This window comes from Pseudosulfitobacter pseudonitzschiae, assembly GCF_002222635.1.
GTDB lineage: Bacteria > Pseudomonadota > Alphaproteobacteria > Rhodobacterales > Rhodobacteraceae > Pseudosulfitobacter > Pseudosulfitobacter pseudonitzschiae_A.
Genome location: NZ_CP022417.1, coordinates 228978 through 286648, shown reverse-complemented (window position 1 = coordinate 286648; position 57671 = coordinate 228978). Strand labels below are relative to the sequence as shown.

Below are 57671 nucleotides of genomic sequence, written 5' to 3'. Positions count from 1 at the left end.
GCCCAAGCTGGCGCCATTTCTGGGAGAACTGGAAGAAACCACACCCGATTGCACAGACGCCGATCGGATATTTTCTGTTCTGCGCGGGGTGCAGTTTCTGGGTATCCATGCGCGGTTGTTTGATGAAACGCCCGAACGTGTGGGTCCAAATGTCGCCGACAATGTCCGCGAAGGCCGCAGCTATTCTGCCGAAGACGTGGCGCAGGCACTCTTTGCCCAAAGCCGCTTCCACCGCGACTGGCAGGCGTTCTTCGAGACCCTTGATTTTATCATTTCGCCCGCCGTCGCCATCAGCCCCCGCCCGTGGCGTGAAATGTATCCGGCCCGGATCGACGGATCCCCGACCAAAAGCTATTATCACTGGCTGGCGATGGCCTATGCCTCGACCATTCCGGGGCATCCGTCTATTACCATTCCGTGCGGGATGGATGCGAACGGAATGCCATTCGGGCTGCAAATCGTCGGGCGCCGCCACGACGATCTGGGCGTGCTGGCTGTCGCCGCCGAACTGGAAGCGATCATCGCAGGCACCGATATGGCCGTGCCCGCCCCCGACCTTGCTGCTTTGCGCGCGGCACCACCACTATCGCAGGCGGCAGAATTTCTCACCTTCAACTGAAAGGCTCTTTCATGAATATCCCCCTCTCGAAAACACGTCGCATCGACAACACACTGTATCTGTCCGGCGAACTGGGCTTTGACACCAATGGCAAAATCCCCGAAGGTATCACCGCCCAGACCGAGAATTGCATCGCAAACATCAAAGCGACGCTGGCCAAAGAAGGTCTGGACCTGTCGAATGTGGTGTTGGCCACCTGCTATCTGACCGACCCCGCAGATTTCGCGGATTTTAACGCCGTCTACGCCGCAGCCTTTCCCCAGCCCTACCCGGTGCGCACCACCCTTGCCGCTGCGCTGATGATCGACGCCAAAGTTGAAATCACAGTCATCGCGCAAGGCTGACAGATATGGCTGATTTCCTTGTTCTGGGTGCCGGCATGGTCGGTGTCGGTGCAGCACTGGCCCTGCAAACGCAGGGCCATACGGTGCGGATAATCGACAAGCGCGGTCCGGGCGAGGAAACCAGTCACGGCAACGCAGGTGTGATCCAGTCCGAGGCGCGTGCCCCCTATGCGATGCCCCGCGATCTGTTCACACTCATCCGCTATGGGTTAGGGCGCAGCAACGACATGCGGCTTGACCCGTGGGCATTGCCGGGATCGGCGCGGGCGCTGCTGGAATATTACTACAAGTCCGCCCCAGCCCGTCATGCGGCCGTCACCCGACATTACGCCGAGATTGTTGCCCGCGCGACGGAGGATCATGGCAGCCTGATCGCTGATGCGGGGGCTGAGACCCTGATCCGTCGCACCGGTCTGGGCGAGATTTACGTGCGCGAAGAAGACTTTGACGCACGACGGCAAAGTGGCGCCAAACAGGCAGCCGAGCATGGTCTGAAATTGCGCTGCCTATCGGGCGCAGAGCTGCGCGTCGAGGAGCCAGCCCTGACCAACACCCCCTCAGGTGCGCTGATCTGGGAAGACAGTTGGAGCAGTTCGGACCCGGCAGCACTGGTCCGTATCTATGCGGCGCTGTTTCAGGCACGCGGCGGTACGATTTTGCAAAGCGAAGTGCGTAAAATCATACAAACCGCCACCGGCTGGCGCGTGGATCGTGACGGCGGACACCTGAGTGCGGAACATCTGGTGGTGGCACTGGGGCCGTGGTCGCCCGCAATGCTCAGGCAACTGGGTTACCGTGTGCCTATGGTGATGAAACGCGGCTATCACGACCATTATGAAATGCAGGGGCAACTGGCGCGGCCCTATCTTTTAGCCGATCACGGGGTGGTTGTCTCGTCGATGTTGCGCGGACTGCGCATCACCACGGGCGCGCATCTGACCCGCACCAACGCGCCGCGCAATCTGGCGCAATTGACCCACGGAAGTGCGGCGGCGGGCAAATTGCTGGCATTGGGCAGTGCAGTGCCCAACAGCCAATGGCACGGGGTGCGGCCATGTCTGCCCCGCATGTTGCCGATGGTGGGCAAGGCCCCGCGACACGATAAATTGTGGTTCAACTTTGGTCACGGGCATCAGGGATTCACCTTGGGGCCCACAACCGGCGAGATTCTAGCCGAGATTGTAGACGGTCGGCGCGATGCCCTGACCAAGGCACTGGCCCCTTAGGTTCGGGGGCCCTTAGAACGGCAGGGGCGCATTGTCCTTCACCTCTTTCATCACGAAAAAGCTGCGGATTTGACGCACACCGGGCAGTGCGATCAGCATCTTGCTGTGAAGGGTATTGAAATCGGCCATGTCGCGCACGCGGATTTTCAACAAGTAATCGAAATCGCCCGCAACAAGGTTGCAATCCAGCACCTCGGGCATCACAGCCACGGCCTCTTCGAAGGCAGCGAAGCCATCAGGGGTCGAGCGATCGAGCACAACGCCCACCATCACCAGCGACCCCAATCCGACAGAAGCCGGATTGATCCGCCCGCGTATATCCAGCACATGACCGTCCGCAAACAACCGCCGCATCCGGCGATGACAGGTGGCGGGGCTGATGTTCACGCTGTGCGCAATCTCGGCATTGGTCAGCCGCCCGTCTTGTTGCAGCAGGCGCAGAATTTTACGGTCGATTCTGTCTGGAAATCCGGTGGAAGATTCTTCCATTTCTTTACCTTATGTCTGTCAAAATCCGAAGGCATTACTATTTTTCATCGTAAAATATGAAATACCAGGATTAATTTAGAAAGCACATTTCACATCCCTTCCTCTAACATGCACCAAAGCCAAACCGGAAGGAAAACCATGTCCCTGCTTGATAAATTCGAACGCTACCCGCTGACGTTCGGGCGCACCGCCATCGAACACCTGCCCCGCCTGACAAAGGAACTGGGTGGCAAGGTTGAAATCTATGCCAAACGCGAAGACTGCAATTCGGGCCTTGCGATGGGCGGTAACAAGCTGCGCAAGCTGGAATATATCGTGCCCGACGCCATCGCATCCGGCGCCGACACGCTGGTGTCGATTGGCGGTGTGCAGTCCAACCACACCCGTATGGTCGCTGCCACGGCTGCAAAAATCGGCATGGACTGCGTTGTTATTCAGGAAAAATGGGTGCCGCATCATGATGCCGTCTATGACCGCGTCGGCAATATCATGATGACCCGCCTGATGGGCGCGGATTCGCGTCTGGTCGATGACGGGTTTGACATTGGCATTCGCAAGAGCTGGGAAGACGCAATCAAGTCTGTCGAAGACCGCGGTGGCAAACCTTATCCAATTCCTGCCGGTGCATCCGTGCATAAATACGGCGCACTGGGGTATATCGGGTTTGCCGAAGAGGTGGCCGAGCAGGAGAAGGAACTGGGCTTTAAATTCGATTACATCGTTGTTTGCGTTGTCACCGGATCAACACAGGCGGGCATGATCGTCGGCTTTGCCGAACAGAACCGCGCGACAAGCGTGATCGGGATCGACGCATCGGGCACGCCCGAACAGACACGCGCGCAGGTGCGCAGCATCGTTGACGACACCGCCGAACTGGTGGGTCTGGGTCGCAAGGTGCGCGACGACGAAATCGTGATTAACGAAGACTATGCCTATCCGGCCTATGGTGTCCCGTCGGACGAAACCAACGAAGCAATCCGCCTGTCCGCGCGCACCGAAGCGATGATTACTGATCCGGTGTATGAAGGCAAATCCATGCAAGGCATGATCGACCTGACCAGAAAAGGGTTCTTTCCCGAAGGGTCCAAGGTACTTTACGCCCACTTGGGCGGCGCGCCTGCACTGAACGGCTATGCGTCCTATTACAAAGACGGCTGAACAGGCTGCCGCCCCTGACACATGCAGGGGCGGCACCGGCCGGTTTGTTACTTGCCCTGACGTTTCATCGCCTCGGCCAGCGCCGAACCGAATGCGCCACCGCTGTTTGATGCAGGTTTGGCGGGCGCGGCAGTTGTGTGCCGGCCCGCAGGTTTCGCAGGGGGGCGTTTGTTTTGTGCAGATGCAGACGTGCCGCCTGCGTCTTTGCGCATGGTCAGACCGATCCGTTTGCGCGGCACGTCCACTTCGGTCACGCGCACACGCACCACATCGCCCGCTTTGACGACTTCGTGCGGGTCTTTGACAAACCGGTCGGCCAACTGGCTGACATGCACCAACCCGTCCTGATGCACGCCGATATCCACGAATGCCCCAAAGGCCGCCACATTGGTCACGGTCCCTTCCAGCGACATGCCGGGCTTCAAGTCGGTGATGCTGTCGATCCCTTCGGCAAAGGTTGCCGTCTTGAACGCAGGACGCGGATCACGGCCGGGTTTTTCCAGTTCGGACAGGATATCGCGCACCGTGGGCAGGCCGAAACTGTCGTCGACAAACTGCTCGGCCCGCAGACCGGACAGCGCGCCGCTGTCGCCCATGATCGCGCGCACATCGCGTCCGCAGGCCTGCACGATCTTGCGCGCCACGCCGTAGGCTTCGGGGTGGACCGAGGAGGCATCCAGCGGCTCGTCGCCCTGCGGTATGCGCAGGAACCCCGCGCATTGCTGAAACGCCTTCGGCCCCAGCCCTGCGACCTTCAACAGCGCCTTGCGCGTGGAAAAGGCACCGTTGGCATCGCGGTGCGTGACGATATTTTGCGCCAGCGACGGCCCCAGCCCCGCGATATGCGACAACAGCGGCGCCGACGCCATGTTCAGATCGACACCCACCGCGTTCACCGCATCCTCGACCACTGCCGCCAGCGATTGCGCCAGTTGCCGCTGGTCGACGTCGTGCTGATATTGCCCGACGCCGATTGCCTGGGGTTCGATCTTGACCAGTTCCGCCAGCGGGTCCTGCAACCGCCGCGCGATGGACACCGCCCCGCGGATCGACACGTCGACATCGGGAAATTCCTGTGATGCCAGTTCCGACGCGGAATAGACCGAGGCTCCCGCCTCTGACACGATCACCGGCGTCGGGCGCGGAACGCCTGCGGGCAGGCGTTTGATCACGTCCGCCACCAGCTTTTCCGACTCGCGGCTGGCGGTGCCGTTGCCGATGGCGATCAGCGCGACGTCGTGTTTGCGCATCAGATGCAGCAGCGTTTCTTCGGCCCCGCGCAGGTCGTTCTTGGGCTGAAACGGATAGATCGTCGCGGTGTCCACCAGCTTGCCGGTCTGGTCCACAACGGCGATCTTGCAGCCGGTCCTGATACCGGGATCAAGGCCCAGCGTGGCACGTGCCCCCGCCGGGGCCGCCAGCAGCAAGTCCTTGAGGTTGCGGGCAAACACCTCGATCGCGGTGGCATGTGCGCGGCGGCGCAGGTCGGTCAGCAAGTCCATGAACATGGTTCCGCTCAGCTTGATCTTCCACGTCCACGCCGCCGCCTCGCGCAGCCACGCATCACCCGCGCCCTGTCCGGCAATGCCGATTTCCGAAGCGATCATCCCGATGACACGCGGCAAGCCGGTTTCTGCATCGGGGGCCACGTCGACGTTCACAATATCCTCTTTGGCGGCGCGCAGGATCGCCAGCGCGCGGTGCGACGGGATCACGGCCCATTTTTCGCTGTGGTCGAAGTAATCCGAAAACTTCGCCCCGACCTCTTCCTTGCCCTTGTTGATCTTTGCGGTGATCAGCGCCTCTTTTTGCATGAACTGCCGCAGCTGGCCCAACAGGGCGGCGCTCTCGCCCAATTCCTCGGCCAGAATATCGCGTGCGCCATTCAGCGTATCCTTTTCGGTCTCGACCGCCTCGGACAGATAGCCCTTGGCCAGCACGGCAGGCTCTGCCCCGCGATTGGCCAGAATCGCACGCAGCAATGGTTCCAGCCCGTTTTCGCGGGCGATCATCGCCTTGGTCCGCCGCTTGGGTTTGAACGGCAGGTACAGATCCTCAAGCACCGCCTTGGTGTCGGCCTTGGCAATGTCGCGGGCCAGCGCATCGGTCAGTTTGCCCTGTCCGGTGATCTCGGTCAGAATACTCGCACGCCGCTTTTCCAGATCGCGCAGATACTCCAGCCGCTCGGCCAGACGGCGCAGTTGCGTGTCGTCCAGCCCGCCCGTCACCTCTTTGCGATAGCGCGCCACGAAAGGTACCGTATCGCCCCCATCCAGCAGGGCGACGGTCGCGGTGACCTGTTCGGCACGCGCGCCGATATCGGTGGCGATGGTGCGGGCGATGCGGTCTGCGACGTCGGTCATGGGCTGGATTCCTTTGTTGGTCGGATGACTGTCATAGCGTTGTCGCCGACCAACGCCAAGGCGAACAGATCACCCATTTTCGTGAAGTGCATCCCCCGTCCCATCGTGTATGATCCCCCATCATGACAGATTTTCACGCCCACTTCCCTCCCAAGATCACCCGCACCCACGAGGTCTGCGGGCCATCCGCCACCGCCTTTGCCTTTGCCCTTGGGGCACGGTTGGCGGGCACGGTGCTGTGGGTGCGCGAGGCGTGGCAAAGCGAACAGATCAACCCCGTGGGCTTTGCCCCCTATCTTGACCCGCAGCACCTGCTTGTGGCCCTTACCCCCAGCCATCTCGACGTTCTGGCGGCGGCGGAAGAGGCCCTGCGTTCGGGCAATGTGGGGCTGGTGGTGATGGAAATCTCGCAGCCCGTGGGCCTGACGGAAGGGCGGCGTCTGCAACTGGCCGCGCAGACGGGCAATACCACGGGCCTGTGCCTGCTGCCCGAAGGCATGGGCAGTAACGCGAGTCAGACCCGCTGGCGCTGCACGCCGGTTTTCGACAGCGCTGCCCAAGCGTCGGACTCGACTCTGCAGCAGTGGGAAATTATAAAGAACAAATCAGGTACACTTAAGGCTTGGACAGTGAAGTGGGATGCCCAAACGCGTCGTATCAATGTGGTTTCCGAGACTGCCCAGCAATAGGGTTCTACGCGCGCACCCTGTCGACAGCACCGCCAGCCGTCCCTTTGTGCTGACCCATCACGAAAAGAACAGCGATCGCATCTATTGCCTGAACCAGGCCGCCGAGGCGCAGGGCCTGCATCGCGGCATGGGGTTTTCGGATGCCCGCGCCTATTGCCCCGATCTGCAAAGCCAGCCCGCAAACACCCGCGCCGACGCGCGTTTTCTGCACATGCTGGCACGGTGGAGCAAACGCTATTGCCCGTGGGTCGGGCTGGACGGAGCGGACGGGTTGATGCTGAACATCGCGGGTTCGGCACATCTGTTCGGCGGCGAAGCGGCCATGCTGGACGACATGCGCCACCGTCTGACCCGCGCGGGTCTGAACGGGCGGCTGGCGGTCGCAGGCACACGTGGCGCGGCCTGGGCGCTCAGCCATTACGGGGCCGCGAATCGCAACGTGCAGGAAAACGCCGACATCGCCCCCCTGCCCGTCGCGGCCCTGCGGCTTGATCCGAAATCCGACACCGCGTTGCAGCGGCTGGGGGTGCGCACCATTGCCGATCTGATAGCCCTGCCCCGCGCCACCGTCGCCCGCCGTTTCGGTCAGGATGTGGTGCTGCGGCTGGATCAGGCATTGGGCGCGCAGGACGAGGTGATTTCCCCACTGACCGACGCCCCCCATTACGGTGTGCGCATGACCCTGCCAGAGCCCGTCGGTCTGAGTGCGGATGTGATGGCGGGCACCGCACGGCTGCTGGAACGGTTATGCGCCAAGCTGAAACATCACGACATGGGCGCGCGGCGGCTGCAACTCAGCCTTCGCCGCGTCGATCAGGGTGCGCAACAGGTTGAACTGCGTCTGGCCGCGCCGATGCATGATGCCGCACGGATTTTACCACTGTTCGAACGGGGCGTGGGCCAGATCGATGCGGGCTTTGGCATCGACCAGTTGCGTCTGGAGGCCACACAGGTCGAACATCTGCCCAAGGCGCAGATCACCCACGCCAGCGCCGCCCGTCCCGACGGGCTAGAGGATCTGATCACCCGTCTGGGCAACCGTATCGGGCTGGATAACATCCAGAGGTTCCTGCCCGCCGACAGCCACATCCCTGAACGCAGCTTTACGATTGCGCCCGCCGCCTACAGCACGGCGCAGGGCCCTTGGGTCACGTTGCGCCCGCGCCCGCTGCGGCTGTTTACGCCTGAACCTATTGCAGGGACCAGCCCGCGCCCGCCGCATCAGTTCCGCTGGCGGCGCATTCCGCTGACCACCGGACGCGCCACCGGCCCCGAACGCATTGCGCCCGAATGGTGGCTGCCCGATGGCAACTGGCGCACGGGCCTGCGTGATTACTGGAAGGTCGACACGACCCAAGGGCGGCGTTTGTGGCTGTTTTACACCCCGCAAAACCCCGGCTGGTTTGTTCAGGGAGAATTCGCATGACCGCGCGCAATCCCTCTTTAGACTCCGACTATGCCGAGTTGTGCGTGACCTCGAACTTTACCTTTCTGCGCGGCGCGTCCCACCCCGAAGAACTGGTCACCCGTGCTGCGGCGCTGGGGCTGACGGCAGTGGCGATCACCGACCGCAATTCGCTGGCGGGGGTCGTGCGCGCCTTTTCCGCACTCAAGGAACTGCGCCGCGAACTTGGCCCGACAGCACGGCTGCCCAAGCTGATCGTCGGCGCGCGGCTGGTCCTGCGCGACAGCGATACAGACTGGATCGCCCTGCCGCATGACCGCGCGGCTTATAGCCGTCTGACGCGTCTGCTGACCCTTGGCAAACGCCGCGCACCCAAGGGGGCGTGTTATCTGGACTTGCACGATTTGAAAACGGGCTGCACAGGCATGACCCTGATCGCCGTCCCACAAGCAGCCCTGCACCGCAGCAAGACCGATATTATCGCATTGAAAAAATGCTTTCGGGCGCATGTGTTTCTTGGGGCCGCGCCGCGTTATAACGGCAGCGACCAGCACCATTTTTCTGCCTGCGCCGACCTTGCGCGGCGCACCGCTGCCCCGATGGTGGCCATCGGCGATGTGCTGATGCACCACGGATCGCGCCGCCAGTTGGCCGATGTGCTGACCTGCCTGCGCGAACACATCACCATCGACGAAATCGGCACCCGCGCCCTCCCCAATGCCGAACGTCGCCTGAAAGCAGGGGCCGACATGCAGCGGTTGTTCGTCCACCACCCCGCCGCCCTGCGCCACACGGTCGGGATTGCCGCCAGATGCAGCTTTTGCCTCAGCGAGCTAAGCTATGAATACCCCGACGAAATCGCGGGTGACGAACCCCCGCAAGAACGGCTGGAGCGACTGGCCCGCGAGGGACTGCGCCGCCGCTATCCCGAGGGTGCGTCAGATACGACCATCGCGCAAATGGACAAGGAACTGGCGCTGGTCAGAACCCTCGATTTTCCCGCCTATTTTCTGACGGTGCATGACATCGTTCAATTCGCCCGCGCACAGGGGATTTTATGTCAGGGGCGCGGCTCTGCGGCCAATTCGATCCTGTGCTATCTGCTGGGCATTACTGATGTCAGCCCCGAAACCATCACAATGGTGGTCGAACGCTTTGTGTCCGAACACCGAGGAGAACCGCCCGACATCGATGTCGATTTCGAACACGAGCGCCGCGAAGAGGTCATCCAGCACATCTATGCCAAATATGGCCGCCACCGCGCAGGGCTCTGTGCCACCGTAATCCACTTTCGCTCGCGCGCGGCGATCAACGAGGTGGGCAAAGTCATGGGTCTGTCCAAGGACGTCACCGCCAACCTCTCGGGGCAGATCTGGGGCACATCGAACGGCGGTGCAGATCCTGAACGGATCAAGGAACTGGGCCTTGACATGAGCGATCCGCGCCTTGCCATGACCATTCAGCGCATCGGTGAGATCATCGGTTTCCCGCGCCATCTCAGCCAGCATGTCGGCGGGTTCATCATCACCAAGGGGCGGCTGGACGAACTGTGCCCCATCGAAAACGCCGCGATGGACGACCGCACGCTGATTGAATGGGACAAGGCCGACATCGACGCACTGGGTATCCTCAAGGTCGACATCCTGTCGCTGGGGATGCTGACCTGCATTCGCAAATCTTTCGATCTGATCGCACAGCACGGCGGGCCGCGCTACAGTATCGCCACCGTCCCGCAGAACGATGCGCCCACGTTTCAAATGCTGTGCGTCGCCGATGCGGTCGGGGTGTTTCAGGTGGAAAGCCGCGCGCAGATGAACTTTTTGCCGCGCATGCAGCCGCGCGAATTCTACGATCTGGTGATCGAGGTGGCCATCGTGCGCCCCGGACCGATCCAGGGCGGCATGGTGCATCCCTATATCAACCGACGCCAAAGGCGCGAAGTGGTGCAATACCCCTCGGCCGAGCTTGAAAATGTACTGAGCAGGACCCTTGGCGTGCCACTGTTTCAGGAACAGGCTATGCAAATCGCCGTGGTCGCGGCGGGGTTTTCCCCGTCCGAGGCCGACAAGCTGCGCCGCTCTATGGCGACGTTTCGACGGATGGGCACCATCCGTCAACTGCGCGAAAAGTTTATCAACGGCATGCTGGAACGCGGTTATGAACCCGCCTTTGCAGAAAGCTGTTTTTCCCAGATTGAAGGCTTTGGCGAATACGGCTTTCCCGAAAGCCACGCCGCCGCCTTTGCCATGCTGGCCTATGTCTCGGCATGGCTGAAACGGCACCACCCTGCCGCCTTTACCTGCGGGCTGCTGAACGCGCAACCGATGGGCTTTTACGCCCCCGCCCAGATCGTGCGCGACGCCCGCGAACACCAGATCGAAGTGCGGCCGATCTGCGTGAACACCAGCGAATGGGACAACACGCTGGAACGATGCGCCGATGGCACGCTGGCGCTGCGGCTGGGGTTTCGCCAGATCAAAGGCTTTCGCGAGGAAGACGCCGGATGGATCGTGGCGGCGCGCGGCAACGGATACCCCGACCCCGAGGCGCTGTGGCTGCGTGCGGGCATCGGCCCTGCGGTGCTGGAACGGCTGGCCGAAGCAGACGCCTATGCCACCCTTGGTCTGGGGCGGCGTGATGCGCTATGGGCCGTCAAGGCGATCAAGGGCAACGCGCCCCTGCCGCTGTTCAACGACCCGATCGAGGGCGAAGGCATTCACGAACCCGCCGTGACCCTGCCCGCCATGAATCTAGGCGAAGAAGTGGTCGAGGATTACGTCGCCATGCGCCTGTCGCTCAAGGCGCATCCGATGGAGCTGCTGCGGCCCGGGATGCACGGGCTGACCCCGCACGACGCCCTGCCCGGCACCCCGCTGCGGCGCGTGTCGGTTTGCGGTCTGGTCATCACCCGCCAAAGACCGGGCACCGCGTCGGGCGTGATTTTTCTAACGCTCGAGGATGAAACAGGGGTGTCGAACGTGGTGGTCTGGCACAAGATCTATCAACAGTTCCGCCGCGCCGTGATGGGCGGGCGGCTGCTGCGCGTCACGGGTTATTTGCAACGCGAAGGCATCGTTGCGCATGTCATCGCGCAGACGGTCGAGGACGTCTCGCACCATCTCAGCGCTCTGGGTCACCCGATGGACGACGCCGTCGGCATCACCCAACCACAGGCCGACGACGCCCCCAGATCACGCCCCCAACCCCGCGCCATGCACCCGCGCGATCAGGCCAAGCGGTTGTTTCCAAGTCGGGATTTCCACTAGGTCGTGACTTGCCAGCCGAACAGTTGCGCTGCTTCTTCCGCAGTATACCGCCCCAGCCGCACGTCCTCAGCCACCAGCGCGGGATCACGATCCTTGGCCGGACCATAGCCGCCACCACCGGGGGTGCGCACCCGCACACGGTCGCCGGCCTTCAGCGCGATATCCTGTGCCTTTGACAGATGTTCAGGCACGAAACTCTTGCCCGATTGGGTGACCTCAACGCAGTTCACGCCACCATCTTCGCCACCCAGAACGCCCTGCGGCCCGAATCGCCCGTGATCCATCACGAAACTGGCCCGCGCCGTGCCGCGCAGGATTTCCACCTCGTAATCCAGCCCGAAACCGCCCCGCTGCGTGCCCGCACCGCCCGACCCGTCGTGCAGCGCATAGCGGTGGTACATGATCGGAAACTGCTGCTCCATGATCTCGACAGGTGGTGATTTGGAAATTCCGATGGTTGAACAGCCGTTCGAAATCCCGTCGCCCGCCGCATAGCCCCCGTAACCGCCGCCCGAAATCTGGTACATCACATAGCTGCGCCCCTCTTCGGGAATATCCCCGCCAAGCGCAAAGTTGCCCGACGAGCCGGCAGGGGCAGCAGTCACAAGGTCTGGCAAAGGCACGACGAGTGCAGCAAAGACCGCCTCGGCGATCCGTTGGCTGACTTCTGCGGCACAGCCCGACACCGGGCGCGGATACTGCGCATCCAGGAAGGTACCCGCAGGCCGGACAATCTGCAACGGCTCGAACGCGCCTGCGCTGATCGGCACATCGGGAAAGATATGCCGCATCGCCAGATAGACCGACGAATGTGTCGTCGCCAGAACCGAATTCATCGGCCCTGCACAGGGTGCCGACGAGCCGGTAAAATCAAAGCTCAGCGTATCGCCATCCGCCGTGATCGCCAGCCGGATTTCCAACGGCTCGTTCACCACGCCGTCGCTGTCCACATAAGCGGTCGAACGGTACACACCCGGCGGGATCGCGGCGATATTCGCGCGCATCTGCTGTGCCGCGCGCGTGCGCAACTCGGCAATCGCTTCGCGCACCGTGTCATCGCCATAGCGATCCAGCATCCGCACCAGCCGCGATTGCCCGACATAGAGCGCCGCCGCCTGCGCCTTGACGTCCCCGATCCGCTGTTCGGAAACACGGATGTTGGAGCAGATGATCGCGTAAATCTCGGCGTCAAGCGTGCCTTCCTTGAACAGACGTACGGGCGGCAGCCGCAGCCCCTCTTGTTCGACCGACGTGGCCGAGGCCGAAAACCCCCCCGGCACCGCGCCGCCCGTATCGGGCCAGTGGCCGGTGTTCGACAGCCAGCAGAAAATCTCTCCGTCACGCCAGACCGGCATGGCAAAGCGGACATCCATCAAGTGCGTGCCGCCCAGATAGGGATCGTTCACGATATAGATATCGCCCGGCTTTGGCGCGGCCGCCTTGCCATTGGCGATCATTTCGATCAGCGTCGCGGTCGAAAACTGCATCGTGCCGACGAACACCGGCAGCCCTTGCGAGCCCTGGGCAATCAGACTGCCATCATGGGCAGAATAAATCCCGTCCGAGCGGTCATTCGCCTCGGCAATCACCGGAGAGAAGGCGGCCCGCGAAAACGACAGATCCATCTCGTCGCAGACCTGTTGCAGGCCCGACTGGATCACGGTCAGCGTAATAGGATCAATCGTCATGACGGAACTCCTAATGTTACGATCAGATTGCCGTCGGCATCCTGCGTGGCGGTATCATCCGGTTCCATCACCAGCGTGCAATCCATCTGCTCCACAATCACCGGCCCCACCAGCTGCGCATCCGCAGGCAGGTGGTCGCGCCAATAAACCGGCGTATCAATCCAGCCGTCGAACCACACAGGCCGCGTGCCTGTCTGCGCCTCGGCCAGCGTCGCGCGGCGCTGGTCCTTGTCGATCAACAGCGACAGATCCACCTCGGCGCGCCGCCCGATCACAGAAGTGTTCACATTGACCAGTGCAGGCCGGATTTCCGGCAGGCTGACCTGAAAGCGTCGGAAATACGCTTCTTCAAACAGCGATTGCAGCACGGCGCGGTCGGGTGTCGCATCGGGCAGCGGCACGCGCAGCAGATGGGTCTGGCCGATAAACTGCATGTCGACAGAATGCATCACGCGCAGTTCGGCAATCTCGACCCGCTCGCGGCCAATCGCGGCCTTGCCATCGTCGATCTGGCGGGAAAAGGCGGCGTGCACTTCGTCGATATCGCATAGGTCCAGCGGGGTGTTCACCGTCTGCACAAAGTCATGGCGCAGGTCGGCGACGATACAGCCCAAGGCGTTGGTGATACCGGGTCGCGCTGGCACCAGCACGCGCGGCACACCCAGTTCGCGGGCAATCGCACAGGCGTGCAGCGGCCCCGCCCCGCCAAAGGCGAACAGCGCAAAATCTCGCGGGTCTTCGCCCAGCGAAATCGACACCATCCGTACCGCGTCCGCCATCTTGGCGGTGGCAATGCGCAACACCGCCGATGCCGCCTGAACCGCATCCAGCCCCAGCGGATCGCCCAGTTTGTCGGCAAAGATACCGCGGATCATGTCGATCGAGACGTCGCCCGCAATCGTGTTCAGCTTGCCGGGGTCCATCCGCCCCAGCAGCATGTTCGCATCCGAAATCGTGGGCTCTTCGCCGCCCTTGCCATAGCAAATCGGTCCGGGGGTCGATCCGGCGCTGTCCGGTCCCACCTGCAACAGCCCCGCCGCATTGACCCGCGCAATCGAGCCGCCTCCGGCGCCCACGGTGCGCACGTCGACCATCGGCACATGGATCGGCATCGCATATTCGATCTCGATCTCGTGGCTGACTGCGGGATCGGCGCCACGGATCATCGCGACGTCGGTGCTGGTGCCGCCCATGTCATAGGTCAGCAAGTCGGGTATGCCCGCGCGCCGCCCTGTATAAGCTGCCGCCATCACGCCCGAGGCAGGGCCGGACATCACCGTCTTGGCCGCCTCCTCCGCCACGATCCGCGCCGACACCATGCCGCCGTTGCCGTTCATCACCAGCAGATCGCGGGTATAACCGCGTTCGGCCAACCGGTCGGCCAGCCGTTCGACATAGCGCCGCAGCAACGGCTGCACCGACGCGTTCACAGCCGCCGTCACGCCGCGTTCGAACTCGCGGCTTTCCGACAGCAGCGCATGGCCCAGCGTGATGTTCCCGTTGGGCCATTCCTCGCGCGCAATCTCGCCCGCGCGGATTTCATGCGCGGGGTTGGCATAGGCGTGCAGGAAGTGGATCACCAAGGCTTCGCAGTCCTCGGCCACCAGCTGCCGCAAGGCCACGCGCAACGCGTCTTCGTCCAGCGGCAGATACTCGGAACCATCCGCCAGCGTACGTTCCGGCACCTCCAGCCGTAGATCGCGCGGGATCAGGGGGCGAAACTGGCCGGACATGCCATAAGCCTGTGGACGCGTGCGCCGCCCCAGCTCTAGCACGTCGCGAAAGCCCATGGTGGTCACCAGCCCCGTCTTGCACAGCCGCCGTTCCAGCACCGCATTGGTGGTGGTCGTCGTTCCATGCACGATCAGATCCAGCGTCGCGGCATCCACTTCGGCGGCGTCCAGGGCCGCCAGCACCCCGTGCGCCTGATTGTCCAGCGTCGTCGGCACCTTGGCCAGTTTCACGCGGCCCGTCTTGCTGTCGTAGTGTACAAGGTCGGTAAAAGTCCCGCCCACGTCAATTCCGGCAAAGCTGCCGCTCAGTTCTTTCGCTTCGGTCATGTGGATGATCTGTCCTTGATTGCCAGAATGGCGGCGCGCAGCTTGTCGGGCGTCGCGGGCAAATGATGTATCCGCGCACCACTGGCATGGGCGATGGCGTTGAGAATGGCGGGTGCCGTGGGGATCAGGCAATGCTCGCCCAACCCTTTGGCTCCGTATGGTCCGTGCGCATCACCCGATTCCACGATGATCGAAGTAATATCAGGCACATCGCCAATCGTTGGGATTAGGTAATCGTGCAGGTTTTCGGTGCGTCCGGGCAGAAATTCTTCCATCAGCGCAAGGCCGATGCCCTGCGCAATCCCGCCCTCGATCTGGCCTTCGACCAGCAGCGGGTTGATCGCACGGCCCACATCATGCGCGGCCAGAAACCGCAGCAGCTTTACCGTACCCAGCTCCATATCCACTTCCAGCTCGACCATCTGCGCCGCCGTGCCGAACACCGCATAGGGCGAACCCTGTCCCTTTTCGTCCAGCGGCAGCGTCGGCGGGTCATAGCTTTCGACGACCTCCAACGCATAGCCTTCGGCCTTTGGCAGTTTGATACGACGCACCACGTCGCCTTCGGACAACTCGATCACACCATCTTCGAACGAAATCGCAGCGCCGTCGCCCACATTGCCCAGCCGTAAGATCTGCGCGCGCAACGCTTCCCCCGCCACCCGCGCAGCATTGCCGGTGATAAACGTCTGGCGACTGGCCGAGGTTTTGCCCGCATCGGGTGTCTGGTCGGTATCGGCCCCGATCAGCGTGACCTGCGACAGCGGCACACCCAACGCATGCGCAAATATCTGCGCGATCACGGTGTTTGACCCCTGCCCGATATCCACCGCGCCCTGATGCAACATCAACGTGCCATCCGACGTCACCCCCGCCCGGATGGTCGAGGGGTTCGACATCGACGTGTTGCCGCAGCCATACCAGCCACCGGCGACACCGGCCCCGCGTTTGGTCTGCTTATGCGCTGCGTTGAACGCCGCAGCGTCTGCCAAGGCCCGCTCCCATTCCGGTTTCAGCGCGTCAAAACAGGCGTCGATACCCATACCGGTATCAAATACCTGTCCGGTCACCGTTGGATCGCCGTCTTGCAAACAGTTCAGACGGCGAAACGCCAGCCGATCCATGCCCAGCTTTTCCGCCAGTAGATCAAAAAGCTGCTCTTGGGCCACGGCGGATTGCGGCACACCAAACCCCCGAAATGCACCAGCAGGCGCGGTATTGGTGTGAATCCCCGCGCTGTTGGCCTCGTAGTTGGGCGTCCGGTAGGGGCCAGATGCGTGAATCGGCACACGGTTGGCCACCGTCGGCCCCCAGCTTGCATACGCACCCGTATTGAATATCCCGTCAAACCTTGCCGCCAGGATCCGCCCCTCGGCGTCGACACCGATCTTCATTGAAATCTCGGAAGGATGGCGCTTGGTCGAACTGGCGATGCTTTCGGCGCGGGTATAGGCCATGCGCACCGGCAGCCCCAGTTTCCACGCTGCCAGCGCGACATAGGGCTGCGCGGTCAGGTCCAGCTTGGAACCAAAGCCGCCGCCAACCGCCGTAGGCAGAATACGCACCGCATCAGGTGTCAGGCCCAAAATTCCAGCCAGTGCATCGCGGTTCATATAGGGCGCCTGCGTACAGCATTGCACTTCGATCCGGTCACCCACCCTGCGGGCCACGGCCGCTTCGGGTTCAATATACCCGTGTTCGATGAACCCAGTCGAAAAATCACCCGAAACAACGTGCGCGGCACGTGTCAGGGCCGCGTCAGCGTCGCCCCGCGCAACAAGGCCCCGACACATAACGTTCCCCGCACGGTCCGGATGCAGCAACATTGCGGTATCAGCCAAAGTCGGGCTCAGGTTCGCGTCGCGTTCTTGCCAGCTTACCGGAAACGCTCCCATTGCATCCAGCACCTCGGGGCGCCCCACAACAGCAGCCACCGCCTCACCTTTGAACCGTGCTTCGTCAACGGCAAAGACGGGTTGGTCAACAAACCCCGGAATGACACCAAACAGGTTTTGGCCCGGCACATCGCGCGCCGTCAGGATTAAATCCAACCCGCTTTCGTGGCGAAAGGCGTCCAGATCGCCAAAGCTGAAACCGGCCCGATGAAACGGCGACCGGATCACCCGCACCACCAGCGCATCCGCAGGGGCCACATCGTCGCCAAACCGTTCTGCGCCCGAAACCTTGGGCCACCCGTCCAACCGCGCCACCCGCGCGCCCACGCCGCCCTCGGTCATGATGTCAGGTGCTGTGCTGGCATCCAGTACCGCCGCGATGATCTTGCGATAGCCGGTGCACCGGCACAGAACGCCACCCAATGCATCCGCCACCCGTTCTTCGGTCAATGTCTCCCCCGATCGCAGCAGTGCCACCGCCGATACCATCATGCCCGGTGTGCAAATCCCGCATTGTGCCGCCTGATGCCGCTGGAACGCCTGCGCCAGTCGCGCGGCATCGGCGTCCTGCGCCACCAATCCTGATTGAGTCTCGACACGGCGGCCCTGCACCTGTCCGGCTGCTGTGATGCACGCACAGACCGGTGATCCATCCAGCAGCACAGTACACGCGCCACAATCACCCGCGTTGCAGCCCACCTTGACGTCCAGCGCACCCGCACTTTCGCGCAACACTTCGGACAGCCGCGCCGTGGGCGAGGCCGGTACGGTAATTTCGTCACCGTTCAGGGTCAGGCCGATGTGGCCTTTGGGTTCATCAAGCGACATCAGAATTCTCCACAGTATCCAACAGCGTGCGCCGCACCAATGTGCGCACCGCATCCATCCGATAGGCGGCACTGGCCCGCACATCATCAATCGGCGTCAACTCGCCCAGCACCGTATCGTCAACGATCCCCGACACGTCACTGACAGAGGCCCCCGCAAGCGCCGCCTCCAGATCGGCCAGCCGTCGCGCGACCGGCGAACAAGACCCCACAGCGACACGGGCCCGCAGGATGCGCCCCCCATCGGTCTGCACCACAGCCCCGACCATCGCGATCGAGATCACCAGATACCGCCGCGCGCCCAGTTTGCGGAATGCACCACAGCCCGGCGCATCCGCTACAAGTATCGCCGTCATCAACTCATCCGCTGCCAGATCAACCTTGCGGATACCCTGAATGAACCCTGTCAGCGGCACCCGACGCACGCCCTGGAGGCCGGTCAGTTCCACCTCTGCGTCCAACGCCATCAGCGCCGGAATCCCGTCCGCCGCCGGAGAAGCGTTGCACAGGTTGCCAGCAACCGTTCCGGTGTTCTGGATCTGCACCGAGCCGACCTCGCGGGCAGCCTGCTTGAGCCCGTCAAACAGCGGTGGCAGTTTTGCGCGGATCACATCTGTCCATGTCGTCGCTGCTCCGATCCGCCAGTCGCTCCCGGCCCGCGTGATCCCCCGCATGCCGGCCACGCCAGACACATCTATCATCAGCGCAGGCGGCGACGCGTCCCGCAAACCCGGATAGACGTCCGTTCCCCCCGCCAGAATCACCCTGCCCCTATTGGCCAGCAAGGCAAGAACAGCATCCAATGTATCAGGTCGATGAAGCGTCATAGGGGCCTCTCTTGTGCCCCAAAAGATGTCGGGGCTTCATTTGTGTGCAAACGATACAGGCACACCGTAGAAACTTGCACGAAAAGTTGTCAATCGTTGTAATTACTTTTGACCCTCTGATCCCGAAAAAACTTTTTTCATTTGTGTACGAACGATTTTTGACGCAACATCTGCCCTGAAATGATGCAAAAAGGAGCACTGTGATGACCGAACTTGCCCTCGACCCCATTGTTCAGGGGCGGCCTGCGGGATTCGATATACCCGCAGCCTGTTTTGGCCTGACAGTCACCGAAGTGCAGCACTATACCGACCGCCTGTTCCGCTTTCGGGTGACGCGGCCTGCGACCTTCCGCTTTCGCTCGGGAGAGTTTGTGATGATTGGCCTGCCCAACGCAGAACGCCCCGTTATGCGCGCCTACTCCATCGCCTCACCTGCTTGGGACGACACGCTGGAATTTTACTCGATCAAGGTACCGGATGGCCCGCTGACCGAGCATTTGGCAAACATTCAAGTGGGCGACACTATATTGATGCGCAAGAAACCTACGGGAACGCTGGTGCTGGATGCACTGACCCCCGGCAAGCGGTTGTGGATGCTGTCGACCGGTACCGGCATCGCACCTTTTGCGTCGCTGATTCGCGATCCCGAAACCTATGAGCGCTTTGACGAAGTGATCTTGTGTCATGGCTGCCGCGAGGTGGCCGAACTGACTTTCGGGCAAGAAATCACCGATGCCGCCCTTGGCGATCCACTGGTGGGCGAGATGGCCCAAGGCCGCCTGCGTCTGTTCAACACCGCCACCCGCGAAGCGTATAAAGTCAAAGGACGCATCACCGACATGATCCGCTCGGGCGATATATATACTGCGCTGAACGTGCCCCCGATCACCGCCGCCGATGACCGCGTGATGATCTGCGGTTCGATGGAGATGCTGGCCGATTGCCGAAGCATCTGCCTCGAGCTTGGCCTTGAAGAAGGTGCAAACAACCGCCCTGCTGAATTCGTGGTCGAAAAGGCTTTTGTGGACTGACCCATGACACTCATCCGCGCAAAACTGTTGACACAGGAACGGGCGCTGTGCGTTCGTATACAAACGAATTGCACATCCGAAGTGACTCGCCCGCTAGCCAAGACCCCGGAGCCCGAACCGTGACCGACACATCTACCAAACGCCCTCAGGCCGCCAAGCCGGAAAAGATCCGCTGCGACGCGTGTCCGGTCATGTGCTATATCGCCGATGGCCGTTCGGGAGCCTGCGACCGCTATGCCAACGAGGGTGGCGAATTAGTGCGTCTTGACCCGCTGACGATTCTGGAAAACCGCGGCGACACGCCACTGGTGCCGTTTCTTGACCGGGAATGGGATGGCGATCTGGTGTCAGGCGACGACACGTTCATCACCGCTGTCGGGTCGGGCACAACCTACCCCGACTATAAACCTGCACCCTTTATCGTCGCGTCGAAATCCGCAGGTGTCGACATGATCACCGTAGTGACCGAAGGCATCTTTTCCTACTGTGGGGCCAAGGTAAAGATCGACACCGACCGCCACCTTGGTAGCGAATGCGCCGCCGTGCGCGCCGATGGCGAGGTGATCGGCCATGTCTCAACCTCGGAATACGGCTCGCAAATGCTATCGCTGGGCGGGGTCAACCATCTAACGGGAGGCTCCAAGAAAGAAGGGCGCACAACCTGTGCCTCGCTTCTCGCTCTGTGCAATGGCGAAACCGTCGTGCTGGCCATCGACAACGGTGCCGAACTTGAAATCACCGCAGGGCAGGCGCCCGTCGTCAACGGCCAACGCGAGGAGCGCATGCGCGTCGGCTGCGGCTCTGCCACTGTGGGAATGTTCGCCGCCCAATGGCAGGGGCTAGTGGATGAGGTCGTGGTGGTCGACGACCACATCACCGGCGTAATGTCCGAGCATCAGGCAGGCAAAGTCATTGGCTGGGAACCTTCAGGCATCAAGATCAAAGGGCGGCGCTCGACCCCCGGACGCTATTTTCAGGTGGCCGAGCCCGGAACCGGCTGGGGCGGCACCGATCTGACCGATCCGCTGACCATTCTGGACACGTGGAAACCCGATCAGGCACGCCCAGGTCTGTCGCTGCTCATGGTTTCGACCACTGGTGAAAACGCCGCCTACTACGAACTGAACGAAGATCTGGTGCCCGTCCAACAGGACATGCCTGCGCGGCTGCTGCCCTCGGTCCGCCGAATCGAAGAAAACTGCGAACCCTCAATGGCGTCCGTTCTATTCATGGCTGGTGCCGGTGGATCATTGCGCTCGGGCGTGACGGAAAACCCTGTGTCGTTGACCCGCTCGGTCCAGTCACGGCTGACACGCGTGACTTCGGGCGGTGCGCCGGTGTTCATCTGGCCCGGTGGCGGCATTACCTTTATGGCTGATGTCACACAGATGCCAAAAAACGCATTCGGATATGTGCCCACTCCGGCACTGGTCGCACCGATCGAATTCACCATGGCAGCCGCTGATTATGCAGCGCTTGGCGGACATATGGATTACGTCATGCCGCTCGAAGATGCCCTGCGTGGCCAAAAGGGACGCCAGAACGATCACCGTCTTTCCGGTCAACGCTCCGAGGCACGCAAAAGCGGTGCCCCCTGGCCCGTCTCATCTGACACAAAACCGCAGGTGACAAAGTGAGTTGGCAGGAAACCCCAACCGCGCATCTGTCACCAGACGGCCACCTGCGTCTGGTCCATGGCCCCATCGACCTGATCGTGACTGCCGAAGGTTCGGCACAGGCCGTAAGGGCCGCGTATCATCGTGCCCGGGATGCATTTCAGCCGGTGCTGACCGATCTGGTGTCGGACCTGCCGCACCTGCGTCAAAGCGGAGGTCCAATGCTGACCGGTGCGATTGCGCAAAAAATGCAGCAGGCGGTGCGCCCTTTCGCGCCCACCTTTGTCACCCCGATGGCCGCCGTCGCGGGGGCCGTTGCAGACCATATCCTGAAGGCAATGCTGACACCGGATCACGGATTGTCCCGTGCCCATGTAAACAATGGTGGCGATATTGCCCTGTGGACAGCAGACCAGCCCCTGAATCTTGCCATCTGCGAAGACCCCGTCACCGCCGCGCCCGGCGCACAGGCGCGGATCGGGCCGCACGATGGCATCGGTGGTGTGGCCACCTCGGGCTGGCGGGGCCGCTCGTATTCGCTGGGAATTGCTGACGCGGTAACCGTTCTGGCGCGCACAGCTGCGATGGCGGACGTGGCGGCAACGCTGATTGCCAATGCCATTGACCTGCCGGGCCACCCGGCGATCACGCGCGCGCCTGCCAACAGCCTGTCGCCAGACAGCGATCTGGGCGCGCGGCTGGTCACAACCGACGTGGCCTCCCTGCCCGCCCACGACCTTCACACAGCGCTTGACCGAGGCGCCGCTGTTGCCTGCGACTTTGCCGCACGCGACCTGATTGCGGGTGCATGTCTTGCCTCTCAGGGCCAAAGACGCATGGTCGGCATCACCCTTACGGCCCGCGACGCGCGGGACCAAATACAGCCCAAGGAATTAACCCATGCCTGAACCGCAAATCCGCAAATCGGCGATCCTGACCGAAACGATCTTTCACGAAGGAGGCCCCGCCCCGAAAACGCCCCTGCGCCGTGCGTCCTGCATGACCGTGATCGCGAACCCTTTTGCGGGGCGTTATGTCGAAGATATTCAGGGCTTTATGGAAGACCTCAAACCGCTGGGTGCGCAAATGGCACAAGACCTGATTGACGCCCTCGGGGGTGATCCAGCTAGCATTCAGGGTTACGGCAAAGGGGCCATCGTCGGCACCAACGGCGAGCTTGAACACGGCGCACTTTGGCATGTTCCGGGCGGCTATGCGATGCGCGAAAAGATCGCCGACAGCATGGCCATCGTGCCTTCGACAAAAAAGCTGGGCGCGCCCGGCACACGTCTGGACGTGCCAATCACCCACACCAACGCCGCCTATGTGCGCAGTCACTTTGACGCGATGGAAGTTGGCCTGTCAGATGCACCGAAAGCGGATGAAATCCTGCTGGTGTTGGTCATGACCACGGGTTCGCGTATCCACGCCCGTGTCGGTGGACTGGCCGCCGAAGACATCAAAGGCGAGGACGGATTGCGGTGAAACTGCGCCGGATCATAACGCTGGTCGAAGAGACACGGACCGAGATGGGTCAGCCCGTTTCGCCCCCGGCGCAGCGCGCTTTGGCCGCGGCTGTGATCGCGAACCCCGTTGCGGGCCGCTACGTCGAAGATCTGGGCGTGTTGATCAACACCGGCGCCGAATTGGGCACGATGCTGGGCCAACAGGCGCTTGCCGCATTGGGGTGCGCTGCTGGCGATGTTCAGGGCTATGGCAAGGCCGCTCTTGTGGGCGAAGACGGCGAGTTGGAACACGCCGCCGCCCTGTTGCACCCGATGCTGGGCGCGCCCCTGCGCGATGTGGTGGGCGGCGGCAGGGCGCTGGTCCCCTCATCCAAGGCGATGGGTGGTCCGGGCAGTGTGATTGACGTACCACTGGGCCACAAGGACGCTGCCTATGTGCGCAGCCACTTTGACGCAATGCGCTTGCAATTGCCCGACGCGCCGCGCCGTGGCGAAATTGTGGTCGCTGTGGCGCTGCAACGGGCCGGACGCCCCAACCCCCGCGTCGGCGGCTTGCGCCATGAAGACATCACCGGTGCGGATGGACTGCGCTAAACACATAGCCAAGGAGTAGAACATGTCGAAATTCATTCGCAACGCTTGGTACGTAGCCGCTTGGTCCACCGAGATCGACGACGACCTGCGCCGTTTCACCATTCTTGGCGATCATATCGTCATGTACCGCAAATCCGATGGCGGCGTCGTCGCCCTCGAAGACCGCTGTCCGCACCGTCTGTTGCCGCTGTCCAAAGGCAAGCGCGTGGGCGACAATGTGCAATGCGGCTATCACGGGCTGACCTTTGATTGCTCGGGCGCCTGCGTGCGCGTGCCCGGCCAGACAAACCTGCCAAAATCCGCCTATGTCGACGCATTCCCGATCGAAGAACGCCACGGCATTGTCTGGATCTGGATGGGTGACCCCGCCCGCGCGGACACGTCCAAAGTGTTCGACATGCCAGAGTTCACCGATCCAGGCTGGAAGGTGCACCATGGCGATGCGTTGCATCTGAAATCCAACTATCTCAACGTGGCCGAAAACCTTGTGGACCCCGCGCACGTCAGCTTTGTGCATCCCACAACATTGGGCAATGCCGCCTCGGAAAACGTGCCGGTACACGTCCAGACCGAGGGCGAGGCGATCCTTGCATGGCGCTGGATACGTGATGCGGAACCCATCGGATTTTTCAAGGGTTTCGGCGGGTTCACAGGCAACGTCGACCGCTGGCATTATTACTACCTTTACACACCCTGCACTGCCATCATCGACTTTGGTTCAGCCCCTACAGGGGATGCCATTGCCGAAGAAGACCGCAACAAAGGCGTGCGTATCTTTGCCCTGCACTTTATCACACCGGTGACCGAGACCCATACAATCGATCGCTGGATGCACATCCGCAACACCGCCATTGACGATCCAGAGGCCGAAGTGACCATGGACAAAATGTTCCGCGTCGCCTTTCAAGAGGACAAGGAAATCCTCGAAGCCGTGCAGGAGGAAGAGAACCGACCCGCCAAACGCCGCCCCATTCGGATCGCAATCGACAAGGGGCCCCTTGTGTACCGCAAGCGGATCAACGACTTGATTGAACTGGAACGGACCGAAGATCTGGCAAGTGACCCGTCGCCTGCCTTTGTATACCACGACTAGCCGGCGTCAGACCGGACAAAACGGCAGCAACGACTGCCACCCAACAAGATTGGCCGCAACCGCTGCCACCAATAGGAGAGACACCGATGACCTTCACGCGACGCACCCTGCTTGCTGCTGCTGCCGCCCTTACGATGGCCCCCATCGCCGCAATGGCACAGGACACCATCAAGATCGGCGAAATCAACCATTACAAACGTATGGCCGCTTTTGCCGAACCCTACAAACTGGGTATTGAGCTGGCGCTTACAGAAATCAACGACGCGGGCGGCGTGCTGGGCAAGCCGCTTGAATTCATCTATCGCGATGATCAGGGCGATCCCGCCGAAGCGGTCAAGATCGCCGAAGAGCTGATGACACGTGATGGCGCCGTGATGCTGACCGGTTCGATCCTGTCGCACGTCGGTCTGGCGCTGTCGTCCTTTGCCGCTGAAAAAGATTATCTCTACCTTGCAGCCGAACCACTGGCCGACAGCCTTGTCTGGAGCTCGGGCAACCCGAACACTTTCCGTCTGCGGGCCTCGACGTGGATTCAGGCTGCAATGCTGGCCGAAGAAGCCGCCAAGACTGATGCAATCCGCTATGCTACCATCGCGCCCAACTATGCCTACGGGCAGGACGCCGTTGCAGCGTTCAAAGCCAACCTGAAAAAGCTCAAGCCCGAGGTTGAATTCGTGGCCGAGCAATGGCCCGCCCTGTTCAAGATCGACGCCGGTGCCGAAGTGCAGGCCATCGAACGCGCCAAACCGGATGCGATCTATAACGTCACCTTTGGCACCGATCTTGCCAAACTGGTCCGCGAAGGCGGCGATCGTGGTCTGTTTGACGACCGCAAGGTATACGGCCTGCTTTCGGGTGAACCCGAATATCTGGAACCCTTGGGCGACGAAGCCCCCGAAGGTTGGTTCGTGACCGGCTATCCTTGGTACGGCTTTGACGAGGGCACGCCCGAACAGGCCTTTGTTGATGCCTATATGGCAGCAACCGGCGAAAGCCCCAAGATCGGCTCGCTGGTCGGTTACCTCAATGCGAAATCCATCGCGGCCGCCATCGAAAAAGCGGGCGCCACCGACACTGCCTCGCTGATCGCGGCCTTTGAAGGATTGGAAATTCCCGACACGCCCATTGGCGTGCTCAGCTACCGCGAAATCGACAACCAGTCGACCATGGGCGCCTATGTCGGCACCCTCGCACTGCAAGATGGCAAAGGCGTGATGGTGGATTGGACCTATAATTCCCCTGATGGCTACATGCCCACCGACGAAGAAATCAAGGCGATGCGCCCGGCTGAATAGGCCCTACGCACAGGCAGGTGGGTGCATTGCCCGCCTGCCAAACCTTTCCCTGACATGACAAACCGCTCTGCGGTTGCCGCCCAAGGATTATCTTCCGCATGGCCTTTTTCTTTGCCCAATTTTTGACCGGCCTCGCCAATGCCTCCTCGCTTTTTCTCGTGGCTTCTGGCTTGTCGCTGATCTTTGGCGTCACCCGCATCGTAAACTTTGCACATGGTTCGCTCTACATGCTTGGTGCCTTTATCGGCGTTACGCTTATGAACGTTCTGCCCGGCACGGTCGGGTTCTGGGCCGCCATTTTGCTGACCGGATTGGCCGTAGGTGCCATCGGCGCCTTTGTCGAAATGGTGGTGCTGCGCCCGATCTACCGCGCGCCCGAACTGTTCCAGCTGGTCGCCACCTTTGGTGTAATCCTTGTGATACAAGACCTTGCCCTGATGATCTGGGGCGCCGAAGATCGTATGGGCCCCCGTGCCCCCGGTCTGCGCGGCGTCTGGCGCATCTTTGGCGAACCGGTGCCGAAATACGATCTGGTGATCATCGCCATCACCCCGTTTATCCTCTTTGCACTGTGGTATCTGATCACCAAGACGCGGGTTGGCGTGCTGGTCCGCGCCGCCACCCAAGACCGCGAGATGGTCGGTGCGCTTGGCGTCAATCAAGCGTGGCTGTTCACCGGCGTCTTTGCCCTTGGGTCGGCACTGGCAGGCTGGGGCGGCGCGCTGCAATTGCCCAAGGGCGGTGCCGACCTGTTGATGGATTTCAACATTATCGGCGCGGTCTTTGTCGTGGTGGTGATTGGCGGCATGGGGTCGCTTCCCGGTGCGTTTATTGCTGCTGTGCTGATCTCGGTGCTGAACGTCTTTGGTGTCACCTATTTGCCCCAATCCACGCTGGTGCTGATGTTTGTCGTTATGGCCGTCGTCCTGATCATCCGCCCCTATGGCTTGCTTGGTCGCGAAGAAGTTGCTGGGGAACACGGTCAGGTCGGTGCGCCGGAAACACCCATCCGGCCCTATGGTCCCTTGGGTCAGGCAATGGTCGCAGGCCTGTTGCTGCTGCTTGTGGTGCTGCCGTTCTTTGCTGACCGCTTTATGCTGATCTTGCTGATCGACATGGTGGTGTTTGCACTGTTCGCCGCGTCGCTGCACTTTATCCTCGGCACCGGCGGGCTGGTAAGCTTTGGTCACGCGGCGTTCTTTGGCGGGGGGGCCTATGCGGCGGCTTTGCTGGTCTATCATCTGGAAACCCCGATGGAGATCGCCTTTCTCTTTGCTCCTTTTGCGGCAGGTCTGCTGGCGCTGGGGATCGGATGGTTCTGCATCCGTCTCAGCGGTGTCTACTTTGCCATGCTCACCCTTGCCTTTTCGCAACTGGTCTGGTCGATGGCCTACCAATGGCGTGACCTGACGGGCGGCGATGACGGGTTGGTCAATATCTGGCCCTCAAGCTGGCTTGGCGAAACCACACCGTTTTACTACTTCACGCTTGCCTTCGGGATCGGCGGCATCCTAGTGCTGCGCCATATCATCCACTCGCCCTTTGGCTATGCCCTGCGCGCGGGCCGCGACAGCCCACGTCAGGCCGAGGCGATGGGGATCAACGTCAAACGGGTCCAGCACGCTGCTTTTGCAATGGCAGGCGTGATGGCTGGGCTGGCGGGTGGCATCTTTGTCTTTTCCAAAGGGTCCGTCTTCCCGACCGAGCTTGAGATTGGTGCCTCATTCGACGCGCTGATCGTTGTCTTCCTTGGCGGTGTTAAAACCCTTGCGGGCGGCGTTGTCGGCGCGGGCTTTATGACTGTCGTCGAAGACTGGCTGACACGCCTCGAGTATTGGCGTCTGTTGCTGGGTCTTGTGATCATCGCCGTGGTCATCATCGCCCCCGAGGGTATCGTCGGCACCTTGCGCAGCAGATGGGCGAAATTCCGTGGCCACAACGAAGAGACTGTGAAATGACCGATATCCTGCGTGTCGAAAACCTCAAGAAAAGCTACGACGGGTTTCTCGCGGTCAACGGCGTGTCCTTCGCCGTACAACAAGGCGAACTCAAGGCGCTGATCGGCCCGAACGGAGCGGGCAAATCCACCTGCTTCAACATGCTGATGGGCCAACTGAAACCAACCGCAGGTCAGGTGTTCTTTGACGGGGAAAACGTCACTGGCCAGCGTCCGCGCGAAATCTGGCGCAAGGGGGTCGGGCGCACCTTTCAGATCACCGGTACTTATCAGTCGATGACCGTGATCGAAAACGTCCAAATGTCGCTGATCAGCCACCACCGCAAACTGTTCTCAGTGTTGCCCCGCGCATGGAAACTCTACCGCGACGAGGCGTTCGAGTTTCTTGAAACCGTGTCGATGGCAGATCAGGCCGACCGCCCCTGTTCGATCCTTGCCTACGGTGATCTGAAACGGTTGGAACTGGCCATCGCGCTGACACATCGCCCCCGCCTGTTGCTGATGGATGAGCCCACCGCCGGCATGGCCCCTTCTGCGCGGATCGCGCTGATGCAACTGGTGGCAGATATTGTACAGGATCAGGGGGTTTCTGTACTGTTTACCGAACACGATATGGACGTGGTTTTTGCCCATGCGCATCATATCATGGTGCTGAACCGGGGCGAATTGATCGCCGACGGCAGCGCCGCCCAAGTGCGCAACAACCCGCAGGTGCAAGAGGTCTATCTGGGGGGCGGTACATTGTTCAAGGAGGCACAGGATGCTTAACGTCGAAGGCATTCACAGCTATTATAGCAAGGCCCATATCCTGAACGACCTGTCGTTCAACGTGGGCAGGGGCGAGGTTGTGGCGCTGCTGGGTCGCAATGGTGCAGGCAAATCCACCACCATGAAATCAGTGATGCAACTGGTCCGCCCGCGCACAGGGCGCGTAATGTTTCAGGACGCCGACCTTGTCGGTGCGCCCGCCTTTCGTGTGGCCAAGGCTGGCATCGGCTACGTTCCCGAAGACCGACGGATATTCACTGACCTCACTGTCATGGAAAACCTCGAAGTCGGTCGCCAGCCACGCCGTGATGGCGCCCCTGTCTGGACGGTGGAACAACTGTTCGACATCTTCCCCAACCTGGCCGAACGCCGCGGCAATCGTGGTAAACATATGTCCGGGGGCGAACAGCAAATGCTGACCATCGCCCGCACGCTGATGGGCAATCCGCTGCTGCTGCTGCTGGACGAGCCGTCAGAAGGCATCGCGCCCGTGATCGTCGAGCAAATGGCTGAAACCATCCTCAAACTGAAGGCCCAAGGACTGACTGTGATGATTTCCGAACAAAACCTGCATTTTGCCCGCGCGGTGGCGGACCGTGCCATTATCATCGAAGGTGGCGAAAAGAAATTCGATGGCAGTTTTGCCGAACTCGAGGCGCAGCCCGAGATTCGCGATGCCTATCTGTCGGTCTGATCCGGCCAACAGTCTTGCCACCGCGCGCCCCGCGCTCTACTTGCGCAGACAATGAGACAAGGAGAGGCCGTTGAGCGAAACCATAAAGCCGCGTACCAGCGCAGACCACGGATACGTTCTAGACGCGCAAATCGGCTTTTTGCTGCGCAAGGCCTATCAACGCAATTCGACGATCTTTCTTGATCTGGTACCGGGTAAATTGACCACAACGCAGTTTTCGATCATGCACCGGCTGGCCGAAGACGGGCCGATGTCGCAAAACCTGTTGGGACGCTCGGTTGCGATGGACGGGGCCACAACCAAAGGTGTGGTTGACCGCCTGATCGCGCGCGATCTGCTGGCCACCCGCCGCGATCCCCAAGACCGCCGCCGCCACCTTGTTTCGCTGACGCCACGAGGGGTCAAACTGGTCGACGAAGCGGTCGAGGCCGCGATCCGCGTCACCGACGAAACCCTTGCGCCCTTGCGCGACCGCGAAAAAGAAACACTGCTGCGGCTGCTGGCCAAAATTATCTGAGGCATACGCGCGTGCAGGCGTGATCAACTGCCCAGTTGCGACAGGCCAATGCCGATGCCAAGCCCGACCAAAGCGGCGATAAGCGGTACCAACCAATTGTTCTTTTGCGCTGACGCCTCTTTGGGTTTGCGCCAAAAGGCAACGTTACTGAACCTCGCCACGCACAGATCATCCCCAGGAGATTTCATGCAATTGCCCACCGCCCTCGCCGAGCTGTTCCGCAAGGTCGAAACCATCACTCTGGTGGCCATTCTGATCGTCGCAGGGGCGATTTGGGCATTCGTAGCGCTTGCATCCGAAATGATCGAGGGCGACCTGCACGCCTTTGACGAAGGGGTGCTTATGGCGCTGCGGACGTCGGGTGATCCGTCTAATCCCATCGGCGGGCAACAGTTGGAAACGGCGATGCGCGACCTTACTGCACTTGGCGGCGTCACGGTTCTGACCCTGCTCACGCTGGTGGTTCTGGGTTTTCTGGTCCTGAAACGTCAAGGGGCCGCTGCGGTGCTTCTAAGCGTGGCCATCGTCGGGGGTCAGGGTCTGTCACATCTGATGAAAGCCGGCTTTTCGCGCCCTCGTCCCGATCTGGTCCCCCACGGCGTCGAAGTCGCGACAGCCTCGTTTCCTTCGGGCCATTCGATGATGGCAGCTGTGACTTATCTGACGCTTGCAGTGATGCTGGCGCGAACCGCAAATCAGCCCCGCGTACGTGCGTTCTATATACTGGTTGCCACTTTGCTTACGATGCTTGTCGGCATCAGTCGCGTATACCTTGGTGTGCATTGGCCATCCGACGTTCTGGCCGGCTGGATGCTGGGTGCGGCATGGGCACTTGGTGTATGGCTGCTTGCCCGCGAGTTGACCCGCCGCAGACAGATCGAGCCCGACCAACCGTTAGAGCACTGACGTTAGATACGTCGCACCAGATACCAGAGAAACGGGACTCAGCTTTCGTTTACTGCTTCAACTTCTGCGTCTTCCGGCAGGACGTTCAGCGTGGACCATGTGGCATCTTGTGGAGGTGCAGGCGGCGCGTCGCAAGACCGTTGATGAATATTCACTTTTGCGATGAAGTTTGCCGAAATCGGGGCCGTCACGAACAAAAACGCCATGATAAGCAGTTCGTGCATCGAACCTTCGCCAAGCAAAAAGGAGTGGCCCATCGAGGCCAGCAACAAAGCGCCAATTCCCATTGTTCCAACTTTTGTGGGCGCATGCAGGCGTGTCATGGGGCTGTTGAACCTCAACAGTCCAATTACCCCGACCATCACAAAGCCCGACCCGATCAACAAAAACAGCGCGACGGCGTATGTCCCAACGGTTTCAATGCTCATTCGATGATGTCCCCCCGCAAGATAAAGCGCGCAAGTGCGACTGTGGAAACAAAGCCCAACATTGCGATCAACAGCGCCACCTCGAAATATATCTGCACGCCCTGATAGACGCCCAAAACGATAACAAGCCCCAGCGCATTGATCACCATTGTATCCAGCGCCAGAATACGGTCACCGGACGTCGGCCCGATCACCAGCCGCACCATCGACAGGGTTTGTCCAAAGGCCAACGTCACAAAAGCGACGATCAACGCAATATTAATAAGATCTGCCGCGGCGATCATTGGAATATCTCCTCCAGACGTTGCTCGTAGCGGGTCTTTATGTCGTGCAGAACTGCGTCAGGATCATCCGTGTGCAAAACATGCACAAGCAGGCTGTGACCCTCGCTGGACAGATCGGCGGACACTGTGCCGGGGGTCAACGTGATGGTGCCCGCCAGCATAGTGATCGCCTCTGGATGGCGCAAATCCAGCGGCACCGCAATCCATGCAGGCTTTAGTTTGGAATTCGGAACCGACAGCACAATCCACGCGACCTGAATATTGGCCACCAGAATATCCCACATCACCACCAGACAATAGTTGAACAGCTTGCCCAGCCGGAACCCCTGAGGCGTATCGGGCCACCAGATTGATGTCATACGCGGAATGATGATCCCGAGGATAATACCAAAGACAACCATCCCTGAAGACAGATCGTTCTGCAAAAGTGTCCAGACCACAGCAAGCAGCAGGGTCAGGAAGGGGTGCGGGAAAAGCCAGCGATATGCGCGTGCCATGTTAGTGATCCCCTTCCGTCGGTTTGCTCAATTTGCCGGGCGTGTCCACCACCATCGAGATATAGGGCATAGGGTCGAACAACTGCGCGGCAATCCGCGTGGTATAGCTGTGAACAGGCCCTGCAAAAACAGTGTGCGCCAACAACAGTGCGATCAGCCCACCAACAGCAGCATAGGACAACGCCGCAGGTGCTTGCACGGCTTCTGCATCTTCCTCTGTCTGGACACTGTGCGCTTTCCAGAACACGACACTGCCTGCGCGCGCGAACCCCACAATACTGACAAGGCTTGCGCTCAGCACAACAAGCCAGATCCAGCCCATCAGATTGCTGTCATAAGACGCATCCAAAACCAGAAGTTTCCCCAAAAAGCCCGACAGTGGCGGCAATCCGACCATGGCAATCGCTCCGGCGAAAAACAGGGCGGCTGTCAGCGCATTGCCCGCGATGGCCGGTTGGGGGGTCAGGTTCAGGTCTCTGCGGCCCGTGCGCACCAGATCGGAGATCAGGAAAAGCGCGGCACCGGCCAATGTGGAATGCACGATGTAATACAGTGCCGCCGATATGCCCGCCGGTGTGAACAGCGCAATCGAAATCATCACCATACCCATCGAACCAATGATCGAAAACGCAACCAGCCGGTCCAGCTTTTTCGCGGCAAGCACGCCGATCATCCCAATGGCCAGAGAAAGCAACGCCGCAGGCATCAACCAGAGTTGATAGAGACCGGCGGTTGCATCCAGATCTGGCGGAAAGATCATCGTATAGACGCGGATGATGGCATAGGCTCCCACCTTGGTCATGATTGCGAACAGGGCCGCCACGGGTGCTGGCGCCTCGGCATAGCTGGACGGCAGCCAGAAGTGCAGCGGCACCACCGCAGCCTTGATCGCAAAGACCAGCAGCAAAAGGACCGCAGCGACACGAATGCCAACTGTTCCTTCAGCGCCGAACAGCGTCACGCGATTGGCCAGATCCGCCATGTTCAGCGTACCTGTTTCGGCATAAATCGACCCGAGTGCGAACAGAAACAGCGTCGACCCGATAAGGTTGAACAGCACATACTGCACACCGGCCTTCAGGCGCGCAGTCCCGCCCGCGTGGATCATCAACCCGTAGGACGCGATCAAAAGCACTTCGAAGAACACAAACAGGTTGAAAAGATCGCCCGTCAGGAACGCGCCCATAATTCCCATCAGCTGGAACTGGAAGAGCGCATGGAAATGTCGCCCACGGTTGTCCCAGCCGGACCCGATGGCATAGAGCAGCACAAACAGCGCCAGCACCGCCGTCAGCAGAACCATCGTGGTGGAAAGACGATCCGCGACCAGAACAATGCCGAACGGCGCGGCCCAGTCGCCCATCTGATACAACGTAATGGTGCCGTCAGAGGCTTGGACAGCCAGCCCGCAGGCAACTGCAATCAACGCAAAAACACCAGCCACCGACAGGACGCGCTGAACACCAATATGATAGCGGGCCGCAAGCACAATGAAGGGCGCGACAAAGGCAGGCAGAATAATCGGGGCCGCGATCCAATGGCTCATGTTGTGCCCTCCGAACGATCGCTGTCATCTTCTGGCTGATCATCCACATGGTCATCGTCAGAGCCAAGAAAGGCTCCAAGGCCGATCATCACCGCGACAGCCGTCATCCCGAACGAGATCACAATCGCCGTCAGCACCAGCGCCTGTGGCAGCGGGTCTGTATAGGTCTCGACCCCGTCAGTCAGGATAGGTGGTGCGCCCACGGTCAGACCACCCGAGGCAAACAAAAAGACGTTCACCGCATAGGTCAGCAAGGAGATGCCCAAGATCACGGGGAACGTCCGAAGACGCAGGGTCAGGTAGAGGCCCCCAGCGGTCAGGATGCCAATGGCGGTTGCAACAAGCAGTTCCATGTTAGGCCTCCTTTCCTGATACTGGCGCGGGATCGTCGTCCCGTGACGGGTCGATGTCCATCGGTTGATCGTCGCTGGGGGCACCGGCAAGCCGTGCAAGCCGCGAGAAGCTTTCAAGCGACAGCATCACAGCGCCAACCACAGCAAGGAAAACACCCAGATCGAACAGGGCAGCGGTGGCCAATTCGAATTTTTCGAACGGTGGAATACGGACATATGCGAAATCAGAGGTCAGGAACGGTTTGCCTACGAACCACGATCCAATGCCTGTCAGCCCCGCGATCAGGACACCGGCCCCGATCACCCCGTGATAGGGGTATCTCAGCCGCGCCGACGTCCAGCCAAAGCCGCTGGCCATATACTGCATAACAACACCAATCGACACGATCAGACCCGCGATAAACCCGCCGCCGGGTTCGTTGTGCCCGCGCAGGAAGATATAGAAACCCACCATCAGGACGATGGGCATAATGACCCGTGTCAGGACGACCATCATCATCGGGTGTTTGTCGCCTGCGCGGGGCTGATCCGGTTTGCGGTTCAGCAATCGCGCCCGCACCGGCCCGTCCAACAATGCCTCTGTCAGCGCATAGATCAGCAATGCCGCAATGCCCAACACGATGATCTCGCCGTAGGTATCAAAGCCACGGAAGTCGACCAAAATCACGTTGACCACATTCGTACCGCCACCCCCCTTATAGGAATTGGCAAGGTGGAATTCGGAGATGGGAGCCGCAATCGCATCGCGCAGCATAAAGTGATAGGACAGTGCGAACGTCGCAAGACCGCCAATCACGGCAACACCGATGTCGCGTACACGGCGGAACACCGTGCTTTCAATCGGGGTTCTGTTGGGCAGAAAGTTAAGCGCCAGCAGCATCAGAATGATCGTGACCACTTCGACCGTAAATTGGGTCATAGCCAGATCCGGCGCGCTGAAGAACACAAACCCGATCGACACCATAAGCCCGACAATGCCAATCAGGATCAAAGACAGCAGCCGGTTGCGGTGCAGCAAGACCATACCTGCGGTCGCGGCCACCAACATCAGCCAGCCTATGACAGGCACGATCGCGGTGTCTTGTACCGCGCGGGTCGCAGCACCAACAACGCCCGTCGTCCATGCGTGGTAACCGGTTGCGACAATAACCACAGTAGCAATGGTCGCGTAGCGCGTGAAAGAACCGTTGTGCAGGGGAAAGATCAACCCGCGGGCAATACGGGCCGCAGCCTCGATCACGCCTTCGAAGATGACTTTGGCTTCGGGGCGCGGAGTGGTGTCCCACAGGCGCAGCGCGGGGTTAAAGATGGCCAGCATCAGCAAACCGCCCACGACAGCAATGACCGACATGTAAAGCGCAGGCACCAACCCGTGCCAAATCTTGAAATGGACGTCCGGCACCACAGCGGCGTCACCCAAAACCGATGCGGTGACCAGTTTGACAAACGGTTCTGCAAGAAACGGCGCAACGCCGATAGCGACAACCAGAACAACAAGGATAGCAGGCGGCAACCACAGCCCCGCACCCGGATCATGCGGCTTGGACGGATAGTCGCTGCGCACCGGCCCAAAGAACACATGCCCGATCAGGCGAAAACAATAGGCGGCGGAAAACAACGATCCCGCGACCGCCAGTACCGGCACCAGTAAGGGAGAGTTGAACAGCACCGTATGACCGGCCTCTTCCAGCATCATTTCCTTGGACAGAAATCCGTTCAGCAACGGAATGCCCGCCATGGACAAGGCCGCCAAACTGGCAATACCAAAGGTCACAGGCATCAATGTGCGCAACCCGCCCAACCGTCGGATGTCGCGTGTGTGCGCCTCGTGGTCGATAATCCCTGCCGACATGAACAACGCCGCCTTGAACGTCGCGTGGTTGAGGATGTGAAACACAGCCGCCATCGCGCCAAAGGCCGTGCCCGTACCCAACAACATGGTGATCAAGCCCAAGTGACTGACAGTCGAAAACGCCAGCAGCGCCTTCAGGTCATGTTTGAACAACGCGATCACGGCACCCAGTACCATCGTGATCAGCCCTGCAGTGGTAACAATCATGAACCACTCGGGTGAGCCGGACAGCACCGGCCACATGCGTGCCATCAAAAAGATGCCAGCCTTTACCATCGTGGCAGAATGCAGATAGGCGGACACAGGCGTGGGCGCGGCCATTGCGTGCGGCAACCAGAAATGAAACGGGAATTGCGCCGACTTGGTGAAAGCGCCCAGCAGGATCAGGATCAGCGCGGGCACATAGAGCGGATCAGCCTGAATCAGATCGCGGTTTTGCAGAATAACACTCAGATCATAGCTGCCCACGATCTGCCCAAGGATCAGCATCCCACCAATCAACGCAAGACCGCCCATTCCGGTCACCGCCAAAGCCATCCGCGCACCCTGCCGTCCTTCGGGAAGGTGCTTCCAGAATCCGATAAGCAGGAAAGAAGACAGCGAAGTAAGTTCCCAAAACACCAGCAAAAGCAGGATGTTGTCGCTGAGAACAATGCCAACCATCGCGCCCTGAAAGAGCAAGAGATAGGTATAGAACTGCCCCATATTGTCATCACGGCTGAGGTAGTGGCGCGCATAGGCAATGATCAACAGACCGATGCCAAGGATCAGCAGCGCAAAGAAAAAGCCCAGCCCGTCCAGCATCAGCGAAAAGTTGAGGCCCAACAATGGCATCCAGTCGACCCGCGCCGTTACGACGTCACCCGCAAGAATGGCAGGCAGGTTGGTCAGAAGGCCGACAAAGGCCGCCAAGGACACTGTAAAGGTCACCCCTGCCGTTGAGGACCGCCCGGTCGCGTTCATCACACCCGGCAGCAACGCGCCCAAGAACGGCAAAGCGACGATAAAGAAGAGTGACACAGATTTCCCCAACCCAACGATATTTTTTGGTCCACCAATTATGGATTAAAAACCAAAAGTCACAAGATCAAGGGACCGATAAACTCAAGAATTTCAAATTCTACCAACGTGATGAGACCTATGGTTGCAACCAAATCGCCCAACCTGTCGAGTTGAAAAATGACTGCGAGAATCTGGGCTGTGCGCCACGGTCTTTATAAAGTCATTATTCGGTGCTTTCGGACCCCGCATAAGGCAGCAATGCGGCGCGACCCCACCACGGCAAAAAGTTATGCTTGCCCACCCCGCAGACTGTTTTCACTTTTGACGGAGGACAACCTGATTGTTGCGATGCGCGATGGAGAATTCGCTGGCGTTCCGGCAGACAGGGATTCGCAACAAAACGTCTCTTCCAGAGCACACCCGGCACATCAAAACTGGCTGGATGGCTGTGCAAGACCTTCACAGCCCTCAAAACTACATACTTTGGTATGCAATTAAACCTGATAAAACCAACTGACAGCAAGGAATTTCACTTCACACTTGCGCCACGGACACAGTCGCGCATACTATAGTATCTAAGTTAAAGCTTAAGTATGGATTTGCTCGAAAGCGTCCTATATGTACCGTAGCGAGTTTGAAGACGGCCTGTTGCTCGGATATTTCCAAGCAGAGACGTTTTTCATAGTTCAAAGATTCGGTTGTGCATAGCGCACGCTAAAATGGAGTTGCCTAAGTGGGCAAGCGTCAAGACCTCAGCGGCACGCAGGTGCGTCAGGTTACTGGTGATCAGGCCGTAAGCCTGAGCTTGCCGGGCCGCGCCATTCAGGAAATGGATGGCAAAGGCGTGCGCCTGAACGGTGTTTCTGCGACTGCAACTGCAATCGGTATGGGCCTTGCCCTGCAAAGCGCGTCGCCCGATGGCATGCAAGCGTTTGCCGAAACTCTGCCCGAAAGCGACACCACACCTCAAACTTCGGACGCCACAGATCAGAATACGTCTGCACTGGACCAGCTTGCCGCAGAAGCTTCGCAAGATGCTGCCAATGGCGCGACGCAAGTACCAGACGACACAGCTTCAGAAACTGACCCAGCCGCAACTTCCGATGAAGATGCCCAGCCGGAAATGGCGAGTCTTGGCGCTGCCCCTCTGCATGGGTCACAAGACAACCAGCCTTTTTTCAAGCCGATTGTGAAGCCTGAAGGGACGGGAACGCCGACCCCCTCAGGCGCGCAGCCTACTGACGCTGGAGTCTTGCCCACTACAAACCCGCTCGCTCCGGTCACCGACTTGATCGGCGGCGAAGACGGGCTTTTGGACACTGTATTGGGTGAGGACGGTGTCATCGACACCGTGCTGGATGCCGTGCTGGGTGAAGACGGGATCATCGACACCGTTTTGGATACCGTGCTCGGTGAGGATGGGATCGTAGACACTGTAGTAGATACCGTGCTGGGCGAAGATGGCGTCGTAGACACCGTCGTGGATACGGTTCTGGGCGAGGATGGAGTTGTTGATTCCGTCCTAGACACCGTGCTGGGTGAAGATGGGATCGTTGGCGGATTGCTGCTTGGCGAAGACGGTCTAGTTAGCGGATTGCTGGGTGGCCTGTCAAACAGCGAGCCAGCAGAAGTTGTTAGCGAAGCAATTCCGATCGTCACAGACACTGTTGAAACCGTTACCGATACAGTTACAGATACCGTCGAAACTGTAACCGACACAGTGACGGACACAGTAGAAACCGTAACAGACACAGCGACCGAAACCGTTACAGGCGGCGTTGCAGCCGTGACCGGCACCGTTCTTGCGGGGGCTGATGCGGTCCAAGCTCTCACAGAGACTTTGGCTGGCGATGATGGCCTGCTGAGCGGCGACGACGGATTTCTCGATACATTGATCGGGGAAGATGGCGTACTGGATCTGCTTGGTTCGGAAGACTCCGGCCTGGACGCTGTAGAGACTTCTGTCTTTGGTGGCCTGCTGGGTGAAGATGACATCTTTGGACTGGACGTTTCCGATACGGACGTTGGCGCCGATGATCTTTTCGCTGGCCTTAGCGGCGGCGCCAGCCTGACCGGAACGCTTGTCGATCAAGGACTGCTCGAGCTTTCGTCCGCAGACGAAGACACTACCTCGGATCCGGAAATTGACGGCCTGCTGAACAGCATTCTTGCCGGTGGCGTCGAAGATCTGCTGGGCGAAGCGAATACGTTCAATGATCTGCTGAACCCAGAGACGCTGGGCAGCGAAGACGCGCTTTCTGAAAATTCTGAAGGCGGTCTGATCGTTGACGATGCGGTCGAAGATGCAATGAACATCTTGTTCGACCAAGCCGGCAACGGCGAAGGTTCTCTGCTGGATGGGCTGCTTGACGGCACAACTGATAACGATGCCGTCTAAACGCGGCACCGTTAACAACCTAAAAGTGTTCAGAAATTAGGCCTCATATTTCCTGATACCGCACCAATCCAAACTAACTTATTGAAAATACGTGATTATCAAAAAATAACGTGCTTTTTGCGCGCACTAAATTTCAACCTAAACCTTAACTCCTACTTGAAAAAGATTAACAACCTATTAAAAGTCGAAGGAGGTCCAACACACCGCCAAAAGATATGTTTATACTCTTAAGACGGAGTGGAAGTGTCAGGGTGGGGACACAAGCCGGTAAGAGTGCAACTATTTGAGTGAGACACCAGTGACTACTGGAGCAACCACACAGGCCAAGGGCGGAGATCGAACAAGCAATGCGCGTGTGATAACCCGACGTGTGCTCGAAGAGCCAACGGATGTGTCGGTCAACGCTGCGATTCTTGCCACTGACAAGGTTGGAGCGGATCTTGTCGTGCGCCTGTCAAATGGCGAAACGCTGACCATTGAAAACTTCTTTGTTATCGGGCCAGAGGGCGATTTCAGCCGTCTTTTGTCGGCCAGCGGAGCCCCGGTTCTGACCGGTCTTTTGGGGCCGGAACCCGACATGCCACAAGACACAGAACTTACTGCGGCCATGCAGCCGGCCCAAGGTATTGGGCCCGCAAACGCGGAAGATATCAGCGCCGGTGGTACTGAACCGCGCGATACAAGCGACTGGGGCGATACAGCCTTGATCGCAGGGGCGGGCCTGTCTTTGGGCAGCGGCATCGGTTTTTTGTCCGAGGATGACAGTGACCCTGCCCCTGCTGCTGCCACAACCGAGACACAATCTGAAACACAAACAGATCTCGCGCTGGAAATAGAGGCGTTGACAGGGCCGGAGGACGCAAACCTGCATCCATCTGAATTCGAAGCCAGCACGGCCGAGTCTTCGGATGAACAAGCCGAGGAATCTTCTTTCGGTGTTGATGATGCTAATGCCACTAAAATGCCTGAAATCTCTGGTTTCCTTGATTCAGATTCGCCCGACCCTAACCTGTTGCCCGTTCCCGACCTGCAGGATTCGCTGCTTGAAGATCTGATAATGGAGGTCATTTGATGATCGCACTGCCCCGACCCGGACTGACCGAACAATCATCGCGCATTGGCGGCAAGATTGCCCCTTTGGCCGCGTTGATGTTGGCGTTGGTCCTGGCCCTGCCCGCTGCCGCCCAGATATCACTGCAATCGGCAGTGCTTCAGGCAACCGAGCGGGACGGAAACATCGGTGCTCTTCGGCAGACGGTTGCAAGCCGTTCGATCGACATTCAGGCGGCACGGGATGGCTATTATCCCAGCATCAGCATCTCGGGTGACAGTTCCACAACGGATTCAAACGGTCCGGGGATCACACTGACTGTATCGCAGGTGTTGTACGACTGGGGTCTGATCCGCAGCAAGATCAACGCCGCCTCGCAAGTGCGCGTACAGGCTGTGTCCGACCTGAAGATGGCTGTCGAAGGGCTGTCTTTGCAGGTTGCCGAATTTTTTATCGACATCGAAACCATCGACCTCAAGATTTCGCGAACGCGGGCCTATACGACCTTTGCCCGCAGAATTGCAGGTCAGGCACAGGATCGTTCCAGCGCCGGCATCAGCGACAACGGCGAAGTTGCGCGTGCGCGGCTTGAGATCGCGCGCGCCGAAGACCAACTGGCCCAGTTGATCGCCAACCGCAGCATCGCGTTGTCCCAGATTGAATTTCTGGTTGGACGTCAGGTCGGCGGGGTCCAGTCTCCCCCCGAGCTGGGCTTTGCCAGCCGCTATGCGCAGCCCGAAAAAATCCGGTCTTCCGTGCGCATCGCTCCCACATATATCGCTGCGCGCGCAGCCGCTGACGAAGCGGCAGCAGGCGTAGAAACAGCCAAAGCATCACGCCTGCCCACCATTAAATTGCAGGCGCAGGGCCGTGCCGATCTGAATGGCGGCAGAAGCCGCACAGCGGTCGGCATTTCGACCGGTGTGGACCTCAGCTCAAGCGGGCTGGGCCGGCGCAATGTGCAATCCGCCGAACTGAACTTGCAGGCAGCCAAATCCACGTTGGGGTCTGTCGAACGGGATTTGATCAACACAGCATCAAGCGCCCGCCAGCAAATAACCATTTTGCGCACCACCGAACGCTCGCGCAACCAGCAGCTGACCGAAGCACAGCGGGTTCTGGACAATTACGAACAGCAATTTATCGGAGGCCAGCGCGAGTTGCTCGACTTGCTGACTACGGGCCGTGACCTCTACGACTCGCAAATCGACAAGATCGACACATACGACGAACGCAAGCGAACTGAATACCGGGCTGCGCATGATCTGGGCGTGTTGGGCACGCTGATTATTTCCGCATCCACAACGCAATAAATGACCTGCACAAGAAACTGGAAATTTGCATGAAAGACGCAGCACCCTCAGACCCGCTCATTGAAGGCCTCGTCGAACTGTGTCGTGTGCAGGGCGTTGCGACCTCGGCCAGCCAGATGATGGACGGCCTTCCCAAAACCGAAGGCGGCAAAACAAGCGAAAGCCTTGCAACGCTGGCCTTGCGTCGGGTCAACATGAGCTGCCGGATCAGCCACGAGTCTCTTAAAGACTTCCCTGACCACGGCCTGCCCGCGCTATTGTTCCTGAACAATGGGCGCACCGTTGTTCTGGAAAGCATGACCAGCACTCAGGCCAGCGTTATCATGCCAGAATCTGGTGGGGGGCGCAGCCTTTGGTCGCTGGAAGAACTGGAAACGCTGCACGACGGGCGCATTCTCGTGTCCAAGCCGATTGACATCGTCTCTGACAGGCTGGACGCGAAAAGCAAAGACAGGCGCCACTGGATCCTTGGTCCGGTGCTTGGCAACTGGGTTATTTACCGTGACGTCATCTTGGCGTCGTTTGCCGCCAACACACTGGCTGTCGCCACCGCGATTTTTTCGATGCAGGTTTATGACCGCGTCGTGCCAAGCAACGCCTTCGACACGCTCTGGATTCTCGCCAGCGGGGTCGGCATTGCCATTCTTCTAGAACTGGCCCTGCGGTTGATGCGTGCAACGTTGGTCGACGTGTCTGGTCGCGACCTTGACTTGCGGTTGTCGGCGCAACTGTTCGACAAGGTGGCGAACATGCGGCTGAAACACCAACCGGCTTCGACGGGTGTGTTTGCCAATCAAGTGCGCGATTTCGCAACAGTGCGCGAATTTTTCACCTCTGGCACGGTGACTGCAATCTGCGACTTGCCCTTTGTTCTGATCTTTGTGGGTGTGATCTGGTTTATTGGTGGCCCTATCGCATTTGTGGTGCTGGCGGGCGTCATCGCGACGATCCTGCCCGGTATCTTGATGCAAAAGAAACTGGCGCGCGCCTCTCGCGAAAACACACGCGAGGCAGCGGCGCTGAACGGGCTGCTTCTGGAAACCATCTCGAACCTTGAAACGGTCAAGGCATCGCGCGCCGAAGGACGGCTTCAACGGGCCCATGCACAACTGTCGGCAACTATGGCCACCACCGCAATCAAAACGCGCAGCATCACCAACGTCATGACCCAGTTGGTCAGCACGATTCAAAAGCTGGCCTATGCCGGTGTGATCATCGCGGGTGTCTATCTGATCAGCGCGGGCGAACTGACCGTTGGCAGCCTGATTGCCTGCACGCTGTTGTCAAGCCGCACCATGTCCCCGATGGGTCAGGTTGCAGGATTACTTGCGCGGTGGCAGCAGGTGCGCGCGGCGATGGAAGGGTTGGACGAAATCATGGCTCTGCCCGTCGAACGCCCCAGCGACCGGCATTTTGTGCGCGCGCCTTCCATCGCAGGCGGCTACAAACTCGATGATGTGGTGTTTCGCCACGACCCCGAAGCGCCCCCCATCATCTCAATCCCCGAACTTACCATCGAAGCGGGCGAACGCATTGCATTGCTGGGCGGTAATGGTGCGGGCAAATCCACCCTGCTGCGGTTGATGGCCGGACTGACGGACCCGCAATCAGGCAGCGTACTGGTCGACAGTCTTTCATTGTCCCAGATCGACCCAATCGACCGACGCCGCCAGATCGGCTATTTGCCGCAAAGCGTTGCCCTGTTTCAGGGAACATTGCGCGACAATCTTTTGCTGGATCACGGGCTGCATAGCGATGAGGAATTGCTAGAGGCGCTGGACGCCGTCGGACTCGGCACCTTCGTGCGCAGACACGTGCGCGGTCTTGATCTGCAATTGCAGGGCAACGCCAATGTTTCGGGCGGTCAACGCCAGTCGATCGGCTTGGCGCGGGTTTTGCTGCAAGACCCCAAGGTGGTTTTACTGGACGAACCGACAGCGGCCTTTGACCACATCACGGAAAGCAAGGTCATCAGCCACATGAAAGACTGGCTTGACGGTCGCACCACGGTCATCTCGACCCACAAGCGCGAACTGCTGGCGCTGACCGAACGCGCCATCGTTCTAAAGGATGGTCGCGTCGCGCGTGATGGCGACCTACTGCAAATCCTCAATTCGGCGCGCGCCAATTCGGTCAAGAACCGTCCGGTGAAAGCAGTTACATGAGCAGCGCGGATGCCATGACATCCAGCCATATGGATGGCAGCTACCGCAGGCAAACTCTGAAGGTGGCAAGGCTGACCATTCAGACCATCGTCGTGACACTTATCGTCGCCGTGACTTGGGCCGCGCTGGCGCAGATCAACGAAATCACACGGGGCGACGGGCGCGTGATCCCTTTGCGGCGGATGCAAACCATCCAAAGCCTTGAGGGCGGTATTCTGTCGCAACTGGAAGTCAGCGAAGGCGACATCGTAGAAGAAGGCCAGATACTTGCCCGGCTTGACCCCACGCGGTCACAATCCGCCTTTTTGTCCGCGCAATCGGAAATCATCGCCCTGACGGCAGAGGTTGCACGCCTTCAGGCCGAAGTGCTGGAAAAGCCCGAACTGGATTTTGGGGCCGATCCAAACCCCGCCGAGGTCACCGAACTGCGCCTGTTCAACGCGCGCCGCACCAAGCTTGAGGCATCGCTGTCCGCTTTGGAAGCGGAACAGACCGCAATTCAGGAACAGATCGACATCACGCGCCCACTGACTGCAAGCGGGTCGGTCAGCCGTATCAACCTGTTGCAGCTTGAACAGAAAAAAGCCGAAATCGATGGCAAAATCAGCGAAACCCGAAACGTCTATGTTCAGGATTCCTATAAAGATCTGGCGCAACGGCGGGCCAAACTGCTGATGATCCAACAAGATCTGATTCAGAAGCAAGACGAGTTTCAGCGCACCGAAATCCGGTCACCTGTATCGGGCCGCGTGAACAATATCGACATCACCACACTTGGTGGCGTTGTGCAGCCGGGTGAGCCGATTATGGAAATCACGCCCACCGACGACCAACTGATCATCGAAACCAAGGTGCAGCCGCGCGATGTGGCATTTATCGCCCCCGGTATGCCCGCCAGCGTCAAGATCACCGCTTATGATTTCTCCACCTACGGCGATCTGCGCGGCACTGTCATCCAGATTTCGGAAGACACCGTGGAAGAGGACACGCCCCAAGGTCCGCAGGATTTCTACCGCGTCATGGTGAAAACCGAGCGCAGCTATCTGGAACGCCAAGGCGAACAGTTTGCCATCCGCCCCGGCATGATCGCCCAAGTCGACATCGAAAGCGGAAAACGGTCTGTACTCAGCTATCTGACTCGCCCCCTTCTCAAAGCTAGACTACAATAGCTGTTCGGGGTTCAGGGCCGCTGCTGGCCTGCCCCCGATGCAGCGACGCACTGAACAAGAAAGAGACTGCCCCTTGCCCAGACTGCCACACCGACTGGGCGCCGCCTGCCACGGCGCCTTTGATCGAGCCAAGCCCCTTTTGATACCTGCGGCCTGTGGAATCGCACTGGCCGCTGGCACGCCCGCCCTGTCACAGATGGTCAACGCAATCGAAGTGCGCGGCGCACAATTCATCCCCGAACAAGACATCCAAATGACCTGTGGCGCCGAAGCGGGGATCGAATATATCGACCTTGAACTGCGCGCGATCGAAGACTGCCTTATGTCCACCGGCGTGTTCGAAACGGTGTCCCTGTTTCGCGAAGGCGACACGCTGGTCATTGATGTGCAAGAGCTGGACACCCGCCCCGGACGCATTGATGCAACGCTGGCCTATGTGTCTCAGGATGGCGTCACCGGCAGCCTGTCTTACGAACGCTACAACTTGTTTGATCGGACCTATGGTGCGGTCAATCTTGAATTCGGTGCCGAAGTGCAGCGCTACAGCCTGAACCTCTTTCGAACCGAGGCATTTGAAACCGATTTTGATCTGGGCTTTGAACTGGCAGGCGGGCGCGACGACTATGACGACCGCAGCTATACGCACGAATCGCTTCGTGCCGAAACATACCTTGGATGGGCACTGTCGCCATCAACACGCTTCGAGGCAGGGATCGGCTACCGCGATCACCGGCTTTATGATCTGGATCCCGCCGCCAGTGCTTTGTTGGTGCTCGAACAGACTGACGGAATTTCGGCACCTTACGTGCGACTGGGCCTGCGCCATGAACAGATCGCACCCGCCGAGGATGGCAAGGAAAACTGGGACCAGTTCGGCTATCGCATCAGCCTTGATCAGTATTTTTGGAACATAGGCTCTGATGACCCGCTCAGCGACACCCGTCTCGAGACGCAGATGCAGTTTCCATTGGCCAGCAACATGCGGTTGCTGTTCGGCTTTGATGCCGGAGCCGTCAGCGGAACCAGCGGCAATGCCACCCGCGCAATCGACCGTTTCTACCCCGGCGCTGACACGTTCAGAGGGTTCGCCCCGCGCGGCATCGGCCCCCGTGATGGCACAGACGCACTGGGCGGCAATACTTTCGTCAAGGCCTCTATCGAATTGCAGCGTGACTTTGGCGAAGTGTATCGCACGCCGTTCCACGCGGGCATCTTTCTGGATACGGGCGCAAGCTGGGGGCTGGATGATACCCTTGGCGGCACCATTGACGACAGCTGGCAGCGGCGCAGCAGCCTTGGCCTATCGGTGGTGTTCGATGTGGGTAAAACACCCGTCTCGCTTTATGTGGCGACACCGATCGAACACCAGCCGGGGGATGAACGTCAGGTTTTCGGTTTAAGCCTCAGCACCCGTTTCTAGGGCACATCCCCCTCGCGGGGGCTGCCCTTTGTCCGCGCCGCGCGGTTGATCATCGCCTGTTTGAACAAACCCATATAGCGCGGCGCGACCGTTGACAGATCGTATTGGCGGCGCGTCATTGCGCGGGCGGCCTGACCATAGCGCAAACGACGGGCCGGATCATTCCGCAGTTCCAGTGTTGCCGCTATCCACGCGTCATCATCATCGGACAGCAGTTGTCCGTTGATGTCATTCTGAATCAGCTCCGCAGCATAGCCACGGTCGGGCGCAAGTACGCACCCGCCCCGTCCCAGAATCTCGACCAGCCCCCAATTTGCGACACCGTATTGCAACGGATAGTGAAACAGGTCGACTTCAGCGACCCGTCTGGCAAATTCGTCATAGGGCAGCTTGCCCGGGAATTCGACGACTTCGGCCGCGCGAGGATATTTCAACATCAGGTGGTCACGAAAGTTCGCAACCTTGCCATCATGGGCCCGTTGAACGGCTTGATCCTCATAACCATAGGTTGGCACACCGGCACCACCAAAGGCGACAAATTTGGCATCAATGCCCTGCCCCACCAGCTTGTCGACAACCCGCATGAAGGTTTCGAACCCCTTGGCTGACGACAAATCACGCGATGCAAACCCGATGGTGAACGCACGCACGGATGGTGCGACCTCCGGCTCTGGCATCGCGGAAAAATCGAACCCTTCCAACTGAACTTCGATGTTGGATTGCAGCGCCTTGGGAAACATCTGTTTGGCATGGCGGCTTGGGCAGATCACCAGATCGCTGCACAGCGCCTGATGGAAATTCAGCATCTCGGCGTTGCGATCGGTCATCCTTTGCGACAAATCCGGCGGATAGGCCGGATCCCAACCATGCGCACGGAAACTGGGGAATTCTATGTAGCTGACAATCGCAGCGTCAACTTCATCGTACAAAAAATGCGGCGCGCCCCAAAGCGAATGGGCCACCACAACATCAATTTTTCGGCGCTTCTGAAAGGTCTGCAATGCTGTAAGCACACCCCGCGAGATGCGCGCCGAACGCTCGACCTTGGCCGAATAGTAATAGCTTTGATCACCGACGATCTTACCATCCGGCTTGAACCCCAAAATATGAGAGCCCCGCGCGCGATTGCGTTCCATATGGCCCGCAGTTGTCAGAAAAAAGCTGTCAGCCATGCCTGTCTGGCGCAGATAATCACACAACCCGCCGAATTGACCTGGATAGACGGCCCCCACGAAAACAATGACCGGTTTCGTCAATTCACAATGGTCCCATGTCAAAAAGCCACGTCATGCTTTCAACCTACATCACCCATACTTAGGCACGCAACTCATGCGTGACCTGTGCCATTCTGGACATTCTGGTGTTCAGAAAATGCCATTGTCGCGCGCAACGATCACCGCTTGTGTGCGGTTGTTGGCGCCCAGTTTCGAGCAGATGGATTTGACGTGCATCTTGACGGTGGCTTCCGCCAGTCCAAGATCGGTTCCGATCTCGCGGTTTGGCTTGCCCTCGGCCAGCAGCGCCAAAACGGTCATTTCGCGTTCGGACAGCGAGGCGCCGGTGTTTTCGCGGGTCTTGACCCGCTGCCGGTCGATCAGCTCGACCGGAACATAGCGACCACCAGCAGCCATAAAGCGGATTTCATTTGTCAGGTTTTTAAGCGATTCCGTTTTCAGCACAATCCCCGCGCCCCCCATCGACAGGGTTTCCGAAACCACATGCGGGGTCGGATTGCTGGTCAGAATACCGACCGGCTTGCCGCCATTTCGATCAATCGCTTTACTCAGCCCCGCAATTCCGTCCATGCCGGGCATGTCCAGATCGACAAGAACCAGATCAAAAGGGCCCGCGCTGTCGATCTGGGCCAGTGCGGCGTCAAGGTCGGGCGCTGTCAGTGCCTCGAAGTCGGGAAGCGCAGACAAGAATTGCTTGAACATCTCCAAAATCATTGCGTGATCGTCGGCGATTAGAACCCTCAGGACTTCGGGTTTTGAGTTATTCATAAGTTCCACTTCAACCTGTCTCGGTTTTCTTCTCACTTAAAGTAACCAGTCTCGGCCAGTCTGGTTCCCAAATAATGCTAACAACCTGGCGAAGCCATAAGGGATACTCACAGCAGCAACTCTTTGGTCTTATCTAAACTTAGTTGATGAAACAATCGCCAAGCAATCCAAGTCATCATTCCAACTCTTCAATCACACGTCCGGTTACATCCAAAGCCACTTCAAGATCCCCAAGTTGCTTTCTCGCAATCGGCTGCGCTGCGTCCGCCAACAACTCCAGCTCTCGCAAGGTACGCTCCAACAGCTTTAAACCCGTCAATCCACATGCCCCTGTTGCAGCATGAATCATCCGGCCCGTGTCAGCGCGTACACCATTTTGCAGAATGTCCTCAAACACTGCCCCTGCTTCGGAACGGGCACGGCGCATGAATCCGCGTGCGGTATCCAGACCCAATTGTTCGATCAACTCCTTGACCATGTTGGGGGCCAAAGGTTGCGTGCTTGAACAATCACTGCCCCGCCCCGACTTTTGACCGGGCACCGGCGCGACATCACATGCGGCCGAGCGGACAACCTCGTGAACCGAACGACACAGGTCCACGCTTCGGATCGGCTTTTCAAGCAGTTGCGCCATCCCGAGCTTGAGGCAGGCAGCGCGCAAATCTTCATCAATATGCGCAGTCAGGCCCAACATCTTGCCCTGCCATGCCAGCGCGCCGGACGATTGCATCCCGATGATCCGCTGCACCAGTTCGATCCCGTTGATATAGGGCAAGGTCATGTCGGTCAGCAGCAGGTCAACCTTCTGAACCGCGTCAGCATTTTGCAAAACTTCCAGCGCTCTCAAGCCATTTTCCACCGGAATCACGCTTGCCCCTGCCGCGCGCAGACAATGCACCAACCAGTCACGACTGGACGGGCTGTCTTCGACCACAAGCACACCAACTCCGGCCAGTGTCTGTCCATCAATTGTCTCGCCTTTCGGGGCGATTGTCGCGGGCGCGATCTGATCAGCCGGGGCCAAATCGAAACGGGCACGAAGGATTGTACCAATCACCTTGGAATCTGTACCAACTGCAACGGCTTTTCCGTCTTCCCCTCGATCCAGAACCTCTAACGTGCCGCCAAGTTGGCCCAAAGCATGGGCAAGCACATTCAGCCCTGCCGACGGGCGCCCGTCCTTTGGACCCGTCGCCGCACCCGTCTGTCGGGCCAGTGATATATCCGCCAAATCAATGGCGCGCATCAGCCGAACCTTCTGCGCTTCGGGCAGTCCCCCACCCAGATCGGACACCTCGACCAATATCGCCACCTGGGCATTAGAGGGTTCGCGTGTACACGCGACATGAACATCAACCGCCGTACCACCATATTTAACCGAATTGTCGAACATGTTCTGCAACAGCGCCCGCACGAACCGCACCGGCCCATGCACATGCACGTCCTCGGCCGGATCAAGATGCAGCGACACCGCAGTACCGCGCGCGCCAGCGATTGGTTTGATCATGTCCAGCGTTGCGCGAACCTCTTCGGTCAGACTAAAATCTTCGTCGGACTGGATATCGGCTGTTGTCAGCTCGCCCCGGATAACCTTGATGACATTGTCAATATGGTTCAGCGCCAGTTGCGCAGACCGCTGCATTTGATCGCGCCGTGCATCAGCCGTGGCGGCGTCGACCTCTTCGGATTGAAATATCGCATCGGTCGCTGCCAGCAGTGATTGGATTGGTGTTCTCAGATCATGCGATACCCGCAACAGCGTCGCGGTGCGCGTGCGGTTGCGCAACAATGCGGCCTCTTGATCCGTTTCGGCCAGTCGCAACAGGAAACCATCCGCCGTGCCCAGCGGCATGTGAACCAGTTCGCCTTCAAGCTCGGTGTTCTGAAACTTCGTCGACACTGCAATGCTTCCGGCACGACGGGCCCGTACACACAGGGCGGGCCAGTCAAATGCCTTGACCAACCCTTCCGCGTCCATCCCCACCCGCGTTGCAGGCGCGTTGGACAACAGAACCTCTGCCTTGTCAGTCGCGAGAATCACCGCACGACGATCCGTTGAAACAAGACGCGCAATTGCCTGAAGAACAGGTCTTACCTTGGCCGCATGTGTTGAAAGTTCTGTTTTTCGTGTCATTACTCTCTCCAACGGCAAACCGCCACCTCTGGTAAAGTGTAGGGCCGGGGCATGAACACACTTTAAACGTGCAAGTGCCCTAAACAAAAGACTCTATCCCAACCGACCCCCTGTCAACTCCGGCGCAACGGGCTTCCCACATCATTTAATGGAAGTGCAACAAGTTGGCTGATTTCAAGAAAGCCGCAAACTCAAAGCGCGAGTCATATTGACTGCAACTTTAGTATGTGTTTTCTCTATTAGGTATGTAAATCCAAACTTTAGATAGTGCGGTCGCGCCGCGCAGAGGATGTTGAGATGGCTACCACAAAAATTCAAGCTGGGGCGGCAGCGAATGTTACCATTGCAGCCACCAAAACCGATATTGCCCGCTACGTTAAGTCTGGCGACAATCTGATTGTTGAGATGAACAATGGCCAAAGTATCACGGTCACCGATTTTTACAGCCGCGCTGCAGGCGGAGAGACCCACAAACTGATGTTGGCCGACGGCAGCTTCAGCGGGGTTGAAGGGCTTGATGACGCAACCGACGAGGTCGCGGGTCTTGGCATGAACATGGAAGAGATCGGCGCAGGGCTTGCGGCACTGGCGACCGGTCTGGTTGCGACCAACAGCGGCAGCGACGATGATACGCCGACCGAGCCGACGGACCCGACAAACCCCACCGATCCAACTGACCCGACCCAGCCTACCGACCCGACAGAACCAACGGAACCTGCCGTCGAGGGACTGCTTGACCCCGTTCTGGCAGATGAAGGGCTTCTGGGCGATCTGACCGGAAATGACGGCCTTTTGGGCGCGGTTACAGGATCGGATGGCCTGCTGGGTCAGTTAATTGGTGATGACGGCTTGCTGGGCGACGTCACCGGCTCTGACGGACTTGTCGGGGGCCTGCTGGGCGGTGGCCTTTTGGGCAACAGCGACGGATCGGGCAGCCTGACGGGCGGTCTGGTGTCTGAAGACGGTCTTTTGGGCGGAGTTCTGGGTAGCACCGGTTTGACTGATGGCCTTCTGGGAGAAGGCAGTGCTGTAGACGGTGTTCTTGAAACGGTAGAAGGCGTTGTTGACGGCATTCTTGGCGATCAAGGCATCGTTGGCGGCCTGCTTGGCAGCACCGGTCTGACGGACGGAATTCTGGGGCAAGACGGTATCGTTGGCGGGCTTCTAGGCGACGAAGGCTTGCTCGGCGGTGTGCTGGGTGGCGATGACGGCCTGCTCGGTGGCGTGCTGGGCGACGAAGGCTTGCTTGGTGGCGTGCTGGGCGATGACGGCCTGCTCGGTGGCGTGCTGGGCGACGAAGGCTTGCTCGGCGGTGTGCTGGGTGGCGATGACGGCCTGCTTGGTGGCGTGCTGGGCGACGAAGGCTTGCTCGGCGGTGTGCTGGGTGGCGATGACGGCCTGCTTGGTGGCGTGCTGGGCGACGAAGGCTTGCTCGGCGGTGTGCTGGGTGGCGATGACGGCCTGCTCGGTGGCGTGCTGGGCGACGAAGGCTTGCTCGGCGGTGTGCTGGGTGGCGATGACGGCCTGCTTGGTGGCGTCTCTGACACTGTCGAGGGCTTGATCGGTTCGCTTGGCGCAGATAGCGGCCTGCTGGATCCGGTCATTGCCGATGGCGGACTGCTTGGTGATGTCACCGGCAATTCCGGAATTCTGGGCACCGTAACAGGCTCGGAAGGCATTGTTGGCGGTGTAGTCGGAAACGACAGCCTGTTGGGTGATATAACAGGCGAGGAAGGCCTGATCGGCGACTTGACAGGTGTTGGCCTGCTGGGTGACGGCACCGACGAGGACAGCGCAACGGGTGGCCTGCTGGGCGGGCTGACCGATGGCCTGCTGGGCGGTGACCTTTTGGGCGGCCTGACAGGCGACGATGGACTGCTGTCCGGCCTCACATCGACGATAGATGGCGTGTAAACAGAGTATTTCCACATCGAGCCTAATAGCAAAAGCCCCGCCAAATGGTGGGGCTTTTTCGATTTCCGGTAATAGCCTTTTATTTACATATAGTTAGAGATGTATTTGGCGCGGAAAACCTGGAAAATCCCGACACTTTCCACCCCGCACAATACAACCAGAAGCGTTGACACATATACCTTTGGTGTGTTCTTACATACTTAAGAGTAACATACATACTTAAGCATAAGCGCGTGTTTTACGCAGTACCATCAGGAGTTAAAAAAATGGCAAACTCAAGCATCCAGGCGGGCCCAGAAATCGGTATCCGGATTGAAGCGATGCGGACGGATATCACCAACTATACCCGTCGGGGCGATGACCTGTTCATTACCCTCAAAAACGGCGACGTGATTACCGTCAATGATTTTTACACGCCTGCGGCGGATGGCTCATTGCACAGCCTGGTACTTGGTGACGGCACGGAAAGCGGCGTCGAGGGTGATCCCGCAGCAGGTGCAGGCGGTGCCATGCAGGATGAAGGTTTGGTCGCCGCTGCAGTGGTTGGCGGCTTGGGCCTGCTTGGCGCAGCCGGTGGCGGCAGCGATGATGATGTTGACGATGGGGACGCGGATGCTGATGCCGACGCGGATGCTGATGCGGATGCCGACGCGGATGCCGATGCTGATGCCGATGCCGATGCTGACGCGGATGCTGATGCCGACGCAGATGCGGACGCAGATGCGGATGCAGATGCTGATGCCGACGCGGATGCAGATGCCGACGCGGATGCCGACGCGGATGCCGATGCCGATGCCGATGCTGATGCCGACGCAGATGCGGATGCAGATGCCGACGCGGATGCCGATGCTGATGCCGACGCAGATGCGGATGCAGATGCCGACGCGGATGCAGATGCCGACGCGGATGCCGACGCGGATGCCGATGCGGATCAGGGCTTCCTCGACCCTATCATCTCCGATGACGGGCTCTTGGGTGACCTGACCGGCAACAACGGTTTGCTGGGCGACATCACAGGATCCGACGGTCTGCTGGGTGACCTCGTAGGTGAGGACAGCCCCCTTGGTGATATTGCGAATGACCTTCTCGGCCAGCCGCTGCTGGGGGATGGCGTCACTGGTGAAATGGGAATTCTGGACGGCTTGCTCTCGGACAGTGGTCTGCTTGGCGATATCACTGGCAACAACGGTTTGCTGGGCGACATCACAGGGTCCGACGGTCTACTGGGTGACCTTGTTGGCAACGATGGACAGCTGGCTGATGTCACCGGCAACAGCGGACTGGTTGGAGAACTGACCAACACGGGTGTCCTTGGCGATGGCAACTCGGACGGCAGCAATTCGGGTCTACTGGATGGGCTGACGGGCGAAGATGGCCTGCTGGGTGGTCTTCTCGGCGGCAACGATCTGCTGGGCGGTCTGACTGGCGAGGATGGCCTTGTTGGTGGCCTGCTCGGCGGCGGCGACCTGCTTGGCGGTATCACCGGTGAGGATGGCCTTGTTGGTGGCCTGCTCGGCGGCGGTGACCTGCTTGGCGGTATCACCGGTGAGGATGGCCTTGTTGGCGGCCTGCTCGGCGGCGGTGACCTGCTTGGCGGTATCACCGGTGAAGACGGACTTGTTGGTGGCCTGCTTGGCGGCGGTGACCTGCTTGGCGGTACGCTCGACAACCTGACCGAGGGGACCGATCTTTTGGGCGACCTCACCGGCGGCTTGGGTGGTGACGGCACCCCGGACATTTGATCGGGAAACGCACCTCATGAAAATCGGATATGGCCCCTCATCAAACCTGCCAGCAAAGGCAGAAGCGAGGGACCATTCCACTGCGCTGACCGGAACGCACCTGCCCAAAAACTCTTTCCGGTCAGCCTTTTTATTTTGTAGCCGCGGTGACACAGCCCCTGCCGGACAACAAAACAATGCTGAGACCGGCACACCCCGCACCAAGGCAGACCCGGAGCGTTTGTCGGCCGTATCCTACGACGTTGATCTGATCGAGATTGACTGCGCCCCGCCACCGGTCGTCAAAACCGAAAAACCGAAAACCAGCATTTCGGCATTTCTTTTTATCGGACTGATCTACGCCAACCTGTCGGCTGCCGTTGCCTTTCTACTTGGGGCCAGCCTTGGGACGGTAGCGCTGACCTATGTTCTGGGTGGTGGCGTGGCCGCGGTCGTGTCGTCTGTTATTCATGCGATGCTGCAACGGAGTGCGACCAGCGAAGACGAACATGGAAAGCGAAAATCGCGTCACGAACCACATGCGCGCAGCCAAAGATGCGAAACCGCAAAAGCCAAATAACGAGGTCGAAGAAAATGAGAATTCTTGCCGTTGACGATAACCCTTTCATTCTTGATTTTCTGCCGGCCATTCTTCAGAAAACCGATTTTCCGGATGTGAGTGTAGCGGCTTCGGGTGCTGAAGCGCTTGCCATTCTGGCCGAAGCAGACGCGCAGTTTGATTGCCTGTTGCTGGACATTGTCATGCCCGAAATGGACGGTATCACCCTGTGCCGTGAAATCCGCCGTTTGGATGCCTATCGCAACACGCCAATCCTGATGCTGACCTTGAAGTCGGATCCGACTTCGATCGAACAGGCTTTTGCCGCTGGTGCAAACGACTACATCACCAAACCGTTTGAAATCAAAGACATCGCAAACCGGTTGCGCGTTGCAAAACGCATGATGGAAACAACGGATCAGTCACCGCGTCTTGATCCGCAAACGATGCGGGCCCACGGTCTGCCCGGCATCCACAGGTTCGGGTTCGAAGATCCGGTGCATATTCTGGGCATTGACCAGTTGGTGCTGCCTTTTTCGCTGGGCAACTACCTGTCGCAGCTTGCACGCAACACTCTCAATATTTGTCAGGTTTTTGCGGTGAAGATCGACAACATTGAAGACCTCTATACAAATGGATCCAGTCGGGAATATGCCAGTGCCATCGCGGCAAGTGCCCAAGCGATCGCAAAGGCTGTCAATTGCCCGCAACTTCTTATGGCATACAACGGAAGCGGTACGATTCTCTGCATCGTGATCGAAGAAATATCCGAGCTCTGGGTCGATCTTGAAGATAAAATCCAGGCCGAGATGGACAAGCTGGACCTGCTTTATGACGACGGTCGCCAGATGAAGGTTGCGCTGTCGACAGGGCGACCGATCCAACCCTATGCCAACCGGACCCAAAGAGTTAAGTTCACCTTTGACCGGGCAATTCGTCGAGTGGACGCCCGTCAGAAAACAAAGCTGGAATCACATTCCGTTTCAGAGCCGGCATCTTAGTTGTCGCCGCTTTTCTCGAATAAAGCTGCCTCGCGAATGCAGCCGCGACAGGGTTGGACCAGCGCCTGCCGCGCGTCGATAGCACTCTAGGCAAATACCAGCGATCCGATCGGGTTTCCGTCGTTCATCGTGCGTCGCAGCGCCCTGTATATGGCGATATTCTCTTCTATCTCCTGCGCACTCATATCCAGAGATAAAGTCGCACGAGCTTCGTTTTCCAAACCGGCAAGACCATAGACCAGGGCCAGATTGTCCCGAACATGCGGTGCTGCATTCGGGTCTCGTACCAGTTCTTGCAAGATGTTGATCGCTTTGTCCGAATTGCCAGTCAATGCCAGCGACAAGGCATAGTTGCTGCGCAGGATGAAGTTCGTGGGATAGGTCGACAACCCCTCCTGATAGACCTTTTGCGCTTTGAGGTGTTGCGACATAGTATCAAGTGCGACACCTTTGCCCGTGATCGCAGATATATTGCTGCGATTGATCCGAAGCGCCTTGTCGTAATATTTCAGCGCCTCGTCGGGGCGTTTTTGCGCCAGATACACCCGCGCGAGAATGGCCAATACATCGTCATTGTTAGAGGCCAGTTCGTGCGCGCGCAGCAAAACGGTTTCTGCGCGGCCATGTTGTCCCATGCGCGAATAGGCATCACCGGCGCCCTTCAGGGCAGCAACTGATTCCGGATCGCTGGTCAGTGCCTTTTCGAACAATCTGGCCGCATTTGTGTAGTCTCCCGATTCCGCCGTGGCCTGTGCCAGTCGCAACGTGCTGGAGCCCTCTTCGGTGGTTCTGCCCGGACCGGCGTTCGGCACAGTTTGCACCGCACAAGCTGACAGGCTAAGCGCCACCGCAATCAGGCAGAGGCGGCGAAAATGAAAGAAAAAAGGTGTCAATGTATAGCTCCGGTCAGTTTGGTGCGGCGCAATTCGCCCTTTGGTGGTCTTGGTCCAGGCAATGCGATCACCTGACCAACATGATCCGCCCACAATGCGCCTTGTGCAGTGTAAGCTCTGCGTACCCTACTTTGATGCCAAGCAGTTCAAGCACACTGTCCAGCACCACATCCAGTGGGAAGAGTATCAAAGACAAAACCGGATCAAGCAAGTCCGCGACAAGGGAACGTACGGTAGACAGCAATGACGAAATCAGATCTGTACCGATAATTTCTAGGTGCGTTTCTGCACCAGTCAGAAGCGAACTTAGGGCAGAACCTAGCAGCGCCTCCGAGCCGAATGTTTTGGTTTGCCCTTCTTCTGAGCGGGTAAAGATAGTCTGCGACTGTTCGGACACTCCAAAGGACACGTGGGATTTAGCCATAAGCTTGGCCGCCTCAAGGTTGATAATGATTGGAACTAGCGGCACAATTGACGCGTCCACTTGGATATTCAGACCTAGCAGTTTTGCCTCTTCAAGATCATTCTGATCCAACAGAGTTGTCATGTTTTCAAAATCTGGGGCGGGGAACCGTCCCAAAAACAGTTCGGCAACATGGGTGCCCGTCACACCAGTCAGCGGAGATGTACCCGTGTCGAAAGTAGCCAACGGTTCACCTCCTGTGGCCCCGCAGTCCAATCCCGTCAATGTTACCATGGCGCTGGCAATCTCAAGGTAAAGGGGCACTTCTACCGAGACAATGTCAAGGGAGACGATACCGAGGGTCGTCTCCAAGCCTGACAGAATATCGGTGTCTAGAGTCAGATCCAGTTTCATCCGCACCTGTGCGGTATGCGCTGTAGCGCCTCGTTCCGCGAACATGATCCACGCTGGACGCTCACCCACCACTATCTTCAGGTTCGTCTCCAGTAGACCGGGTATGTTCAGATCCAGCTTTAGATCGATGAAACGGTTGGCGTTGATAACATCCACCGATGACATTAACACATCCAGAGCGGACACAGTGACAGTGGGCAAAACATCCTCAAGCTGCACCGCGACGTCGTCACCGTCCACGCCAATCAGCTTTTCGGCATCCAACAGGGCATTGCTTCCGGAATTCAGGATCGCAATCAGCGCCGCAGTGGACCCCTGAACCACGCCAGTGTCCAAAAGAGCCCCAGCAATATCAAGC

General features: G+C 59.3%; 46 protein-coding genes and 1 pseudogene (2 of these 47 cut by a window edge). 30 read left to right on the top strand and 17 right to left on the bottom strand.

Annotated elements, in window-relative coordinates:
- The 3 genes in view from SULPSESMR1_RS20865 to SULPSESMR1_RS20855 are tightly spaced (at most 11 nt apart) and all read left to right on the top strand, a layout consistent with a single transcriptional unit that may run on beyond the window.
- A protein-coding gene (locus tag SULPSESMR1_RS20865; protein WP_089422968.1) for an amidase crosses the window boundary here: on the top strand, nt 1–619 show its 3' portion. Its footprint begins 872 nt before the window's first position; the window shows 619 of its 1491 coding nt (coding positions 873–1491); its start codon lies off the left edge, out of view; the stop codon is at nt 617–619.
- An 11-nt stretch (nt 620–630) separates the two neighbouring features.
- A complete protein-coding gene (locus SULPSESMR1_RS20860) occupies nt 631–963 on the top strand; it encodes a RidA family protein (protein WP_089422967.1) in 333 nt (110 codons plus the stop codon).
- A gap of 5 nt (nt 964–968) precedes the next feature.
- A complete protein-coding gene (locus tag SULPSESMR1_RS20855; RefSeq protein WP_089422966.1) occupies nt 969–2189 on the top strand; it encodes an NAD(P)/FAD-dependent oxidoreductase in 1221 nt (406 codons plus the stop codon).
- Nucleotides 2190–2201: 12 nt separating this feature from the next.
- Here SULPSESMR1_RS20855 and SULPSESMR1_RS20850 read toward each other — a convergent pair whose 3' ends face one another.
- Nucleotides 2202–2678 (bottom strand): Lrp/AsnC family transcriptional regulator, encoded by a 477-nt coding sequence (locus tag SULPSESMR1_RS20850; protein WP_089422965.1) that lies wholly within the window; start codon nt 2676–2678, stop codon nt 2202–2204.
- A gap of 138 nt (nt 2679–2816) precedes the next feature.
- On the opposite strand from SULPSESMR1_RS20850, the gene SULPSESMR1_RS20845 reads away from it, so the two are divergent.
- Complete coding sequence (locus SULPSESMR1_RS20845; protein WP_089422964.1) at nt 2817–3836, top strand: 1-aminocyclopropane-1-carboxylate deaminase; 1020 nt, start codon at nt 2817–2819, stop codon at nt 3834–3836.
- A 47-nt stretch (nt 3837–3883) separates the two neighbouring features.
- Here the strand turns inward: SULPSESMR1_RS20845 and SULPSESMR1_RS20840 are convergent, their stop codons facing one another.
- Nucleotides 3884–6199: a Tex family protein gene (locus SULPSESMR1_RS20840; RefSeq protein ID WP_089422963.1), complete on the bottom strand. Its 2316-nt coding sequence runs from the start codon at nt 6197–6199 to the stop codon at nt 3884–3886.
- Between the two features lie 122 nt (nt 6200–6321).
- On the opposite strand from SULPSESMR1_RS20840, the gene SULPSESMR1_RS20835 reads away from it, so the two are divergent.
- Genes SULPSESMR1_RS20835 through SULPSESMR1_RS20825 form a run of 3 tightly spaced genes read left to right on the top strand, consistent with a single transcriptional unit; the run spans nt 6322 to nt 11559 of the window.
- Complete coding sequence (locus tag SULPSESMR1_RS20835) at nt 6322–6888, top strand: ImuA family protein (protein WP_089422962.1); 567 nt, start codon at nt 6322–6324, stop codon at nt 6886–6888.
- Nucleotides 6860–8314 (top strand): Y-family DNA polymerase, encoded by a 1455-nt coding sequence (locus SULPSESMR1_RS20830; protein ID WP_089422961.1) that lies wholly within the window; start codon nt 6860–6862, stop codon nt 8312–8314. Before SULPSESMR1_RS20835 ends, SULPSESMR1_RS20830 begins: the two co-directional genes overlap by 29 nt.
- Nucleotides 8311–11559: an error-prone DNA polymerase gene (locus tag SULPSESMR1_RS20825; RefSeq protein WP_089422960.1), complete on the top strand. Its 3249-nt coding sequence runs from the start codon at nt 8311–8313 to the stop codon at nt 11557–11559. Before SULPSESMR1_RS20830 ends, SULPSESMR1_RS20825 begins: the two co-directional genes overlap by 4 nt.
- Here the strand turns inward: SULPSESMR1_RS20825 and SULPSESMR1_RS20820 are convergent.
- From SULPSESMR1_RS20820 to SULPSESMR1_RS20805, 4 genes are read right to left on the bottom strand one after another with little or no spacing between them, the layout of a single operon-like run.
- Nucleotides 11556–13247 (bottom strand): hydantoinase B/oxoprolinase family protein, encoded by a 1692-nt coding sequence (locus tag SULPSESMR1_RS20820; RefSeq protein ID WP_089422959.1) that lies wholly within the window; start codon nt 13245–13247, stop codon nt 11556–11558. The genes SULPSESMR1_RS20825 and SULPSESMR1_RS20820 overlap by 4 nt on opposite strands.
- Nucleotides 13244–15307, bottom strand: coding sequence for a hydantoinase/oxoprolinase family protein (locus SULPSESMR1_RS20815; protein ID WP_089422958.1), 2064 nt, complete (start codon nt 15305–15307; stop codon nt 13244–13246). The genes SULPSESMR1_RS20820 and SULPSESMR1_RS20815 overlap by 4 nt, the downstream gene beginning before the upstream one ends.
- Nucleotides 15304–18030, bottom strand: coding sequence for a molybdopterin-dependent oxidoreductase (locus tag SULPSESMR1_RS20810; RefSeq protein WP_089422957.1), 2727 nt, complete (start codon nt 18028–18030; stop codon nt 15304–15306). The genes SULPSESMR1_RS20815 and SULPSESMR1_RS20810 overlap by 4 nt, the downstream gene beginning before the upstream one ends.
- Nucleotides 18020–18856: an FAD binding domain-containing protein gene (locus SULPSESMR1_RS20805; RefSeq protein WP_089422956.1), complete on the bottom strand. Its 837-nt coding sequence runs from the start codon at nt 18854–18856 to the stop codon at nt 18020–18022. Before SULPSESMR1_RS20805 ends, SULPSESMR1_RS20810 begins: the two co-directional genes overlap by 11 nt.
- A gap of 203 nt (nt 18857–19059) precedes the next feature.
- On the opposite strand from SULPSESMR1_RS20805, the gene SULPSESMR1_RS20800 reads away from it, so the two are divergent.
- The 12 genes from SULPSESMR1_RS20800 (at nt 19060) to SULPSESMR1_RS20745 (ending at nt 30793) form a co-directional block, all read left to right on the top strand.
- The gene (locus SULPSESMR1_RS20800; RefSeq protein WP_089422955.1) at nt 19060–19887 is read left to right on the top strand and encodes a ferredoxin--NADP reductase; all 828 of its coding nucleotides are present in this window, start codon (nt 19060–19062) and stop codon (nt 19885–19887) included.
- Nucleotides 19888–20078: 191 nt separating this feature from the next.
- On the top strand, nt 20079–21524 hold the full coding sequence (locus SULPSESMR1_RS20795) for a 6-hydroxynicotinate reductase (RefSeq protein WP_240311397.1): 1446 nt from the start codon (nt 20079–20081) through the stop codon (nt 21522–21524).
- Nucleotides 21521–22411, top strand: a complete 891-nt coding sequence (locus SULPSESMR1_RS20790; RefSeq protein ID WP_089422953.1) for a UPF0280 family protein — start codon at nt 21521–21523, stop codon at nt 22409–22411. Before SULPSESMR1_RS20795 ends, SULPSESMR1_RS20790 begins: the two co-directional genes overlap by 4 nt.
- On the top strand, nt 22404–22988 hold the full coding sequence (locus SULPSESMR1_RS20785) for an amino acid synthesis family protein (protein ID WP_089422952.1): 585 nt from the start codon (nt 22404–22406) through the stop codon (nt 22986–22988). The genes SULPSESMR1_RS20790 and SULPSESMR1_RS20785 overlap by 8 nt, the downstream gene beginning before the upstream one ends.
- The gene (locus SULPSESMR1_RS20780; protein WP_089422951.1) at nt 22985–23563 is read left to right on the top strand and encodes an amino acid synthesis family protein; all 579 of its coding nucleotides are present in this window, start codon (nt 22985–22987) and stop codon (nt 23561–23563) included. Before SULPSESMR1_RS20785 ends, SULPSESMR1_RS20780 begins: the two co-directional genes overlap by 4 nt.
- A 22-nt stretch (nt 23564–23585) precedes the next feature.
- Nucleotides 23586–24656, top strand: a complete 1071-nt coding sequence (locus SULPSESMR1_RS20775) for an aromatic ring-hydroxylating dioxygenase subunit alpha (protein ID WP_089422950.1) — start codon at nt 23586–23588, stop codon at nt 24654–24656.
- An 86-nt stretch (nt 24657–24742) separates the two neighbouring features.
- Nucleotides 24743–25951: an ABC transporter substrate-binding protein gene (locus SULPSESMR1_RS20770; RefSeq protein ID WP_089422949.1), complete on the top strand. Its 1209-nt coding sequence runs from the start codon at nt 24743–24745 to the stop codon at nt 25949–25951.
- Nucleotides 25952–26049: 98 nt separating this feature from the next.
- Entirely contained in the window at nt 26050–27909 is a 1860-nt protein-coding gene (locus SULPSESMR1_RS20765) for an ABC transporter permease (RefSeq protein WP_089422948.1), read from the top strand.
- The gene (locus SULPSESMR1_RS20760; protein ID WP_089422947.1) at nt 27906–28676 is read left to right on the top strand and encodes an ABC transporter ATP-binding protein; all 771 of its coding nucleotides are present in this window, start codon (nt 27906–27908) and stop codon (nt 28674–28676) included. Before SULPSESMR1_RS20765 ends, SULPSESMR1_RS20760 begins: the two co-directional genes overlap by 4 nt.
- A complete protein-coding gene (locus SULPSESMR1_RS20755; protein WP_089422946.1) occupies nt 28669–29370 on the top strand; it encodes an ABC transporter ATP-binding protein in 702 nt (233 codons plus the stop codon). The genes SULPSESMR1_RS20760 and SULPSESMR1_RS20755 overlap by 8 nt, the downstream gene beginning before the upstream one ends.
- Before the next feature lie 70 nt (nt 29371–29440).
- Nucleotides 29441–29887: a MarR family winged helix-turn-helix transcriptional regulator gene (locus SULPSESMR1_RS20750; protein WP_089422945.1), complete on the top strand. Its 447-nt coding sequence runs from the start codon at nt 29441–29443 to the stop codon at nt 29885–29887.
- Between the two features lie 186 nt (nt 29888–30073).
- Complete coding sequence (locus SULPSESMR1_RS20745; protein WP_205387998.1) at nt 30074–30793, top strand: phosphatase PAP2 family protein; 720 nt, start codon at nt 30074–30076, stop codon at nt 30791–30793.
- Between the two features lie 38 nt (nt 30794–30831).
- On the opposite strand, the gene mnhG is transcribed toward SULPSESMR1_RS20745, so the two are convergent.
- From mnhG to SULPSESMR1_RS20715, 6 genes are read right to left on the bottom strand one after another with little or no spacing between them, the layout of a single operon-like run.
- On the bottom strand, nt 30832–31221 hold the full coding sequence (mnhG, locus tag SULPSESMR1_RS20740) for a monovalent cation/H(+) antiporter subunit G (RefSeq protein ID WP_089422944.1): 390 nt from the start codon (nt 31219–31221) through the stop codon (nt 30832–30834).
- Complete coding sequence (locus SULPSESMR1_RS20735) at nt 31218–31505, bottom strand: K+/H+ antiporter subunit F (RefSeq protein ID WP_089422943.1); 288 nt, start codon at nt 31503–31505, stop codon at nt 31218–31220. The genes mnhG and SULPSESMR1_RS20735 overlap by 4 nt, the downstream gene beginning before the upstream one ends.
- Entirely contained in the window at nt 31502–32002 is a 501-nt protein-coding gene (locus SULPSESMR1_RS20730) for a Na+/H+ antiporter subunit E (RefSeq protein WP_089422942.1), read from the bottom strand. Before SULPSESMR1_RS20730 ends, SULPSESMR1_RS20735 begins: the two co-directional genes overlap by 4 nt.
- Before the next feature lies 1 nt (nt 32003).
- The gene (locus SULPSESMR1_RS20725; RefSeq protein ID WP_089422941.1) at nt 32004–33548 is read right to left on the bottom strand and encodes a monovalent cation/H+ antiporter subunit D; all 1545 of its coding nucleotides are present in this window, start codon (nt 33546–33548) and stop codon (nt 32004–32006) included.
- Nucleotides 33545–33901 carry a Na+/H+ antiporter subunit C gene (locus SULPSESMR1_RS20720; RefSeq protein ID WP_089422940.1) on the bottom strand — a complete coding sequence of 119 codons (357 nt, stop codon included), beginning with the start codon at nt 33899–33901 and terminating at the stop codon, nt 33545–33547. Before SULPSESMR1_RS20720 ends, SULPSESMR1_RS20725 begins: the two co-directional genes overlap by 4 nt.
- A gap of 1 nt (nt 33902) precedes the next feature.
- Entirely contained in the window at nt 33903–36773 is a 2871-nt protein-coding gene (locus SULPSESMR1_RS20715) for a monovalent cation/H+ antiporter subunit A (RefSeq protein WP_089422939.1), read from the bottom strand.
- A 715-nt stretch (nt 36774–37488) separates the two neighbouring features.
- Between SULPSESMR1_RS20715 and SULPSESMR1_RS20710 the strand changes: the two genes are divergently transcribed.
- The 7 genes and pseudogenes from SULPSESMR1_RS20710 to SULPSESMR1_RS20685 all read left to right on the top strand — a co-directional run bounded on the left by SULPSESMR1_RS20710 (nt 37489) and on the right by SULPSESMR1_RS20685 (nt 46271).
- Nucleotides 37489–39153, top strand: coding sequence for a hypothetical protein (locus SULPSESMR1_RS20710; RefSeq protein ID WP_089422938.1), 1665 nt, complete (start codon nt 37489–37491; stop codon nt 39151–39153).
- Between the two features lie 298 nt (nt 39154–39451).
- Nucleotides 39452–39664: pseudogene (locus tag SULPSESMR1_RS25965) on the top strand (BapA/Bap/LapF family prefix-like domain-containing protein); the annotation flags it as partial.
- A 66-nt stretch (nt 39665–39730) separates the two neighbouring features.
- Complete coding sequence (locus tag SULPSESMR1_RS20705) at nt 39731–40225, top strand: hypothetical protein (protein WP_157729075.1); 495 nt, start codon at nt 39731–39733, stop codon at nt 40223–40225.
- On the top strand, nt 40225–41517 hold the full coding sequence (locus tag SULPSESMR1_RS20700) for a TolC family protein (RefSeq protein ID WP_240311390.1): 1293 nt from the start codon (nt 40225–40227) through the stop codon (nt 41515–41517). The genes SULPSESMR1_RS20705 and SULPSESMR1_RS20700 overlap by 1 nt, the downstream gene beginning before the upstream one ends.
- A gap of 29 nt (nt 41518–41546) precedes the next feature.
- Entirely contained in the window at nt 41547–43682 is a 2136-nt protein-coding gene (locus SULPSESMR1_RS20695) for a type I secretion system permease/ATPase (protein WP_089422936.1), read from the top strand.
- Between the two features lie 14 nt (nt 43683–43696).
- Nucleotides 43697–44851 carry an HlyD family efflux transporter periplasmic adaptor subunit gene (locus SULPSESMR1_RS20690; protein WP_434223023.1) on the top strand — a complete coding sequence of 385 codons (1155 nt, stop codon included), beginning with the start codon at nt 43697–43699 and terminating at the stop codon, nt 44849–44851.
- A gap of 73 nt (nt 44852–44924) precedes the next feature.
- Nucleotides 44925–46271 (top strand): BamA/TamA family outer membrane protein, encoded by a 1347-nt coding sequence (locus SULPSESMR1_RS20685; protein WP_240311389.1) that lies wholly within the window; start codon nt 44925–44927, stop codon nt 46269–46271.
- Here the strand turns inward: SULPSESMR1_RS20685 and SULPSESMR1_RS20680 are convergent.
- The 3 genes from SULPSESMR1_RS20680 to SULPSESMR1_RS20670 all read right to left on the bottom strand — a co-directional run bounded on the left by SULPSESMR1_RS20680 (nt 46268) and on the right by SULPSESMR1_RS20670 (nt 50408).
- A complete protein-coding gene (locus tag SULPSESMR1_RS20680) occupies nt 46268–47527 on the bottom strand; it encodes a glycosyltransferase (protein WP_205387997.1) in 1260 nt (419 codons plus the stop codon). The genes SULPSESMR1_RS20685 and SULPSESMR1_RS20680 overlap by 4 nt on opposite strands.
- Before the next feature lie 108 nt (nt 47528–47635).
- Nucleotides 47636–48274: a response regulator transcription factor gene (locus tag SULPSESMR1_RS20675; RefSeq protein ID WP_089422934.1), complete on the bottom strand. Its 639-nt coding sequence runs from the start codon at nt 48272–48274 to the stop codon at nt 47636–47638.
- 175 nt (nt 48275–48449) lie between these two features.
- Complete coding sequence (locus SULPSESMR1_RS20670) at nt 48450–50408, bottom strand: hybrid sensor histidine kinase/response regulator (protein WP_089422933.1); 1959 nt, start codon at nt 50406–50408, stop codon at nt 48450–48452.
- Nucleotides 50409–50705: 297 nt separating this feature from the next.
- Here SULPSESMR1_RS20670 and SULPSESMR1_RS25095 point away from each other — a divergent pair, with 297 nt between their 5' ends.
- The 4 genes from SULPSESMR1_RS25095 (at nt 50706) to SULPSESMR1_RS20650 (ending at nt 55603) form a co-directional block, all read left to right on the top strand.
- Nucleotides 50706–52322 (top strand): BapA prefix-like domain-containing protein, encoded by a 1617-nt coding sequence (locus SULPSESMR1_RS25095; RefSeq protein ID WP_157729074.1) that lies wholly within the window; start codon nt 50706–50708, stop codon nt 52320–52322.
- Nucleotides 52323–52588: 266 nt separating this feature from the next.
- Complete coding sequence (locus SULPSESMR1_RS25090) at nt 52589–54064, top strand: BapA/Bap/LapF family prefix-like domain-containing protein (RefSeq protein WP_157729073.1); 1476 nt, start codon at nt 52589–52591, stop codon at nt 54062–54064.
- 16 nt (nt 54065–54080) lie between these two features.
- Entirely contained in the window at nt 54081–54623 is a 543-nt protein-coding gene (locus SULPSESMR1_RS20655; protein WP_089422932.1) for a hypothetical protein, read from the top strand.
- A gap of 14 nt (nt 54624–54637) precedes the next feature.
- Nucleotides 54638–55603 carry a response regulator gene (locus SULPSESMR1_RS20650; protein ID WP_157729072.1) on the top strand — a complete coding sequence of 322 codons (966 nt, stop codon included), beginning with the start codon at nt 54638–54640 and terminating at the stop codon, nt 55601–55603.
- An 86-nt stretch (nt 55604–55689) separates the two neighbouring features.
- On the opposite strand, the gene SULPSESMR1_RS20645 is transcribed toward SULPSESMR1_RS20650, so the two are convergent.
- Nucleotides 55690–56496 carry a tetratricopeptide repeat protein gene (locus tag SULPSESMR1_RS20645; protein WP_240311388.1) on the bottom strand — a complete coding sequence of 269 codons (807 nt, stop codon included), beginning with the start codon at nt 56494–56496 and terminating at the stop codon, nt 55690–55692.
- Nucleotides 56497–56563: 67 nt separating this feature from the next.
- Nucleotides 56564–57671, bottom strand: partial view of a pilus assembly protein TadG-related protein gene (locus SULPSESMR1_RS20640; protein ID WP_157729071.1) — the 3' portion only. The gene runs 683 nt beyond the window's last position; only the last 1108 of its 1791 coding nucleotides appear in the window; the start codon falls outside the window, past its right edge; it ends in the stop codon at nt 56564–56566.

What these genes read in the sequence shown, in the direction of transcription:
- SULPSESMR1_RS20655 (WP_089422932.1), top strand. Translation starts at nt 54,081, where the DNA reads ATGAAAATCGGATATGGCCCCTCATCAAACCTGCCAGCAAAGGCAGAA.
- SULPSESMR1_RS20805 (WP_089422956.1), bottom strand. Translation starts at nt 18,856, where the DNA reads ATGACGCTTCATCGACCTGATACATTGGATGCTGTTCTTGCCTTGCTG.
- mnhG (WP_089422944.1), bottom strand. Translation starts at nt 31,221, where the DNA reads ATGAGCATTGAAACCGTTGGGACATACGCCGTCGCGCTGTTTTTGTTG.
- SULPSESMR1_RS20720 (WP_089422940.1), bottom strand. Translation starts at nt 33,901, where the DNA reads ATGGAACTGCTTGTTGCAACCGCCATTGGCATCCTGACCGCTGGGGGC.
- SULPSESMR1_RS20830 (WP_089422961.1), top strand. Translation starts at nt 6,860, where the DNA reads ATGTGGTTTCCGAGACTGCCCAGCAATAGGGTTCTACGCGCGCACCCT.
- SULPSESMR1_RS20785 (WP_089422952.1), top strand. Translation starts at nt 22,404, where the DNA reads ATGCCTGAACCGCAAATCCGCAAATCGGCGATCCTGACCGAAACGATC.
- SULPSESMR1_RS20755 (WP_089422946.1), top strand. Translation starts at nt 28,669, where the DNA reads ATGCTTAACGTCGAAGGCATTCACAGCTATTATAGCAAGGCCCATATC.
- SULPSESMR1_RS20705 (WP_157729075.1), top strand. Translation starts at nt 39,731, where the DNA reads ATGCCACAAGACACAGAACTTACTGCGGCCATGCAGCCGGCCCAAGGT.
- SULPSESMR1_RS20810 (WP_089422957.1), bottom strand. Translation starts at nt 18,030, where the DNA reads ATGTCGCTTGATGAACCCAAAGGCCACATCGGCCTGACCCTGAACGGT.
- SULPSESMR1_RS25095 (WP_157729074.1), top strand. Translation starts at nt 50,706, where the DNA reads ATGGCTACCACAAAAATTCAAGCTGGGGCGGCAGCGAATGTTACCATT.
- SULPSESMR1_RS20730 (WP_089422942.1), bottom strand. Translation starts at nt 32,002, where the DNA reads ATGGCACGCGCATATCGCTGGCTTTTCCCGCACCCCTTCCTGACCCTG.
- SULPSESMR1_RS20795 (WP_240311397.1), top strand. Translation starts at nt 20,079, where the DNA reads ATGTGCTATATCGCCGATGGCCGTTCGGGAGCCTGCGACCGCTATGCC.
- SULPSESMR1_RS20815 (WP_089422958.1), bottom strand. Translation starts at nt 15,307, where the DNA reads ATGACCGAAGCGAAAGAACTGAGCGGCAGCTTTGCCGGAATTGACGTG.
- SULPSESMR1_RS20775 (WP_089422950.1), top strand. Translation starts at nt 23,586, where the DNA reads ATGTCGAAATTCATTCGCAACGCTTGGTACGTAGCCGCTTGGTCCACC.
- SULPSESMR1_RS20835 (WP_089422962.1), top strand. Translation starts at nt 6,322, where the DNA reads ATGACAGATTTTCACGCCCACTTCCCTCCCAAGATCACCCGCACCCAC.
- SULPSESMR1_RS20840 (WP_089422963.1), bottom strand. Translation starts at nt 6,199, where the DNA reads ATGACCGACGTCGCAGACCGCATCGCCCGCACCATCGCCACCGATATC.
- SULPSESMR1_RS20700 (WP_240311390.1), top strand. Translation starts at nt 40,225, where the DNA reads ATGATCGCACTGCCCCGACCCGGACTGACCGAACAATCATCGCGCATT.
- SULPSESMR1_RS20855 (WP_089422966.1), top strand. Translation starts at nt 969, where the DNA reads ATGGCTGATTTCCTTGTTCTGGGTGCCGGCATGGTCGGTGTCGGTGCA.
- SULPSESMR1_RS20820 (WP_089422959.1), bottom strand. Translation starts at nt 13,247, where the DNA reads ATGACGATTGATCCTATTACGCTGACCGTGATCCAGTCGGGCCTGCAA.
- SULPSESMR1_RS20725 (WP_089422941.1), bottom strand. Translation starts at nt 33,548, where the DNA reads ATGAGCCATTGGATCGCGGCCCCGATTATTCTGCCTGCCTTTGTCGCG.
- SULPSESMR1_RS20850 (WP_089422965.1), bottom strand. Translation starts at nt 2,678, where the DNA reads ATGGAAGAATCTTCCACCGGATTTCCAGACAGAATCGACCGTAAAATT.
- SULPSESMR1_RS20760 (WP_089422947.1), top strand. Translation starts at nt 27,906, where the DNA reads ATGACCGATATCCTGCGTGTCGAAAACCTCAAGAAAAGCTACGACGGG.
- SULPSESMR1_RS20765 (WP_089422948.1), top strand. Translation starts at nt 26,050, where the DNA reads ATGGCCTTTTTCTTTGCCCAATTTTTGACCGGCCTCGCCAATGCCTCC.
- SULPSESMR1_RS20650 (WP_157729072.1), top strand. Translation starts at nt 54,638, where the DNA reads ATGAGAATTCTTGCCGTTGACGATAACCCTTTCATTCTTGATTTTCTG.
- SULPSESMR1_RS20800 (WP_089422955.1), top strand. Translation starts at nt 19,060, where the DNA reads ATGACCGAACTTGCCCTCGACCCCATTGTTCAGGGGCGGCCTGCGGGA.
- SULPSESMR1_RS20825 (WP_089422960.1), top strand. Translation starts at nt 8,311, where the DNA reads ATGACCGCGCGCAATCCCTCTTTAGACTCCGACTATGCCGAGTTGTGC.
- SULPSESMR1_RS20770 (WP_089422949.1), top strand. Translation starts at nt 24,743, where the DNA reads ATGACCTTCACGCGACGCACCCTGCTTGCTGCTGCTGCCGCCCTTACG.
- SULPSESMR1_RS20745 (WP_205387998.1), top strand. Translation starts at nt 30,074, where the DNA reads ATGCAATTGCCCACCGCCCTCGCCGAGCTGTTCCGCAAGGTCGAAACC.
- SULPSESMR1_RS20690 (WP_434223023.1), top strand. Translation starts at nt 43,697, where the DNA reads ATGACATCCAGCCATATGGATGGCAGCTACCGCAGGCAAACTCTGAAG.
- SULPSESMR1_RS25090 (WP_157729073.1), top strand. Translation starts at nt 52,589, where the DNA reads ATGGCAAACTCAAGCATCCAGGCGGGCCCAGAAATCGGTATCCGGATT.
- SULPSESMR1_RS20670 (WP_089422933.1), bottom strand. Translation starts at nt 50,408, where the DNA reads ATGACACGAAAAACAGAACTTTCAACACATGCGGCCAAGGTAAGACCT.
- SULPSESMR1_RS20675 (WP_089422934.1), bottom strand. Translation starts at nt 48,274, where the DNA reads ATGAATAACTCAAAACCCGAAGTCCTGAGGGTTCTAATCGCCGACGAT.
- SULPSESMR1_RS20695 (WP_089422936.1), top strand. Translation starts at nt 41,547, where the DNA reads ATGAAAGACGCAGCACCCTCAGACCCGCTCATTGAAGGCCTCGTCGAA.
- SULPSESMR1_RS20845 (WP_089422964.1), top strand. Translation starts at nt 2,817, where the DNA reads ATGTCCCTGCTTGATAAATTCGAACGCTACCCGCTGACGTTCGGGCGC.
- SULPSESMR1_RS20735 (WP_089422943.1), bottom strand. Translation starts at nt 31,505, where the DNA reads ATGATCGCCGCGGCAGATCTTATTAATATTGCGTTGATCGTCGCTTTT.
- SULPSESMR1_RS20860 (WP_089422967.1), top strand. Translation starts at nt 631, where the DNA reads ATGAATATCCCCCTCTCGAAAACACGTCGCATCGACAACACACTGTAT.